General features: G+C 38.3%; 49 protein-coding genes and 6 tRNA genes (1 of these 55 only partly in view). 36 read left to right on the forward strand and 19 right to left on the reverse strand.

Going from position 1 to position 57671, the window contains the following annotated elements:
• Window positions 1–2198, reverse strand: partial view of a PilZ domain-containing protein gene (locus BTO11_RS09260; RefSeq protein ID WP_105052343.1) — the 5' portion only. The gene continues 337 nt to the left of window position 1, outside the view; the window shows 2198 of its 2535 coding nt (coding positions 1–2198); its start codon is at window positions 2196–2198; the stop codon falls past the left edge of the window.
• Between the two features lie 320 nt (window positions 2199–2518).
• Between BTO11_RS09260 and radA the strand changes: the two genes are divergently transcribed.
• Window positions 2519–3883, forward strand: a complete 1365-nt coding sequence (gene radA / locus BTO11_RS09265; protein ID WP_105052344.1) for a DNA repair protein RadA — start codon at window positions 2519–2521, stop codon at window positions 3881–3883.
• A 102-nt stretch (window positions 3884–3985) separates the two neighbouring features.
• Here the strand turns inward: radA and BTO11_RS09270 are convergent, their stop codons facing one another.
• The gene (locus BTO11_RS09270) at window positions 3986–4345 is read right to left on the reverse strand and encodes a PilZ domain-containing protein (protein WP_105052345.1); all 360 of its coding nucleotides are present in this window, start codon (window positions 4343–4345) and stop codon (window positions 3986–3988) included.
• Window positions 4346–4513: 168 nt separating this feature from the next.
• Window positions 4514–6193, reverse strand: coding sequence for an energy-dependent translational throttle protein EttA (gene ettA, locus BTO11_RS09275; RefSeq protein ID WP_105052346.1), 1680 nt, complete (start codon window positions 6191–6193; stop codon window positions 4514–4516).
• 433 nt (window positions 6194–6626) lie between these two features.
• Here ettA and glyA point away from each other — a divergent pair, with 433 nt between their 5' ends.
• From glyA to BTO11_RS09325, 10 genes are all read left to right on the forward strand, one after another.
• Window positions 6627–7883: a serine hydroxymethyltransferase gene (gene glyA / locus BTO11_RS09280; RefSeq protein WP_105052347.1), complete on the forward strand. Its 1257-nt coding sequence runs from the start codon at window positions 6627–6629 to the stop codon at window positions 7881–7883.
• 205 nt (window positions 7884–8088) lie between these two features.
• On the forward strand, window positions 8089–8589 hold the full coding sequence (gene nrdR, locus BTO11_RS09285; RefSeq protein ID WP_105052348.1) for a transcriptional regulator NrdR: 501 nt from the start codon (window positions 8089–8091) through the stop codon (window positions 8587–8589).
• 45 nt (window positions 8590–8634) lie between these two features.
• Window positions 8635–9849 (forward strand): bifunctional diaminohydroxyphosphoribosylaminopyrimidine deaminase/5-amino-6-(5-phosphoribosylamino)uracil reductase RibD, encoded by a 1215-nt coding sequence (ribD, locus tag BTO11_RS09290; RefSeq protein ID WP_105052349.1) that lies wholly within the window; start codon window positions 8635–8637, stop codon window positions 9847–9849.
• 3 nt (window positions 9850–9852) lie between these two features.
• Window positions 9853–10494, forward strand: a complete 642-nt coding sequence (locus BTO11_RS09295) for a riboflavin synthase (protein WP_105052350.1) — start codon at window positions 9853–9855, stop codon at window positions 10492–10494.
• A gap of 38 nt (window positions 10495–10532) precedes the next feature.
• The gene (gene ribBA, locus BTO11_RS09300) at window positions 10533–11642 is read left to right on the forward strand and encodes a bifunctional 3,4-dihydroxy-2-butanone-4-phosphate synthase/GTP cyclohydrolase II (protein WP_105052351.1); all 1110 of its coding nucleotides are present in this window, start codon (window positions 10533–10535) and stop codon (window positions 11640–11642) included.
• 150 nt (window positions 11643–11792) lie between these two features.
• On the forward strand, window positions 11793–12257 hold the full coding sequence (gene ribH, locus BTO11_RS09305; RefSeq protein ID WP_105052352.1) for a 6,7-dimethyl-8-ribityllumazine synthase: 465 nt from the start codon (window positions 11793–11795) through the stop codon (window positions 12255–12257).
• Window positions 12258–12269: 12 nt separating this feature from the next.
• The gene (gene nusB, locus BTO11_RS09310; protein ID WP_105052353.1) at window positions 12270–12689 is read left to right on the forward strand and encodes a transcription antitermination factor NusB; all 420 of its coding nucleotides are present in this window, start codon (window positions 12270–12272) and stop codon (window positions 12687–12689) included.
• Between the two features lie 34 nt (window positions 12690–12723).
• Window positions 12724–13701: a thiamine-phosphate kinase gene (gene thiL, locus BTO11_RS09315; RefSeq protein WP_105052354.1), complete on the forward strand. Its 978-nt coding sequence runs from the start codon at window positions 12724–12726 to the stop codon at window positions 13699–13701.
• Window positions 13702–13778: 77 nt separating this feature from the next.
• Window positions 13779–14231, forward strand: a complete 453-nt coding sequence (locus tag BTO11_RS09320; protein ID WP_229793323.1) for a phosphatidylglycerophosphatase A — start codon at window positions 13779–13781, stop codon at window positions 14229–14231.
• Between the two features lie 247 nt (window positions 14232–14478).
• Entirely contained in the window at window positions 14479–15054 is a 576-nt protein-coding gene (locus BTO11_RS09325; protein WP_105052356.1) for a YdeI/OmpD-associated family protein, read from the forward strand.
• A 124-nt stretch (window positions 15055–15178) separates the two neighbouring features.
• Here BTO11_RS09325 and pssA read toward each other — a convergent pair whose 3' ends face one another.
• Both pssA and rnt read right to left on the reverse strand, forming a co-directional pair.
• Window positions 15179–16000 (reverse strand): CDP-diacylglycerol--serine O-phosphatidyltransferase, encoded by an 822-nt coding sequence (pssA, locus tag BTO11_RS09330; RefSeq protein ID WP_105052357.1) that lies wholly within the window; start codon window positions 15998–16000, stop codon window positions 15179–15181.
• A gap of 124 nt (window positions 16001–16124) precedes the next feature.
• On the reverse strand, window positions 16125–16844 hold the full coding sequence (rnt, locus tag BTO11_RS09335) for a ribonuclease T (protein WP_105052358.1): 720 nt from the start codon (window positions 16842–16844) through the stop codon (window positions 16125–16127).
• Window positions 16845–17251: 407 nt separating this feature from the next.
• Between rnt and BTO11_RS09340 the strand changes: the two genes are divergently transcribed.
• Window positions 17252–18133 (forward strand): flagellar protein MotY, encoded by an 882-nt coding sequence (locus tag BTO11_RS09340; RefSeq protein WP_105052359.1) that lies wholly within the window; start codon window positions 17252–17254, stop codon window positions 18131–18133.
• Window positions 18134–18288: 155 nt separating this feature from the next.
• Here the strand turns inward: BTO11_RS09340 and BTO11_RS09345 are convergent, their stop codons facing one another.
• A complete protein-coding gene (locus BTO11_RS09345) occupies window positions 18289–20340 on the reverse strand; it encodes a methyl-accepting chemotaxis protein (protein WP_105052360.1) in 2052 nt (683 codons plus the stop codon).
• A gap of 185 nt (window positions 20341–20525) precedes the next feature.
• Window positions 20526–21902 (reverse strand): FAD-dependent 5-carboxymethylaminomethyl-2-thiouridine(34) oxidoreductase MnmC1, encoded by a 1377-nt coding sequence (gene mnmC1, locus BTO11_RS09350; RefSeq protein WP_105052361.1) that lies wholly within the window; start codon window positions 21900–21902, stop codon window positions 20526–20528.
• 228 nt (window positions 21903–22130) lie between these two features.
• Here mnmC1 and fabB point away from each other — a divergent pair, with 228 nt between their 5' ends.
• From fabB to purF, 10 genes are all read left to right on the forward strand, one after another.
• Window positions 22131–23339 carry a beta-ketoacyl-ACP synthase I gene (gene fabB, locus BTO11_RS09355; RefSeq protein WP_105052362.1) on the forward strand — a complete coding sequence of 403 codons (1209 nt, stop codon included), beginning with the start codon at window positions 22131–22133 and terminating at the stop codon, window positions 23337–23339.
• Between the two features lie 165 nt (window positions 23340–23504).
• A complete protein-coding gene (locus tag BTO11_RS09360; protein ID WP_105052363.1) occupies window positions 23505–24638 on the forward strand; it encodes a 4-phosphoerythronate dehydrogenase in 1134 nt (377 codons plus the stop codon).
• Window positions 24639–24780: 142 nt separating this feature from the next.
• On the forward strand, window positions 24781–25800 hold the full coding sequence (locus tag BTO11_RS09365) for an aspartate-semialdehyde dehydrogenase (protein ID WP_105052364.1): 1020 nt from the start codon (window positions 24781–24783) through the stop codon (window positions 25798–25800).
• Window positions 25801–26058: 258 nt separating this feature from the next.
• Entirely contained in the window at window positions 26059–29658 is a 3600-nt protein-coding gene (locus tag BTO11_RS09370; RefSeq protein WP_105052365.1) for a FimV/HubP family polar landmark protein, read from the forward strand.
• A gap of 64 nt (window positions 29659–29722) precedes the next feature.
• Complete coding sequence (gene truA, locus BTO11_RS09375; RefSeq protein WP_105052366.1) at window positions 29723–30508, forward strand: tRNA pseudouridine(38-40) synthase TruA; 786 nt, start codon at window positions 29723–29725, stop codon at window positions 30506–30508.
• A gap of 133 nt (window positions 30509–30641) precedes the next feature.
• Window positions 30642–31514, forward strand: a complete 873-nt coding sequence (gene accD, locus BTO11_RS09380) for an acetyl-CoA carboxylase, carboxyltransferase subunit beta (protein WP_105052367.1) — start codon at window positions 30642–30644, stop codon at window positions 31512–31514.
• A gap of 2 nt (window positions 31515–31516) precedes the next feature.
• The gene (gene folC / locus BTO11_RS09385; protein ID WP_105052368.1) at window positions 31517–32809 is read left to right on the forward strand and encodes a bifunctional tetrahydrofolate synthase/dihydrofolate synthase; all 1293 of its coding nucleotides are present in this window, start codon (window positions 31517–31519) and stop codon (window positions 32807–32809) included.
• Between the two features lies 1 nt (window position 32810).
• Entirely contained in the window at window positions 32811–33458 is a 648-nt protein-coding gene (locus BTO11_RS09390) for an SPOR domain-containing protein (RefSeq protein ID WP_105052369.1), read from the forward strand.
• A gap of 73 nt (window positions 33459–33531) precedes the next feature.
• Window positions 33532–34023, forward strand: coding sequence for a CvpA family protein (locus BTO11_RS09395; protein WP_105052370.1), 492 nt, complete (start codon window positions 33532–33534; stop codon window positions 34021–34023).
• A gap of 13 nt (window positions 34024–34036) precedes the next feature.
• A complete protein-coding gene (gene purF / locus BTO11_RS09400; RefSeq protein ID WP_105052371.1) occupies window positions 34037–35548 on the forward strand; it encodes an amidophosphoribosyltransferase in 1512 nt (503 codons plus the stop codon).
• 203 nt (window positions 35549–35751) lie between these two features.
• Here the strand turns inward: purF and folD are convergent, their stop codons facing one another.
• On the reverse strand, window positions 35752–36606 hold the full coding sequence (gene folD, locus BTO11_RS09405) for a bifunctional methylenetetrahydrofolate dehydrogenase/methenyltetrahydrofolate cyclohydrolase FolD (protein ID WP_105052372.1): 855 nt from the start codon (window positions 36604–36606) through the stop codon (window positions 35752–35754).
• A 276-nt stretch (window positions 36607–36882) separates the two neighbouring features.
• On the opposite strand from folD, the gene BTO11_RS09410 reads away from it, so the two are divergent.
• From BTO11_RS09410 to BTO11_RS09470, 14 genes are all read left to right on the forward strand, one after another.
• Window positions 36883–36959 (forward strand) — tRNA-Pro (locus tag BTO11_RS09410).
• A 32-nt stretch (window positions 36960–36991) separates the two neighbouring features.
• Window positions 36992–37068 (forward strand) — tRNA-Arg (locus BTO11_RS09415).
• Between the two features lie 24 nt (window positions 37069–37092).
• Window positions 37093–37168, forward strand: a tRNA-His gene (locus BTO11_RS09420).
• A 9-nt stretch (window positions 37169–37177) separates the two neighbouring features.
• Window positions 37178–37262: transfer RNA gene (locus tag BTO11_RS09425), tRNA-Leu, on the forward strand.
• A gap of 16 nt (window positions 37263–37278) precedes the next feature.
• Window positions 37279–37355 (forward strand) — tRNA-Pro (locus BTO11_RS09430).
• Window positions 37356–37592: 237 nt separating this feature from the next.
• A complete protein-coding gene (tig, locus tag BTO11_RS09435) occupies window positions 37593–38903 on the forward strand; it encodes a trigger factor (protein WP_105052373.1) in 1311 nt (436 codons plus the stop codon).
• A 90-nt stretch (window positions 38904–38993) separates the two neighbouring features.
• On the forward strand, window positions 38994–39626 hold the full coding sequence (gene clpP / locus BTO11_RS09440; protein WP_105052374.1) for an ATP-dependent Clp endopeptidase proteolytic subunit ClpP: 633 nt from the start codon (window positions 38994–38996) through the stop codon (window positions 39624–39626).
• Window positions 39627–39717: 91 nt separating this feature from the next.
• The gene (gene clpX, locus BTO11_RS09445) at window positions 39718–40986 is read left to right on the forward strand and encodes an ATP-dependent protease ATP-binding subunit ClpX (protein WP_105052375.1); all 1269 of its coding nucleotides are present in this window, start codon (window positions 39718–39720) and stop codon (window positions 40984–40986) included.
• Window positions 40987–41101: 115 nt separating this feature from the next.
• Entirely contained in the window at window positions 41102–43453 is a 2352-nt protein-coding gene (gene lon / locus BTO11_RS09450) for an endopeptidase La (protein WP_105052376.1), read from the forward strand.
• Window positions 43454–43664: 211 nt separating this feature from the next.
• Window positions 43665–43940: a nucleoid-associated protein HU-beta gene (gene hupB, locus BTO11_RS09455; protein ID WP_105052377.1), complete on the forward strand. Its 276-nt coding sequence runs from the start codon at window positions 43665–43667 to the stop codon at window positions 43938–43940.
• A 15-nt stretch (window positions 43941–43955) separates the two neighbouring features.
• Window positions 43956–44032, forward strand: a tRNA-Asp gene (locus BTO11_RS09460).
• 111 nt (window positions 44033–44143) lie between these two features.
• The gene (locus BTO11_RS09465) at window positions 44144–46018 is read left to right on the forward strand and encodes a SurA N-terminal domain-containing protein (RefSeq protein ID WP_105052378.1); all 1875 of its coding nucleotides are present in this window, start codon (window positions 44144–44146) and stop codon (window positions 46016–46018) included.
• Between the two features lie 572 nt (window positions 46019–46590).
• Complete coding sequence (locus BTO11_RS16680; RefSeq protein WP_268245075.1) at window positions 46591–46716, forward strand: hypothetical protein; 126 nt, start codon at window positions 46591–46593, stop codon at window positions 46714–46716.
• 116 nt (window positions 46717–46832) lie between these two features.
• The gene (locus BTO11_RS09470) at window positions 46833–47069 is read left to right on the forward strand and encodes a hypothetical protein (RefSeq protein ID WP_105051095.1); all 237 of its coding nucleotides are present in this window, start codon (window positions 46833–46835) and stop codon (window positions 47067–47069) included.
• A gap of 203 nt (window positions 47070–47272) precedes the next feature.
• Here the strand turns inward: BTO11_RS09470 and ychF are convergent, their stop codons facing one another.
• The 11 genes from ychF to rlmH form a co-directional block, all read right to left on the reverse strand.
• Complete coding sequence (gene ychF, locus BTO11_RS09475; RefSeq protein ID WP_105052379.1) at window positions 47273–48364, reverse strand: redox-regulated ATPase YchF; 1092 nt, start codon at window positions 48362–48364, stop codon at window positions 47273–47275.
• A gap of 44 nt (window positions 48365–48408) precedes the next feature.
• Entirely contained in the window at window positions 48409–48999 is a 591-nt protein-coding gene (pth, locus tag BTO11_RS09480; protein WP_105052380.1) for an aminoacyl-tRNA hydrolase, read from the reverse strand.
• Between the two features lie 26 nt (window positions 49000–49025).
• On the reverse strand, window positions 49026–49655 hold the full coding sequence (locus tag BTO11_RS09485; protein ID WP_105052381.1) for a 50S ribosomal protein L25/general stress protein Ctc: 630 nt from the start codon (window positions 49653–49655) through the stop codon (window positions 49026–49028).
• Window positions 49656–50016: 361 nt separating this feature from the next.
• On the reverse strand, window positions 50017–50988 hold the full coding sequence (lipA, locus tag BTO11_RS09490; protein WP_105052382.1) for a lipoyl synthase: 972 nt from the start codon (window positions 50986–50988) through the stop codon (window positions 50017–50019).
• 29 nt (window positions 50989–51017) lie between these two features.
• Entirely contained in the window at window positions 51018–51677 is a 660-nt protein-coding gene (gene lipB, locus BTO11_RS09495) for a lipoyl(octanoyl) transferase LipB (protein ID WP_105052383.1), read from the reverse strand.
• 8 nt (window positions 51678–51685) lie between these two features.
• The gene (gene ybeD, locus BTO11_RS09500; protein WP_105052384.1) at window positions 51686–51958 is read right to left on the reverse strand and encodes a DUF493 family protein YbeD; all 273 of its coding nucleotides are present in this window, start codon (window positions 51956–51958) and stop codon (window positions 51686–51688) included.
• 90 nt (window positions 51959–52048) lie between these two features.
• Window positions 52049–53203 carry a serine hydrolase gene (locus tag BTO11_RS09505; RefSeq protein WP_105052385.1) on the reverse strand — a complete coding sequence of 385 codons (1155 nt, stop codon included), beginning with the start codon at window positions 53201–53203 and terminating at the stop codon, window positions 52049–52051.
• Window positions 53204–53343: 140 nt separating this feature from the next.
• Entirely contained in the window at window positions 53344–54144 is an 801-nt protein-coding gene (locus BTO11_RS09510; RefSeq protein ID WP_105052386.1) for a septal ring lytic transglycosylase RlpA family protein, read from the reverse strand.
• Between the two features lie 8 nt (window positions 54145–54152).
• Window positions 54153–55268: a rod shape-determining protein RodA gene (rodA, locus tag BTO11_RS09515; RefSeq protein WP_105052387.1), complete on the reverse strand. Its 1116-nt coding sequence runs from the start codon at window positions 55266–55268 to the stop codon at window positions 54153–54155.
• Window positions 55268–57181 carry a penicillin-binding protein 2 gene (gene mrdA, locus BTO11_RS09520; protein ID WP_181135883.1) on the reverse strand — a complete coding sequence of 638 codons (1914 nt, stop codon included), beginning with the start codon at window positions 57179–57181 and terminating at the stop codon, window positions 55268–55270. The genes rodA and mrdA overlap by 1 nt, the downstream gene beginning before the upstream one ends.
• A gap of 10 nt (window positions 57182–57191) precedes the next feature.
• Window positions 57192–57662, reverse strand: coding sequence for a 23S rRNA (pseudouridine(1915)-N(3))-methyltransferase RlmH (rlmH, locus tag BTO11_RS09525; protein ID WP_105052388.1), 471 nt, complete (start codon window positions 57660–57662; stop codon window positions 57192–57194).
• Window positions 57663–57671 lie beyond the last annotated feature (9 nt).

The raw sequence follows: 57671 nt of genomic DNA on the forward strand, positions 1-57671 counted from the left end.
CTTTTTTCATTTGGTCTAAATCTAAGATATAAGTCAACGTATTCTGGTTTGTCAGCACGTTTTAATTTAGTCAAAATAGGCGAGAATACTGAGATTAACGCATGATCTTTTAACAAAGGATAAAAGGTTGTTTCATGAGCATCAGGTTTATATTTTAATAACATCTGATGTAATAAGTTTGTTTCAGTGCCTTTGCCTGCGGTATTTACTCTGAGCTTGCTATTTTCTTTGGCAAAATACATCGGGAAGTTATGAATACTTTTAGCCGCGATATTACGTAAGCATTTAGATAATCCATGGAATTTACTTTCCATTTTTGCTGGCGTTAATTTGGCTTTGTTTTGATTAATTAGCTTTTTGAAAAACTTGGACGCTGTGTGTTCACCGTTAGGTTCAAATGTGCGTAAGTTTATAATTAACTTATTACGCGAAATAGTCATCACTTCATAAGGTAGCTTTTCTAACTTAAAGGCTTTAGTCACGCGCTGGAAGTCCGGCATAGACAATAGAACGATGTCACCTTTTTTGTGAGCATCCGCTTCGTCTAACACTATTTGCAAACCGTGCTCGGAAAAGTCTCTTGTTTCGCCATAGATACTGGTATCAGAATTAGGATCTTCAATACGAATGCCAGACTTATAAAGGTAACGTTCTTCTGAGCGTAAATTAACGTACTCAATAGACTCTACAACAATGGAAATATAACGTTTTAACTTAGGGTGACCAAACTGCGTCAATTTACGCACTAAGTCTTGACTGAATTCATGAGTTTGTTGATATTGCTCGGCAAAGTTATCACCGGTTAACGGTGTCATAGTGACAACGTATTTTAGGCCTGACAACATTGACTGAATTTTTTCTGAAGGTGGTTGGTTTAATAGCTTTATTTCTTCACCAGCACTGTCAGGAATAGATAAAGGTAAATATCCGTCTGCTTCATTGGCTATCGAGACTTGTAGCTTAAATACTTTCCAGCTGGCTTTTTTGGAACCAAAACCGATAAAGGCATCTTTTAATTCAGGACTGGCGTTCAGTTCTTCAGAAGTTGCCGTATAAAAATAAAGTTTGCCTTGTTTAGCGTGAGTAAAACAAAACAGCAGAGACTCTTGAATTAAATTACCTGAGCTTAAAATTGCGTCAATACGAGCTTCATTTAACACTTGTTGTAATATTAAGCTTTTATTCTCATCACTAAAATAGCCTAAGGTTTCACGATTATTCTCAGTGGCTAATGCCATCGTTGGTAATAATCTGCCTTGAACTTCTCGCATGAAAATAGGTAATGATGTTGCTCTTGGCAAATAATATTGCTCAAAGCCTTTTATAATAATTGCGTCTAAGGTGTTTTCTAAATTCACTTTATAACGACGTTTATTACTGTTTATAAAGTCACTTAAAAACTCATCAAATGAACCGACTTCTTCAGCAAAAGAGCGTTTCATTCGGATGTAATTATAATTGGGGCCAGCATTTTCAATACCAACGATTTCGTATTGAATTCCGTCAGTAAGGTTAAGCGAAACTTCGTCTTCAAGTCCGGTTAAAAAGAGTGAGATCTTTTGTCCTAAGGCGACATCTTTAGCCGAGGGTATTTTTACTTTAGCACCGCTAATGGAGAGGTCGCTTGTGTTGGCTTTTAATACATTGCCAATACCAAACTGTAATTCCACATTAATACTAAAATTCATACGCTCTTCGTTGCGTATGCCGTATTGAGCAAAGTGGACGATTTCTCCGCCATGTTCTGAGATCACTCTATTGGCCGGATTCTTTTCTTTTACTTTCTCTACGGTTTTAGGAGCTAAGGTTTTGTCTTTTTCTGTAAGGCGTTTTTCTTGTTGGATTTTATCCATGATCTTGAAATTATTGTCAGCGTGTAATACTGCTTCGTAAACACCAACCGTATAACGACCGAACTTTTCTATCTGTTGTTCAAATATTTTTTTGGCTAACTCATCTAGGTAGTGGACTTGACCTTTGTGTTCAAAAGAACTGGTTTCACCATCGACACTACCGCGTAAATCAATCAGGCGGGCACAAGGTTGGGCTAAACGTTTTAGCTCCATTTTAATTAAAAATTGCTTTGATTTGGGCACGTCGATAGTCGCGGATTTGAACTGTTCGTCAAAATCCGGTTGATTTATCACTGCTTTTAGTTCTTCAATGATCCCATTGAACTCCTGTAAGTCAGCTGCCATGAATTAAATAACCTTTTGATTTTATTGTTTTTATTATCGCTGTTAAATCGCGAGTCGTAAATAGTTAACCACTTATTTATATTGAAATGACTAAATAAGTAGATTTATATTTGAATCTATACACTTGCTAAGCAACAAATATGCCATAGAAAATAAGAGCGTGTTAGCAAAATAATCAGGATAAGACCCCGCTAGTTTCATTTATACAATTAATATTATTGTTCATTAGGTACGAGTTTATGCTTATTGAAATTATCTTTATCGGGTAAACTTAAACATCTACTTTGAATACTTGGTTGCAATAAAGGAAATAAACGTCAATGGCAAAAGCAAAAATAGCATATGTATGCAGTGATTGTGGTGGGGAGTTTCCAAGATGGCAAGGCCAGTGCACAGAATGTGGTGCTTGGAATACCATCTCAGAGTTTAGAGTTGCGCCAAAGCAAGCTGCCGCTGCGTCTAAATATGAAGGTTATGCAGGCCAAGTAGAGAATAAAGTACAAACCTTAAGTAGCATTGATTTACAGGCGTTGCCTAGATTTAGCAGCGGTTATAAAGAGCTTGACCGAGTTTTAGGCGGCGGGATTGTTCCGGGATCCGCTATCTTAATAGGTGGCAGCCCTGGTGCTGGTAAAAGTACCTTGTTATTACAAACCATGTGTTATTTAGCTGAGCATATGACCACGCTTTATGTCACAGGTGAAGAAAGCTTACAGCAAGTTGCCATGCGTGCTCACCGTTTAGGTTTACCAACCAACAAATTAAACGTATTAGCCGAAACCAATGTAGAAACCATTTGTACTCACGCGGTTAATTTAAAACCATCAATAATAGTGGTGGACTCAATTCAAGTTATGCATGTATTAGACGTGGCCTCAGCACCAGGCAGTGTGTCGCAAGTTCGTGAGGGCGCGGCGTATTTAACGCGTTTTGCGAAACAAAATAATGTGGCCGTTGTGTTAGTGGGTCATGTAACTAAAGACGGTTCGCTTGCGGGTCCTAAAGTGTTGGAACACTGTATTGATGCAAGTGTCATGTTAGATGGTGACGAAGACGGACGCTATCGAACACTACGCGGCACTAAAAACCGATTTGGTGCAGTAAACGAACTTGGCGTCTTTGCCATGACAGACAAAGGGCTAAAAGAAGTGAGTAATCCATCTGCCATATTTTTGAATAGGGCAGAAGGGGACTCTTCTGGCAGTTCAGTTACGGTTTTATGGGAAGGGACACGTCCGTTATTAGTAGAAATCCAGGCTTTGGTTGATGCCTCACAAATGGGCAACCCTCGTCGGATTGCGGTTGGTTTAGATCAAAATCGTTTAGCTATGTTGTTGGCTGTTTTGCATCGTCATGGCGGTTTGATGCTGGGCGACCAAGATGTATTTGTTAATGTGGTTGGCGGCGTAAAAGTGACAGAAACCAGTGTGGATTTGGCGTTATTATTAGCTATGGTTTCTAGCTTCCGTGATCATCCACTTGACCGCGAGTTGGTGGTATTTGGTGAAGTTGGTTTGGCTGGCGAAATTCGACCTGTGCCAAGCGGACAAGAACGATTACGAGAAGCAGCTAAACATGGATTTAAAAAGGCTATAGTGCCTAAGTCCAATATGCCAAAAGAGCCGATTGCCGGAATGAAAGTAATTGGTATCTCTAGATTGTCTGAAGCGTTAGAGCATTTATAAGAGTGTTATAAAAACTCGATTGAGTTCTTTGTTTTGATTCAGCCGTTTTGTTTAATTTGTGACGAGCTTTTTGCTTTGATAGAAAAAGCTCGTTAGCGTAATTTACGGATAAGATAAGCTAGTTAGCTCTCTATTTAAAAAGTCTTCATCGCCAAGATTTAAAGTAATTAAACGTTTTAAATGAGACACACTTTCCAAGTCCATCTTAGTACAGGCAATACCAATATTTTGTTTTTCAACATGAGCGATAAAACCAAAGATCTTAATAGTGATCTCCGTATCAGGTAACGTAAAAGACAAAGTACAATCTTTATCTGTGTATTCACTTAGGTCGGTTTCAGATTTTATTAACGCACCTTTTAAAGATAAATCGACCAAGCTGGTTTCATAGGTTTTTTCACCTACTTTTAAACTAGCCACAGTAGAAAAGATGATGCGAGTAAAACGTCTTTTATCTTCCATATGAAAACCTTAACAGTTGAATTAAATATAATATTTTTATTATGTGATTAACATTATCATGGTTCTAGATTGCTCAAATTGCAAGCATTAAAAAAGGGCATGAATACTATTAGTATATGCCCTTTTTAATATTTATAGCTTGGTAAAAGTAGAACGTTTACCGGATGATCATTTTAATCTTTTGTATTTGATCCTATGAGGTTCTGCTGCTGCAGCACCATAGGTTTTCTTCATCCATTCGTCATATTCAGTAAAGTTACCTTCAAAGAAGTTAACCTGACCTTCATCACGATAATCGATTATATGAGTCGCAATTCTATCTAAAAACCAGCGGTCATGTGAAATAACCATGGCACAACCTGGGAATTCTAAAATAGCTTCTTCCAGCGCTCGCAAGGTTTCAATATCCAAGTCATTCGTTGGCTCATCCAGTAATAATACATTACCACCGGTCTTTACTAACTTAGCTAAATGAACACGATTACGCTCACCACCAGATAGTTGACCAATGATCTTTTGTTGATCAGAGCCTTTAAAGTTAAAGCGGCCTACGTAAGCGCGCGAAGGCACTTCATAAGTACCAATTTGAATCAGTTCACTGCCACCTGATATTTCTTCATAAACGGTTTTAGAGTCGTCCATGTCGTCACGGAACTGATCAACACTGGCAAGTTTTACCGTATCACCAAGAGTCACCGTACCAGAGTCTGGTGTTTCAGCGCCGGAAAGCATTTTAAATAAAGTAGATTTACCCGCGCCATTCGCGCCAATAATACCAACAATAGCGCCTTTAGGAATTGAGAAACTTAAATCATCAATTAAGACACGATCGCCATAAGACTTAGTTAAATTTTCAACATCTACCACTTTATCGCCAAGGCGAGGCCCCGGTGGAATATACAATTCGTTGGTTTCATTACGCTTTTGGTTTTCATTACTTGATAACTCTTCAAAGCGAGCCATACGAGCTTTACTTTTTGCTTGGCGACCTTTTGGATTTGAACGTACCCAATCAAGCTCATGCTTAATGGTTTTTGCTAAAGCATTTTCAGTACGTTTTTCTTGTGCAAGACGTGCATCTTTTTGCTCAAGCCAATTAGTATAATTACCTTCATAAGGAATACCGTGGCCACGGTCTAACTCTAAAATCCAACCGGCGACATTATCTAAGAAATATCTATCATGGGTAATAGCCACAACAGTACCAGAGTAGTCATGAAGGAAACGTTCCAGCCAAGCGACTGATTCTGCATCCAAGTGATTGGTTGGTTCATCAAGTAATAACATGTCTGGCTTTTCAAGCAGTAAGCGACATAGGGCAACACGACGACGTTCACCACCACTGAGAACCGCAATTTTTTGATCCCACTCTGGTAAACGTAGAGCGTCTGCAGCACGTTCTAGAGTGTTATCAATGTTATGACCGTCTTGTGCGTTGATAATATCTTCCAATTGACCTTGCTCTTTTGCAAGCTTGTCAAAGTCAGCACCTTCTTCAGCATATTCACTATAAACCTGGTCAAGACGCGCCATGGCATTTTTTACTTCAGATACAGCTTCTTCAACCGCTTCACGCACAGTTTGATTTTCATCAAGCTGAGGTTCTTGTGGTAAATAACCGATTTTAATACCAGAAAGGGCTTTTGCTTCACCTTCAAATTCTGTATCAACACCCGCCATAATTCTAAGTAAGGTTGATTTACCAGAACCGTTTAAACCTAAAACACCAATTTTAGCGCCAGGAAAAAAACTTAATGAAATGTCTTTTAATATTGTACGTTTCGGCGGAACAATTTTTGAAACGCGATTCATCGACATGATGAACTTATCTGGTAACAGCTGAGCCATATTGAAACCTTAAAAAATGAAAATGATGGTTAGTTTGCCAAAGATTAAAAATGGTAGTTTAACTCGGCATAAACAATGTGGTGAATGATAAGATAATTAACGGTCTGTTGTCTAAAGGTTAGTGATATTTATTAAGGTTAAATTATGCATTTTTATGTTTATTTATATTTCACTTAACCTGCACTAACTATAAGTGCTAAAAAGAAAGTAACAAGCCTGTGCCGTATTTTCTAACGGTCGATACTTAATTGTTCTAAATCATAAGTATTTCTAATGATTTGACTATATTATTTTTTTTAATTAGCGCGTATTATGTTGCCAAATTTTATTATGTAATGTTAACTTTTTAACTATCCTCTCTGTTAAAAATAATAGATGTCAGGAATGTTAGAAATGTTAGGTGTTAAAAACTTAAATCAGCCGAGGTGTGGACATGCTAAAACGTGATATGAATATTGCCGATTTTGACCCAGAGTTATGGGAATCAATTCAACAAGAAACCAAGCGTCAAGAAGATCATATTGAGTTAATCGCTTCTGAAAATTACTGTAGTCCACGTGTTATGGAAGCTCAAGGCTCACAATTAACGAACAAATACGCTGAAGGTTACCCAGGTAAGCGTTATTACGGTGGTTGTGAATATGTTGACGTTTCTGAGCAACTAGCTATCGACCGTGCCAATGAATTATTTGGTTCTGATTACGCTAATGTACAGCCACACTCTGGTTCTCAAGCAAACTCTGCGGTATTCCAAGCGTTAGTTAATCCAGGCGATACTATTTTAGGTATGAGCCTTGCTCATGGCGGTCACTTAACTCACGGTTCTCACGTAAGTTTCTCAGGTAAAATCTACAATGCAGTTCAGTACGGCATTAATGAAGCAACGGGTGAATTAGATTACGCAGAAGTTGAAAAATTAGCACGTGAACACAAACCTAAGATGATCATTGCTGGTTTCTCTGCATACTCAGGTATTGTTGATTGGGAACGTTTCCGCAAGATTGCTGATGAAGTTGGCGCATATTTATTTGTCGATATGGCTCACGTTGCAGGTTTAGTCGCTGCAGGTGAATACCCAAATCCAGTTCCTTTTGCACACGTTGTAACAACAACAACGCATAAAACACTAGCGGGTCCTCGTGGTGGTTTAATTATTTCTGGTTGTGGCGATGCTGATGTTTATAAAAAGCTAAACAGCGCTGTATTCCCTGGCGGTCAAGGTGGTCCTTTATGTCACGTTATTGCTGCTAAAGCGGTTGCGTTTAAAGAAGCACTACAACCTGACTTTAAAGTTTACCAAAAGCAAGTTGTTGTTAACGCTAAGAAAATGTGTGAAGTAATGATGTCTCGTGGCTACGATATCGTGTCTAACGGTACACAAAACCACTTATTCTTAGTTGATTTAATTGCTAAAAATATGACAGGTAAAGATGCTGACGCTGCGTTAGGTAAAGCATTTATTACGGTTAATAAGAACTCAGTTCCTAATGACCCACGCTCTCCATTTGTTACATCTGGTCTACGTTTAGGTACGCCTGCGGTAACTCGTCGTGGCATGAAAGAAGCTGAAATGGTTGAGTTAACTAACTTAATCTGTGATGTTTTAGACAACATTGAAGACGAAGCAAACATTGAAAGCGTTAAAGGTAAAATTAAAGACCTTTGTGCACGTTTCCCTGTTTACGGCTAAGCATTAGCCGAGTACAAAAGTTAAGCTAAATAGTTGCTCGAAAACAGCACCTTAGCTGTGTTAAACTAAACCGCGATTTTTCGCGGTTTTTTTATGGCTGTTAATTGTAACTTTCTTTTGTAGTAACCAATATATTAATTAAAGCGTCATAACTACATTAATTAAATCGTCATAACCATCACTTTAACTACAAGTAGGTATATTTATGCATTGTCCATTTTGTTCAGCAACGGAAACTAAAGTAATAGATTCTCGTTTAGTTGGCGGTGGTTCTCAGGTTCGTCGTCGTAGAGAATGTAATCAATGTAACGAGCGTTTCACTAGCTTTGAAGGTGCAGAGTTAGTCATGCCTAAAGTGGTAAAACGCGATAGTAAACGTGAACCGTTTAACGAAGATAAAATGAGCGCTGGTATTTTACGAGCGTTAGAAAAAAGACCAGTAAGTACAGAACAAATAGAACAGTTAATTTTAAGCATTAAAAAAGAAATAAGAATGACGGGTGAAAGAGAAGTCAGTTCTGAGTTTATTGGTAACTTGATCATGGATGGATTAGTGCAAGTAGACAAAGTGGCTTATGTTCGATTTGCATCTGTGTATCGTTCTTTTGAAGACATTAAAGAGTTTGGCGAAGAAATCGCAAAAATTGGCCAACAAGCTGATAAGAAAACTGAACTTAGCAAGCGACAATCTAAGCTGTTCGAATAGAAAGCTATTTGAATAAAAGCGTAACTTTGAGTACAAGATAACATTATGAGTTTTTCTTTAGCCGACCATGAATTTATGGCCAAAGCCATTAAATTGGCACAAAGAGGCCAATTTACCACTAGCCCAAATCCCAACGTGGGCTGCGTTATTGTAAAAAATAACGAAATTATTGGTGAAGGTTGGCATAAAAAAGCCGGTACAGGCCATGCGGAAGTTAACGCGTTAGTTAATTTAACCGCAGAGCAAACAACAGACGCCACAGCTTATGTCACGTTAGAACCTTGCAGTCACTTTGGTCGAACGCCACCTTGTGCAAATCAATTGATAGACGCGAATATTAAGCGCGTTGTGGTTGCTATGCTAGATCCTAATCCATTAGTGGCAGGCAAAGGTATCTTGTTATTAATGCAAGCAGGGGTTGACGTAAAACTTGGTTTGTTAGAACTAGATGCAAGAGCACTTAATTTAGGTTTCCTGTCCAGAATGGAAACTAAACGTCCGTTTGTGTCCGTTAAAATGGCATCGTCTTTAGATGGTAAATCGGCTCTTGGTAACGGACAAAGTAAATGGATAACGGGTGCAGAAGCACGTGCTGACGTACAAACGTACCGAGCCAAAGCTTGCGCTATATTATCTACGGCAACAACTGTAATTGCCGACAACGCAAAATTAAACGTACGTGCAGAACAACTTAACTTTTCTTACCCGTTTGATGATGTGGTAAAAGAGATAAGACAGCCAATAAAAATTATCTTAGATAGCCGTGGCGATTTGGATGATAAACATCAGAGTGAACTGGCGTTATTTGACGGCAAAGAATCTACAGTGTCTGGCACATCAATTATAATTGTAAGAAAAGACTCGGACGAGTTACCAGCAAGTGCACACAATAATGTTAGTTATATCCAGTTACCTTATGATGAAAGTGCTAACCGTTTTGACATCGGGGCTTTGTTGGATTGGTGTGGTAAAAATGAAATTAATAATTTGTGGGTAGAAGCGGGCGCTAAATTGGCCGCTAGTTTTGTTGAGCAAAGTTTATTCGATCAACTTATTGTTTACATAGCGCCTAAAATTATGGGCATGAATGCACAGGATGTTATGCCTGTTGGACCATTTGATGCTATGGAACAAACGATTGAATTACAACTTAAAACATTAACGCTGTTAGGCCAAGATATGCGTCTAAGCTATGTTAATAAAAGCTATGTTAATAAAGTCGCTGTTAAAGCAGTAGATATTAAAGAATCTGAGGAATAATCTGTGTTTACAGGAATTGTTGAAGCAATTGGTAAAATAACGTCTTTACAAAAAAAAGGCGGAGATTACCAAGTAACCGTTAACAGCGGTGACTTGGATTTATCAGATGTGAAATTAGGTGACAGTATCGCAACAAACGGTGTTTGCTTAACGGTTGTTGAATTATCAAGTAACGGATACGTTGCTGATGTATCAAATGAAACGATTAAACACACAGGTTTTGCCCATTATAAAGACGGTCAGTTAGTGAATTTAGAAAAAGCCATGTTACCAACGACTCGATTTGGTGGGCACATGGTAAGTGGTCATGTTGACACTGTGGCCAAATTAACTCGTGTAGTTAATAATGGCAGAGCCATTGATTTATGGTTCGATTTACCAAAAGAAATTGCCAAGTACATAGTAAAAAAAGGCTCTATAACCATAGACGGCGTAAGTTTGACGGTAAATGAAGTAGAAGCACAACAGTTTAAATTAACCATAGTGCCGCATACTTCTGAGCAAACAACGTTAGAAAAGTTAACAGTAGGTGCTGCAGTAAATGTAGAAGTTGATATAATCGCCCGATATGTGGAACGTCTGGTCAGTAAATCAGATGATGGCGTCACTATGGGTTTATTAGCAAAGTCAGGTTTTTTGAAATAGAACCTTCATTTTAGATTTAAACGATTCTGGTAGAAGAAATGAAATTAAATACCCCTGAAGAAATAATTGAAGACATCCGTCATGGCAAAATGGTCATTTTGATGGACGATGAAGATAGGGAAAATGAAGGTGATTTGATCATGGCAGCAGACATGCTAACGCCTGAACATATTAACTTTATGGTAACGCACGCACGTGGTTTGGTGTGTTTGCCAATGACAGAAGAAAGAGCTATCGCCCTTAACTTGTCACTTATGGTAGATAATAACAATGCTGCATTTGCGACTAACTTTACGGTTTCGATTGAAGCTGCTGAAGGTGTTACTACTGGTATCAGTGCAGCGGATAGATCTCGTACAGTACAAGCTGCTGTGTCGGTAAATCCAAAGCCATCAGATATCGTTCAGCCTGGTCATATATTTCCTTTAGTCGCTAAAAAAGGCGGCGTATTAACTCGTGCGGGTCATACAGAAGCAGCGGTCGATTTAGCTCGTTTAGCTGGCAGAGTAGAGGCAGGCGTTATAGTTGAGATCTTAAATGAAGATGGCTCAATGGCACGTCGCCCAGATTTAGAGATATTTGCAGAAAAACACGATATAAAAATTGGCACCATTGCTGATTTAATTGAATACCGTAATTTAAATGAAACTACCGTTGAGCGTATTGCGAAATGCAAATTACCAACTAAATTTGGTGAGTTCGACTTATATACCTTTAAAGACACGATTGATGAACAAGTACATTTTGCTTTAGTTAAAGGTAATATTACAGAACAAGAAGCACCTTTGGTTCGTGTTCATTTACAAAATACCTTTAGTGATCTTTTATCATCAGACCGCTCGGTTAATAGAAGTTATGCTATCGACAGTGCCCTTGAAAAAATTGCTGAAGAAGGCGGTGTATTTGTCTTGTTAGGTAAGCAAGAAGATACAGCTGACTTAATTAACATTGTTAAACGTTTTGAAGCGGAAGATTCAGGCGAAACCTTAGCGCCAGCTAAATGGAATGGAACATCACGTAATGTTGGTGTTGGTTCACAAATACTAGCGCAATTAGGTATTAAGAAAATGCGACTACTAAGCTCACCTAAAAAGTATCATGCTTTGTCTGGTTTTGGTTTAGAAGTAACTGAATACGTAAGTGAGTAATATGTAAATGATCAGTAATTGTTATTTTTCTAACGAATACTGATCAAAGTTTTAAATACCCTAGGTATTAGCAAGCTTATCCCTAACATCAAATATTTTGTTGTGTTATTATCGCGCAAAATTTTTTAAGTAAAATAGTAAGGTTTACGAATGAACATAATTGAAGGTAACTTCCGTGCTACAGGCAAAAAATTTGCGGTTGTAGTTTCACGTTTTAATCACTTTATTGTGGACAGTTTATTAGATGGTGCGCTTGACGCATTAGATCGTCACGGTGAAGTGAGCGATGACGATATTACCGTTGTTTATGTTCCAGGTGCGTATGAACTTCCTGTTGCTGCTAAAAAAATGGCTAAGTCAGGCAAATTCGATGCAATTATTGCTATTGGTGCAGTAATTCGTGGTGGAACACCACATTTTGATTTTGTTGCTGGCGAATGTAACAAAGGTCTAGCAAGTGTTTCTTTGGAATTTGATATTCCATTAGCATTTGGTGTGATCACAACAGATAGCATAGAACAAGCCATTGAACGTGCCGGCACAAAAGCGGGTAACAAAGGTGGTGAAGCCGCATTAAGCGCGCTTGAAATGGTCAACGTTATGGCTCAACTTTAGGATTCTCATTTAATGAAACCAGCTGCAAGAAGAAAAGCCAGAGGATTAGCGGTTCAAGCTATTTACTCTTGGCAGTTAAGTCACAACTTAATTACAGATGTAGAACAACAAATGTTGTTAGACAACGATGTATCAAAAGTAGATGTGCAATATTTCCAAGAATTAATTCGCGGTGTTGTTGCTCATTGTAAAGATCTTGATGAGGCATTAACGCCTTATACAGAACGTCCATTTGCTGAAGTTGATCAAATCGAAAAAGCAATTTTACGGTTAACTGCATTTGAACTTAAATATCGTGTTGATGTGCCATATAAAGTGGCAATTAACGAAGGTATCGAGCTTGCTAAAAAGTTTGGTGCTGACGATAGTCACCGTTTTGTAAATGGTGTATTGGATAAAGCGCTTAAAGATTTACGCGTACCATTAGTATAAATAAAATGTACATAAAGTGTTGTAGGAAATTGGTATGAAAGAGTTTGAGCTCATTCGGAAATATTTCTCCGAGCGTGGGCCTAAACGCAAGGATGTAGTGTTAGGCGTTGGCGATGACGCCGCTCTAACACGAGTACCGCAAGACAAGCTTCTTGTTATTGCCACAGATTCGATGGTTGAAAATACCCATTTTTTCCCAGATACATCTCCTCGTTCAATAGGTCACCGTTGTCTCGCTGTTAATTTAAGTGACTTTGCCGCTATGGGGGCTGAACCTGCATGGGCGTCGGTTGCTATTACGTTACCAACAGTAGATGAAGCTTGGATTGAAGAGTTTGCCAACGGTTTATTTGAAGTTGCAGAATATTGTAATGTGCAAATAGTTGGTGGCGATACAACTCAGGGGCCATTAGCGGTTACGGTTTGTTTGAAAGGTTTTGTGCCTGAGAATAAAGTCCTGTTGAGAAGTGGCGCTAAAGCCGGTGATTGGATTTATGTTACCGGAAGTTTAGGTGACTCTGCGTTAACGGTTGCATCAAAGCTTAATAAAATAAATGTACCTGCTGGGCTGTTAGCTCAAGCAGAGCAAAAATTTAACTTCCCTGTGGCTCGATTAGCGGCAGGTCAGGTGCTTCGTCGTGCAGCAACGTCTGCAATTGATATATCAGATGGTCTAATTCAAGACCTGTCACATATACTTACAGCTTCAAAAGTCTCGGCTGAAATAGACGTAGCAAGTTTACCTATATCTTCGGCTGTTACCGCTAGTCTAGATGAAGATAGTGCGATTGTTATGGCATTAATTGGTGGTGAAGATTACGAGTTATTATTCACACTTCCAGAAGAGCAAAAAGGCTATTTAGAACAAAATGCCACTGCTATGGGCGTTGATTTTACTTGTATAGGTCAAATCAGAGGTGGGGATAACGGTATCAGCTTAGTTAAAGCTGGTGATAAGTACCCGACGCCAAACATGAATGGATACCAACATTTTTCTTCTGAGGAAAACTAATGTCAGACCCTGTCGAACAAAATAAAGTAGAAGCTGTGCAAACTGAAGAAAGCCAAACCCAAGAACAGAAGTTCAATATGTGTAATAAAGTACATTTATTGGCAACTGGATTTGGGAGTGGTTTATTACCAGTAAGTCCTGGAACTTTTGGTACAGTAGCGGCTATTCCTTTCTATTTATGTTTTGTTTATGCGCCTGATTGGACTTTTTGGTTATTCACTTTACTCACTTGTTTGGTAGGTCCATATATTTGTGGCAAAGCGGCCGACGATATTGGCGTACACGATCATAAGTCTATTGTATGGGACGAGTTTGCTGGATTTTTCATTACCATGTGTTTTGTGCCGTTTACTTGGATGAACGTACTCGCTGGATTTATCCTGTTTCGTTTTTTCGACATTATCAAACCTTGGCCAATCTCTTGGCTAGATAAGCACGTACATGGCGGAACAGGCATTATGATAGACGATATAGTCGCTGGTATTATCTCAGCGGGCATATTGTTTTATATACAGCCTTTTATAAACTAAATTAAATCACTAAATTATCTCAGTAAGTACAGCTCACTATCAAGTGAGCTGAGTATGCCAATCAAAGCACTCATTTATTTGATTAACAGTTCAACAGCTAACACTAACCAGTATTTAGCTTTACAGACCCCTTTAATACCTAATACAAGGCTTTCAAATCCCCCCTGTTTTACGTTAATATTTTGATGTTAAATTGTAATATAAAATAACCCCTATCTAATCAAACAAAGTAAGAAGAGTTCCGCCAATGCCCGAACCTGATCTAAATCGAGTCATGACATTCGTAACACCACAAGAGCTTGGGCAGTGGCTTAAAGCCAATCACAACGTAGAAACTGAGTTGTGGGTTAAGGTATTCAAAAAAGGGACGAAAGTACCAAGTGTGACTTGGGATGATATTGTCATTGAGTCTTTGTGTTGGGGCTGGATTGATGGCATTAAAAAGTCACTAGATGAGCAAACTTATCTTCAGCGTATAACGCCTAGAAAGGCGAGAAGTAACTGGTCGAAAAGGAATGCAGTTCATGTGGATCGTTTGATTAGTGAAGGGCGAATGAATGAGTCTGGACTGGTACATGTTCGTGCCGCCAAAGCGGATGGCCGATGGGATAATGCGTATGTGGTCAGCGAAATGACAGTACCTGATGACTTTCTAGCTGCATTAGAGGGGAAACATAAAGCGAAGCAGTTTTTTGATACGCTTAATAAATCAAATCGTTATGTTATCGCGCATGGATTAACAAGTGCAAAGAAGTTGGAAACCAGAACTAGGCGCTTTGTAAAATTTATGGATATGATGGAACGTGAAGAAAAACCGGTTTAGTTTATTTCATTTTCCCAGCTTGGTAATGTTTTGACAGTTTTAGGTTTGTTGTAATTGAGCTAATTTATAGGCATAAAAAAAGCCCTACAAAGTAGGGCTTCTTTATTACAAAAGAGATGAGTGATTAATCTTTTTTGTCTTCTTTAGTTGTCGCTTTTTTAGAACTGTCTTTGTCACTAAGCTCTTCATCATTGTTGTCACCAACAACATGTTCTAGCTTTAATTTCTTAACGGTTCTTATTGTGATCACTGGACCAGAAAGGGCGTAAAGCGCAAATACTGCTAATAATATTTCTGCAGGGCTTGCCGCTACAAATGTAAATATTAAGACAATAACTAGTACTGCAACAAAAGAAACCTTTCCACGCCACTCAATTTCTTTAAATGAGCTATAACGGAAGTTACTTACCATAAATAAACCACATAGAGCAGTAATAATGGCTAACGGTATGCTGTAATCGTGGCCACTAACATCATAACCAACACCACACCAAACTAATGACGCAATAACAGCCGCGGCGGCAGGAGATGCTAAACCTTGGAAATAACGTCCATCAGCTACGCCAATTTGAGTATTAAAACGTGCAAGTCTTAATGCAGCACAAGCAACATATATAAATGCAGCTAACCAGCCAAACTTACCTAAGCTACTTAAACCATAGTTATAAGTGACTATTGCAGGGGCAACACCAAAAGAAACAATGTCAGCCATGCTGTCATACTCAGCACCAAATGGACTTTGTGTATTTGTCATTCGGGCTACTCGGCCATCTAATCCGTCAAAGATCATGGCGACAAAAATAGCAATTGCAGCAGCTTCGAAGTTGCCATTCATAGAAGAGACTATGGCAAAAAAGCCTGAAAATAATCCAGCGGTAGTTAGCAAATTAGGAAGCAAATAAATACCGCGATGAGTTGTGGTTGGAGAATCTGATTTGTTTGTCATATAACCTTGATACTATCTAGTTAAAATTACTTTTATTACTTGGCAAAATAATAACATAGTTATTGTTCTGACAAAATAATACATTTACACATTAAAACTAACAGAAGTTAAACTTCTATATTAGTTATTCAGTCGTTGTTTCTTCATTACTTATAGGTGTTAACGGCCAGCCACCTAATTCTTTAAATCTATTTACCATATAACAGAACAGGTCTGCGGTTTTTTCTGTATCGTAAATTGCTGAATGAGCTTCTTTATTATTAAAGCCTAAACCCGCTTGAATACAAGCTTGAGCCAATACCGTTTGTCCTAATGTTAATGCTGCAAACGACGTAGTGTCAAAAGTAACAAAAGGGTGGAAAGGAACACGTTTGTATTTTTCTCGTTCAATAGCGGCCATGAAAAAACCATGATCGAATGAGGCATTATGAGCCACAATGACGGAACGCTGACAACCCGCTTCTTTTTGCCCTTTACTCACTGCTTTACAAATTTCTTTTAACATTTCACTTTCAGGTACTGCGCCACGTAATGGATTAAACGGGTCTATTCCATTAAAGTCGATAGCAGCTTGCTCTATGTTTGCGCCTTCAAATGGCTCAACATGAAAATGGATTGTTTTATCTTTTTCTAATACACCATCAGCATTCATTTTTAATGTTACAGCTGCAATTTCTAATAATGCGTCGGTCTTTGCATTAAAACCAGCGGTTTCAACGTCGATAACCACAGGATAAAAACCACGAAAGCGTGAAGATAATAAATTGGGATCTTTTGACTTGGACTCGACTTTATTAACATCGTTTTTGGTGTCAGAGGTTTCTGTAGTTGGGGTTGAATTCATTGACAAAGCATTAACCAGATTCAGATAAATTTTATCTATTATCTCATGCAAATGTTTTTTGTGCATTGGCAATTTATATAAATTGGCACTTTATGTGACTATATAATCTAGTTCTATACTCAGTGTTGCTTATTTGGTCATCAAGATGTTTAATTTAATGCAGCTTTACACTCGCTGCATTGGTAGATTGTGGATATGAAAATAAACCGTAATTGGTTTTATATTCACAGATCACTTAGTTACTATGCGTTGTGGTATTTTTATTGCTTACTCTAATCAAATGTTAATTAATACTCAGCGGACTCATCGTTAGGACGTTACTGTATGATTAACACAGTTTATAACCTAGACTTATCAGTGAAGTATCCTTTTACTTGATTTATAAAGACTAAATAGCAAAGTAGAGTATGAATAAAATTAAAATAATTTTTATCTTAGTGGCAATCGTATGCCAAATTTTGCCGTTGTCGGCTAACGCTGACTACCGTCGCTATTCTGGCACATTGGGTAATTCAAAGTGGAATGTCACCACAGAATCAAAATTACAATGTGATTTAACTCACCAGATCCCTAATTACGGCTACGCCATTTTTAAAAGTGAAGCGGGAAAAATTGTTAATTTAGGTTTTGAGTTAGACATGATGCGTTTACCTGCGGATTATAGTTTAGCTAATATAGAATCGGTTCCACCTAATTGGCGTCCAGGAACCGCATCAAAACAAATTACAACTATGCAATGGCGCAAGCAATTCAATGGTGATGTTGATGAAAATTCAGCTTGGGTGATGCTAACTGAATTAGAAAAAGGTTATTTCCCAACGTTATATTATTCTGACTGGCACAATAAAAGCGACCGAGTTGCAGTTGCGTTATCGGCCACCAATTTTACCGATAGCTATTATAAGTTTTTAAACTGCATGGACAATTTGTTGAAATACAACTTTGTTGATATTGCTCAATTGGATTTAAATTTTGAATTTGGCGGTGCGGTTTTAGATAAGTCTTCAAAAGTAAAACTGGCTAAAGTGAGAGAATACTTAAAGTACGACAATGAAATCGAATCGATTACAGTCAAAGCTTATAGCGATTCTTGGGGCGGACGTTGGAAAAACTTAGAGGTATCTATTAAGCGAGCGGAAGAAATAAAACAACTGCTTGTTGATGCGGGTATTCATGAAAGTAAAATAACCATTGAAGGTTTTGGTGAGAAACGTCATGTGGCATCAAACCAGAATGAACTAGGCCAACAAGCGAATAGACGTGTGATTGTTGAAATGATTAAACCTTAAGTATTAGCACACTAAGTTAGCGTTACTACCATAAGCGACTGTATAAATTGGTGATAGGCTAAGAGGGCGTTAGTCGGTTGCTATTTATAAATAAAAAAACCTAATCATTTATGATTAGGTTTTTTTGTTTGAGTGATTTAATTCACCGTAAGTTATTAGGATTTATTAGCGAGTTTCATGGCTCGTTTTTTTAATTCTTCCATCTGTGCATCAATACTAATGACATTGTTGAGTTTATAACTATCGATACTGTCGTCCATATCCATTGCCGAGGCGGCTATGTTTTTAGCTTCATTCGCCACACTTTCCGCACCAATAACATTCTCACTAGATTGTTCATAAATGATTAGGATATTTTTATTCACTTCTAATATCGCATCACTTTGATCGCTAGTATTCATAGATACTGAGTCAGTGACTTCTTGAATTGCAGCTATTTTATCAACGATTACGTTTAATACATTTTCTATTTGAGCCGCTTTTTCAGCGCCTGAAATTGCAAACTCTTTACCCACGTTAATAACCTCATAGGATGTAGTTGCACTTTCTTGTAACTCTAATACTAAACTAGATATCTCTTCTGTGGAGTCTTGGGTTCGTTTAGCTAAATTTCTAACTTCTTCTGCGACAACTGCAAAACCTCGTCCTTGTTCGCCGGCTCTTGCTGCTTCTATTGCGGCATTTAATGCCAGTAAATTGGTTTGATCAGCAATTGATTTAATCAACTCTACCATTGACGATATATTACCAACTTTTTGATTGAGCTGCTCGATGGCTTCTGCAGAATTAGACATTTCATCGGCAGAACGTCTTATCACTGTAACTGCTTCTTCAACCGATTTTTTACCTGATTGAGATTCTTCTAATACTAAATTTACGTTAGCAGCGTTGTCTTTCATCGACTCAGAAATAACTTGTACATTGGTACTCATCTCTTCTGCAGCCGATGCGATAGTTTGAACATTTGCTTGTTGCAATAACAAGTTAGATTGACTTTGACTAATGGCTATTGCGGTTTCATGGACAGAGACGGTAATATTTTTAGAGGTGTTACTAAACATAGTGAAGTCTTCACTAATCAAAGTTAATATTTTATTTACGTTGACGGCAATATTACCTAATTCATCTTCACTGATGACTTCAATAACCCGAGTTAAATCTTTATTTTCAAGTATGTAACTAATAGTCCCATCAATGGCAACGGATTGTCTTTTACGTAATCTTAATGCCATGAATAGTAAAGCTGTCGCAATTAGCCCAGCGGTTAAAATAAGACTTTGGCGTATTAAAAGTGACTGGGCTTCTTCTATACTTTCTATTGCCGTTTTATCAATTATATTCAGTAACTCAGTTTCCGTCTTTGCTTGTAACTCGATATATTTAGTCGATGCATTAAACCATTGGCTGGCCGATATATTATAATTGGAGTCTTGCGATCTTACTTTATTACGGAACTCTTCAACCGCTCTAGCTTCAGGAGCATCAAAGGAGGCTTGTATTATTGCCATCAGCTTTTTTGGTGCAATTTCTAACGATTCTTTTTTAAACACGTCTTGTTTAGTGATCACCGTTAAATGCTTATCGGATAATTCTCTAGAAAATTGGTCATTGGTAAATACGGTACTTAGTATTGCTCTTTCAATACCTAGCTTTTCTTTAAAACTACTTAAGTTGTAAACCGAAAATAGTTCGGTCGCAATAAGAGGGTCATAAGTATTCTTTGATGTTTGTACTACAAAGTGTAAACCTAGTTCGTTTAGTTCAGTGTATTGCGTAATGGCGGTTGATGAATTTATTGTTTTGGAATCAACCTTGTTTTGTAAGCTTTTAATTTGACTGTAGCCTTGGATAAATTCATCGACAATTTTTTTACCAGATGGGGTTACTGGTATTTCTTTTACTATTTTAATTAGCTGCTGAACGGATTTTTGTGTTGCGGTTCTTTGGTTTCGTAATTCATTTTTGTTCTTTTCTCCATTGGAGTTCATAAACCCAGCGGTATAACCTCTTTCTTTTTGTAATTCATGTACGACTGATAATACGGATTGAAGTACAACGACATCATGCTCAGTTTGAACAGCGTGTTGAATGACTACATTGGTTTTAATTAAATCCGCACTGATCACAAAAGTTAATAGCAAAACGGGGATTAATAGCACTTTGGTTAAGTGTTTAGACATTAACTTTGATAAGTTTTCTACATTCATTTAACGTACCTACATAGCAATTGATAAAAAAGTATAATTGGCAAAGTATGGTCGGTTATTGGTATTTTACTAGTTAGCGAGGTTTTTTTTTAGATTAATGCTTTTACTCATATTCTATTTATCGGTTTTAATTGGATCTTTTTAATAGCTCTTTTTATTAGAAAGGATATTAATATTAACTAATATCAGTTCTTGCTTTTATTTCGCTTTAAAGCCCTAACTTGAAAACGAATCGGGGCAACAGACTTTATTAACCTATCAGATAGAGGACTTTGTTGGTTTAACATTAATGATGCTAAATGTTTTGCCATTAACGGAGCTGTCGTTAATCCTCTTGCGCCTAATCCTGTCATTATAAACAAGCCATGCAGATCTGAATTTGGATGTGTTGCATTGGCAAAGTTATGGCTGTTTTTTGTTTTTTTATCTTCTGCTGCCAAAGACCTGTTTACATTTTTCAGTTTATCCAAACGTTTTAATTTTCCATTATTTTGATCCACATTGTCCTTTACCCAGTAATTACTCATAACTTCGCCAACTATTGGATGGTGATCTTGGCTAGTCGCTCGTATCGCTGCATTTTGACCAATGATGTCATGCTCAGTTATTTGTCTGGCCCAATCTTGTTGTTCGTATACTTGTTGTAATTGGTCTAGGTTTTTAAGGTTATCCGCTGGGTTGCTGGTTTCATTGTTATTGCCACGCTCAAAAGTAGCGCCAAAACATTGTTGCTGGTTATGCGCTGGTGTCATGTAACCATTGTGGCAAAGAACGGTTTTTAGCTCAGATGCCATGCTTACTGGGTTTAAATGTGAAACTTGGCCACGGATAGGGATAATATCAAATTGCTGAGTCTGACTATATTGATTGGCTAAATGGCCGGAGCAAACGGCGACTTGATCAAATACACAGGGAATAAGTTCTGCATGGCTTTCTAGTTGCCATTTATCTTGTTCTGTTTGGTTTAACTTTGATATATCTGTGTTTGCTTTGATTGAAAGATTAAAATTTGCAGTTAAATATTTAGCTGTGTTTTGGCAGAACTGTTGTGGCCAAATCCAACCACCATCTTTGAAATATAAGCTTGGGAAAGGTAAAGCTAGATTGGCACGATGTGAAGATTGTTCAGCTGAAATGAATTGGCCATGAGATGGCCATTCATTGGCTATTTGCTGTAAGCGCTCTACAAGTTCAGGAGTAAATGCTTGTTGTAATACGCCACACCATTGATGTGCAAAATTGACATTTATTGAGTTTATTTGTTTATAAAAATCAACAGAATAGGGGTAACATAAGTCATAAAGCTCAGCCAGTACCGAGAATTGTCCACCTTGTAATAGGGGATAAATAGCGCCTTGTTTATTACCCGAGCCACGAGAACCTAAGCTCTCGTCACTGCAATACAGGGTAATGTCTAATTCTGGGACTAATGAGAATAACTGATAAGCCAAACATATTGATGATATTCCACCACCGATAATAGCGATTTTGTGCTTTTTTTCTTTTGTGGGGCTATCAATAGGGGAATAACTCGCTGCACTTTTAAATAATTCGGCATTCATCTTTTGGACTTAATGTTGATTTAACGTAATTAATTACTTGGGAGTAGGTATAAACAAGGGACATGGTAGCCCCTAAATATAACAAAGGTAACCTGTTTTTTTAGATTTAATCGTCAATGTGTCGCGCTAATTTTTATTCAGCTAACACTTGTTCGCTGAAATTAGACCAGTTAAGATAAAAATACAGGTAGAATACAGAAAATTTTAAGTCTCACTTAGGAATTCAGAATGAAAAGAGCCGTTATTACAGGTTTAGGTATTGTTTCAAGTATTGGTAACAATAAAGCAGAAGTATTGGAAAGTTTAAAAACTGGAAAATCAGGTATTACTGCATCGGAGCAATTTAAAGAATATAACTTACGTTCACAAGTATCTGGCAGCATCGACCTAGATGTTACTCAGCTTATTGACCGTAAAGCGATGCGTTTTATGGGTGAAGCTTCTGCTTATGCTTATATCGCCATGCAAGAAGCAATTGATGATTCAGGTTTAACGGATGAGCAAGTATCTAATCCTCGTACTGGTTTATTAGCTGGTTCTGGTGGTGGGTCTTCTAAAAACCAAATAATCGCGTGTGATATTTTACGTGAAAAAGGCGTTAAACGTGTAGGTCCTTACCAAGTACCTCGTACTATGAGCAGTACTTGTTCTGCAACATTGGCAACTCCGTTTAAAATTAAAGGCATTAACTATTCAATCAGTTCAGCTTGTGCCACGTCTTCACATTGTATTGGTGCTGCATTAGAGCAAATCCAACTTGGTAAACAAGATATTGTTTTTGCCGGTGGCGGTGAAGAAGTTGATTGGACATTAGCGGGTATGTTTGACGCTATGGGTGCGTTATCGACTAAATATAATGATACGCCTGAACTTGCTTCGCGTACTTATGATGCAGATCGTGACGGATTCGTTATTTCTGGCGGCGGCGGTATGGTTGTTGTTGAAGAATATGAGCATGCTGTGGCTCGTGGCGCTAAAATTTATGCTGAAATCGTAGGTTATGGTGCAACGTCTGATGGTTATGACATGGTTGCTCCATCAGGTGAAGGCGCTGAGCGTTGTATGAGAATGGCGCTTGAGACAGTTAAAGGTCCAGTTGATTACTTAAATACTCATGGTACAAGTACACCAGTGGGGGACGTTAAAGAACTAGGCGCTATTCAAAACGTATTTGGTGGTAATTCACCAATGATCAGTGCGACTAAAGCAATGACAGGTCATGCACTTGGTGCAGCTGGCGTTCATGAAGCAATCTACAGCTTATTAATGATGGAAAACAAATTTGTTGCCCCATCTATTAATATTTCAAACTTAGATGAACAAGCGGAAGGTTTGAACATTATCACGACTGCGACAGATGCTGAGATTACAACCGCAATGTCTAACAGCTTTGGTTTTGGTGGCACAAATGCCACATTAGTATTCCAAAAAGTATAACGACTGTTTTAACACCAAGCTCAAAGTTTGATCTTGGCTGTTAAAATTAGCTGTTAAAATTAACCATCTAAATTTAGTTATTAAATTGAAATTTATTTGGTTCTTAAAAACCTGAAATATCGTATGATGTTTCAGGTTTTTTTATAGCTTTGAAAAAGATGACGAATGAATATATTTATAGATGAAAACATTCCTTACGCTGACGACTTTTTTTCTGACATAGGTGAGATAACTCGCTTTGCCGGACGTGAGTTAACCGCAGAACAAATGACTCATGCCGATATTCTGTTAGTTCGTTCTATCACTAAGGTTAACCAGACGTTGTTATCACAAGCGGATAAGTTATCTTTTGTGGGGACGGCAACCATAGGTGAAGATCATATAGATAAAACCTTGTTAGCAAACAAGGGCGTTACATTCACCTCTGCACCAGGTTGTAATGCGGTCTCGGTGGCTGAATATGTTATTTCATCCTTATATGTACTGGCCGAAAAATATCATTTTGATTTATTAACAAAAACCGTCGCTATTGTTGGTGTGGGTAATATCGGCAAGGCGTTACAGAAAAAGTTAACGGCATTAGGCATTAACTTATTGTTATGCGATCCCGTCAGAGAGCAAACGGAAGATGGGTTTGTTTCATTAGATTACGCGTTAACGCATGCCGACGTTGTCACTTTCCATACCCCGTTAACCGCAAACGGTGACCACCCGAGTTTTCATTTATTAAATGAGGCAAATATTCAATTATTAAAACAAGACGTATGTTTAATAAATGCAAGTCGTGGGGAAGTGATTGATAACCAAGCTCTGTTAAATGAAATATACCGTCGAGATAAAAACCAAGAATTAACCATTAAGCTGGTATTAGATGTTTGGGAGAATGAACCTAATCCGCTATTAGAGCTTATTGAATATACCGACATTGCAAGTGCCCATATTGCAGGGTACAGCTTAGAGGGTAAAGCCCGTGGCACAGAAATGCTATATCAAGCAGTGTGTCAGCATTTGAATTTACCCGTCGTTAAAAAATTAGATGAGTTATTACCAATTCCAAGCGTTACTCAGCTAACGTTAAACAACCAAGAACAAGACGTGAATCAATTGAAGCAGGTGATCCATTTAGTTTATGACCCAAGACGAGATGATGCTTTATTTAGAAATTTACTCGCGGTAAAAGGCTTTGATTGGCTACGTAAAAACTACCCAATGAGACGCGAATGGTCATCGTTGAAATTAGAACGCATATCTAATAATCAAAAAGGATTAAATTATTTGCAAATAGGGTTTGACGTTTAGACGTCTAGACGGTAGTTTTAGTGCAAAAGCACTAACCAATAAAAATAATTGTTTATGACCCCTTTAACTTAAGTAAGTAACTATCTAAGTTATTTACTTAAGTTAAACCGGGATAAACATCATTCAACAGCAGAGTATTAAAATGTCAGAACAAAAATATAATGTCGCAATATTAGGTGCCACTGGTTTAGTTGGTCAAAATCTAATAGAAATTTTAGAACAAAGAAATTTTCCAGTAGGGGAATTGTTTCCTTTAGCTAGTGCTCGTTCAGCCGGTTCGACAGTTAAATTTAAGGGAAAAGACGTTGAAGTACTAAATGTTGATGATTTTGATTGGACTAAAGCCCAAATAGGATTATTTTCTGCTGGTGGTGATGTTTCAGCTAAATACGCACCTATTGCCGCTGAGCAAGGTTGTGTGGTTATTGATAACACGTCACATTTCCGTTATGAACCAGATATTCCTTTAGTTATTCCTGAAGTTAACCCACAAGCGGTTGCTGATTTCAGAAACAGAAATATTATTGCTAACCCTAACTGCTCTACAATCCAAATGTTAGTGGCGTTAAAACCAATCCATGACGCATACGGTATTGACCGTATTAATGTGTGTACTTACCAGTCAGTAAGTGGCGCTGGCAAGTCAGCCGTAGATGAATTAGTTGGGCAAACCGCACAATTAATGAATGGCCGTCCAGTTGAGTCTAAAATATTCCCAATGCAAATGGCGTTTAACGTTATTCCTCAAATTGATGTGTTTGAAGATAACGGCTACACCAAAGAAGAAATGAAAATGGTGTGGGAAACTCATAAAATATTTGGCGATGACTCTATTGGCGTTAACCCAACGGCAGTACGTGTACCGGTATTTTACGGTCATGCTGAAGCAATACATTTAGAATTACGTCAACCGGTTACCGCTGACGATATAAAAAATGTGCTTGAGCAAGCTCCTGGCGTAACCTTAATGCCTGATGATGCAGACTATCCAACGCAAGTGACGCACGCAAGTGGACAAGACACTACGTTTGTTGGTCGTGTTCGTGAAGATATTTCACATCCAAATGGTATTAACTTATGGGTTGTGGCTGACAATATTCGTAAAGGTGCAGCAACAAATAGTATTCAAATAGCAGAAGTACTTATTGCTGATTATCTATAATTTACACTAGATAGAACAAGGCCTCTTTAATAAAACTAAAGAGGCCTTTTTTTTGGTCGATATAATATGCGTAATAAAGTATTTTTAGGCTAGATTCATAATAGTAAGTTTTATTTCGAATAAAACTGGTATGTGCTTTGCTTTGAAAATGTATTAGTGTTTAAATTTACTTGTATTTTGATCTCCTGAGTGCTGTAATTTTTATTGTAACTCGGTAATTCGTCTATCATTTTTGTAAAATATTTTGGAAGTTAGTTAATGCGATTAAGCCTTAAAGTCCTTATAGTTCTAATAGTTACTAGTATTTTTACTGGTCAAACTTTTGCTAAGTCTGAGTCAAAATTACGAGGCCCTAAAGGCGTTGACTACGGAGAGATCGGGGTTCAGTACGGACCAACCTCCGAAAAAGACACTATTTGGAAACTCGGCAATAAGTTCCGCTTTAAAAATGACGTTACCGTCAACCAAGTCATGATCGCTATTCTAAGAAAGAACCCAAGAGCATTTGAATTTGAAAACCTAAACGGTCTGTATGACGGTGTATTCATTGACATCCCGAGCCATAAAGAAGTAAAAGCAATCGATCCTAATTATGCCAAACGCAGAGTTGACGCTGACAGTGAACTTTGGGCGGCAAGAATGAACGGTACTTTTACCGCTGGCCAACAAGAAAGATTGTTGAGCCCGATAGAAGACGCTAAACAGCAAGATTTGAAACAAGCCAAAGAAGAACTATCTGAAAAAATTAAAGAAGCGAGTGTTGAGCAGGCTGTAAAATTTGATAATTTACAGCAAAAATTCTCAACATCAGTAAAAACAATAGAAAACGTATTAGAAGAAAGCCAAACAAATCAAGATAAGCTAACAGTGTTAGGCGATAAAATTGGATTGTTAGAGCAAGACTTAAGTGCGGAAATAGAACACAGACAATTATTAACGGATCAGTTAAATAAAATCATTAACATGACTCAAACTCAACTTGAAATGGCGCAAGCTAGAGAGTTTGAAGATAGTCAATCTTTTGGTAACCAGCTTTCTAACTTCTTCAAAACAACATTTGGCATGATAATGCTGTCGGTAATACCCGCACTATTAGTTCTATTTGGTGCCATGTATTATTTACGTAAGAAAGACGAGCAAAAGAATGCAGAAAACGAATTTTTAGATCAACCATCGATTCTTAATCAAGACTTCTCTTCTTCATCTAACGCAGATGATTATTCGTCAGAATCAATGGGTGACTTAAATGATGCTCTATCTGACTTAGACATGAGTGATTCGTTGGACGAGTCGATTGAATTAGATGATGAACTTGATTTACTAGATGACTCTTTTGATGATGACGACTTATTGACAGATGATAATTTGTTATCTGGCGATGACGACGAAGTATTGTTAGATGATGATTTAGATAGTGATGATTTACCAGAAAGTGACTTAGACACCTTGTTAAGTGAAGATCTTATCCCTGAGGCACCTGATGCCGATGATGAGGAAGGGTTCGATGCTGACAATGTACTTGACGCTGGTGATATAGAAGAATTGTTAGAAGAAGATGATGCCGACGATGACATTGCTGGCATTGACATCGATGAAGACGACATTGACGAAGATGAAATTCTAGATACAAGCGTAGATGATGTAGACGCGATAATGGATGAGCTTGGCATCAATACAAATGATGATGAAGCTGAAGACGACCTTGGTTTTGATGAAGACGAAGATGAATTCGATATAGACAATGTATTAGACGAAGAATTATCTGAAACAGACGATGAGTTTGATATAGATAATGTATTAGATGCTGAGACATCTGAAACGGACGATGAGTTAGATATCGACAATGTATTAGATGCAGAGACATCTGAAACAGAAGATGAGTTTGATATCGATAATGTATTAGATGCAGAGACATCTGAAACAGAAGATGAGTTTGATATCGATAATGTATTAGACGAAGAATTATCTGAAACAGACGATGAGTTTGATATAGACAACTTATTAGATGAAGAGTCGGCCGAAGATGAAATTGATGTTGAAGACGGGCTAGAGATTGCGTCAACAGACGACGAATTTGATATCGACAATTTACTAGACGAAGAACTAACAGAAGAGTCAGATGAGCTTGAAGAAACAGAAGCCCTAGACGACGCTGAATTAACAGAAGAGACGGAAGAGCCTGAGCTTACAGAAGAATCTGAATTAGCCGAATCTCCAGAAGACCAAGAACTAACAGAAGAATCTGATGAGCCTGAAGAAACTGAAGAAACTGAAGAAACTGAAGAGAATGTTGACTCGGCAGCTGTTGACTTGAATGAATCAGAACAAGAAAGCGATTTACCAGAACAAGATCTTGAAGCGAGTTTAGAGTTGGATTCATACCCTGAATTAGACTTAGATGAAGCACCAGAAACTGAATCAGACACTGAAGTTGATGAAGAGTTACTCGACTCTGAATTAGATGCGTTGGAATTAGATGAGTTAGAGTCGGATGAATTAGAATCTGATATCGATGAAGCTGACGACAGTGAAATCTCAATTGATGACCTAGGTGATGAATTAGATGCTGATGTAGACACTGATGCAACTGATGACCAAGACCCTGATGATCACGACTCTGATGATCACGAGAGTGCGTTAGAAGATGTGTATCCAGATTTAGAGTTAGGAGGTTCGGAAAACGATCTAGATGACGAACTCGTTGTAAACGATGCTGATAACGTAGTTATTGATGATCTAGGTGATGATTTAAGTGTTGGTACAGATGAAACTAACAGTGCAGATGATTCAGGCGAAATGGATATTAACTCTTTAATGACAGAGTCAGAAGAGTCGGCAGAAGAGCTACTAACGGACGAAGATTTAATAAGTAGTAGTTTTAATGAAACTGATATTAACGACTTATTAGAAGACGACAGTACAATAGAAACTGACGGCGAATTAGAAGCTGAAGCAGAATTTAACTCTGACCTTGAAGCTGAAGCTGAGTCAGAATTTGAAGCTGAACCAGAGCTTGAAGCTGAACCAGAAGTTGAAGCTGAGCCAGAAGTTGAAGCTGAGCCAGAAGTTGAAGCTGAGCCAGAAGTTGAAGCTGAGCCAGAAGTTGAAGCTGAGGCAGAAGTTGAAGCAGTGCCAGGATTTGAAGCTGAACCAGAAGTTGAAGCTGAACCAGAGCTTGAAGCTGAGCCAGAAGTTGAAGCTGAGCCAGAGCTTGAAGCTGAGCCAGAGCTTGAAGCTGAACCAGAACTTGAAGCTGAGCCAGAAGTTGAAGCTGAGCCAGAAGTTGAAGCTGAACCAGAATTTGACACTGAAGCAGAATTTGATGGCGAAGCTGAGTTTAACGCAGATCCAGAAGATGAATTAGACCCAGATGCAGATCCTAGTGATGAAGAAATTGATATTGATGAATTAGAGAACTCTGATTTTGATCAATTACTATCAGAATTATCAGAAACGGAAGGCGATGAAGAGCCTGCTGATAATACGCCAGAACAAGGTGCTGAGACTGACATAACGTTAGATCAAGCTGATGATGTTGATGCTAGTGCGCAAAAAGATTATGTTAAAGTCGATACTTTAATGAATCAATTAGATGACATAGACGAAGATGCTATTTCAGACGACTTAGATGTTGATGTTGGTTTAGACGATTTTGACGAGCTTGATGAAAATCGTGGCTCTGTAGACGTTGACCAAGACTCTGGTGGTTACGGTTCTAACTTAGATATTATCAGAACATATATTGACATGGATGATGAAGAAAGCGCTCGAGCTGCTATTTCAGAAGTGTTAAATGGTGATAATGATCAGGCTAAAATGGAAGCAAAAGAATTATTAAAAGAGTTAGATCAAGAATAAAGCTTTGTTTAACACAGTTAGTTTTTTATAATCGACGATTATTTGAAAATAATAGATTAGTTTTATGCGAATAGCACTAGGTGTGGAGTACGACGGAGCCAAATTTTATGGTTGGCAACGTCAACGTGACGTTACTACAGTTCAAGAAGAGTTAGAAAAGGCGCTTTCGAAAATAGCCAATCATCCCGTGTCTGTATTTTGTGCAGGCCGCACTGACGCAGGGGTTCACGGAACCGGCCAGGTGGTCCATTTCGATACTGATTCAATCAGAGCAGATCGTGGATGGACTCTTGGCGTTAATACAATCTTACCAGACTCTGTCGCTGTTACCTGGGTGAAACATGTACCAGACGACTTTCATGCTCGTTTTTCAGCTACAGCTAGACGATACCGTTTTATAATCACCAACTCTAAATTAAGACCCGCGATACTTAACACAGGTTTAAGTCATTATTACTGTGATTTAGATGTCGAGAAAATGCATCAAGCTGCACAATGTTTAATTGGTCAAAATGATTTTAGTTCTTTTAGAGCGGCTCATTGCCAAGCTAATACACCAAATAGGTTTATGCACTTTATAAATGTTCATCGTTTCAACCACTTTATTGTCATAGATATCCAAGCCAATGCATTTTTACATCACATGGTCCGTAATATTGCAGGCAGCCTTATTGCTATCGGTCGTGGTGATAAACCAATAGAGTGGATGGCAGAGTTGTTAGCTCAAAGAGACAGAACATTAGCGGCTGAAACGGCTAAACCAAATGGACTTTATTTAGTTAAGGTCGATTATCCAGACAAATTTGAGTTGCCGACTCATCATCTTGGTCCTTTGTTTATCCCTGATTAACTAGCTTTGCCACTAATAAGACCAGTTTATTGATTTTTTTATTGTTACATTGTGGTTTAATAGCGTTAATTCTCATGCTTAGTACACATTTTATGTCTAAGTTGTTTTGATTTTTTTTTAGGGTAGTAACGACATGAGTTGGATAGAAAAAATTCTTCCAAAAACAAATACATCAACTAAACGCAACATTCCTGAAGGCGTTTGGACAAAATGTACTAGCTGCACATCGATTTTATATAAAAATGATTTAGAAAAAGAGCAAGGCGTGTGTCCTAAGTGTGACCACCATATGCGTCTTTCTGGACGTAAACGTCTTAATTTATTTTTAGATACTGGCGAAAAAATAGAAATTGCGGCGGAATTAGAGCCACAAGACGTATTAAAGTTTAAAGATACTAAACGCTATAAAGACCGCATTGTTGCTGCACAAAAACAAACCAATGAAAAAGATGCAATGATAGTAATGAAAGGACGTGTTAAAGGCATTCCTTGTGTTGCTGCTGCATTTGAATTTTCCTTCATGGGTGGTTCAATGGCAACGGTCGTTGGCGAAAAGTTTGTGCAAGCAGTTAACGTTTGTATCAAAGAAAACATACCGTTTATTTGTTTTTCTGCCTCTGGCGGCGCTCGTATGCAAGAAGCGTTGTTTTCATTAATGCAAATGGCAAAAACCAGTGCGGCATTAGCTAAATTAAGCGAAAAAGGTATTCCGTTTATTTCGGTACTAACCGACCCAACAATGGGCGGTGTTTCAGCCAGTTTAGCTATGTTAGGCGATATCAATATTGGTGAGCCAAAAGCCTTAATCGGTTTTGCTGGTCCTCGTGTAATTGAGCAAACGGTACGTGAAAAATTACCTGAAGGTTTTCAACGTAGTGAGTTCTTAATTGAACATGGTGCGATTGATATGATCGTCGACCGTCGAGAAATGCGAAATACAGTTGCGCGTTTATTTGCAAAAATGTGTAAACTACCATCATTGGAAAAAGAACACAGAACTGCATAATAATGTCAGAACAAAGTATTTTTAAAAGCCAATCTCTTTCAGATTGGCTTTTTTATTTGGAATCCCAACACAATAAAGAAATAGATCTTGGCTTAGAGCGAGTTTTAACTGTAGCTGAAAATGCTAGTGTGCAAGACTTACATGCAGGCAAGGTCGTATTAGTTGCCGGTACTAATGGTAAAGGCACAACTATCCGCTTTATGGAACAGTACCTGTTAGGCTTAGGCAAAACGGTAGGTGTTTACAGCTCTCCTCATATGTTCGAGTACAACGAACGTGTTCGTATTAATGGCGAATCAGCCTCAGATCAAGATTTAATCGACGCCTTCTCTTTTATCGAGCAGCACCGTCAAGGGACAGGCTTAAGTTACTTTGAATTTGGTACATTAGCGGGTTTTAAATTACTACAAAGTAAACAACTCGATTATGTACTCGTTGAAGTTGGACTTGGCGGCCGTTTAGACGCAACAAATATTTTAGAGCACGATGTCTCTGTGGTGACCTCCATTGGGTTGGATCATATCGATTGGCTTGGTGATACCATTGAAAAAATAGGGTTTGAAAAAGCAGGGATATTTAAAAAAGGTAAACCAGCGATTGTCGGTGAACCTAACAATATAGCCTCGATTGTTCAGCAAGCTAAAAATCATCAAGTTTCTGAGTTTGTGCAATTTGGACAAGATTACTCATTTGAGCAAAGCACGTCACTGACACAAGACACATGGAACTTTGTTTACGGCGATATATGTTTCAATCAATTACCTAATGTTTTGATCCCAAAACAAAATATTTGTACTTCGCTAGTTACCTTAATAAAATTAGGTGTTACTTTAGAACAAGATAATATTGAACAAACGTTATCTCAACTGTCTTTACCTGGTCGAATGCAAATAGTGTCCACAGAACCATTACAAATGGTTGATGTTGCACACAACCCACATGCTGTGGAGTATTTGAGTTCTATGCTGTTGGCAGATACTCAATTAAAGTCTGTATCAAAAGTGACGGCAGTTATCGCCATGATGAAAGATAAAGACATTAAACAAACATTGGCGTTAATGATTGATGTTGTTGATGAGTGGGTTATAGGCGATTTAGTCGGTAATCCAAGAGCAGCAAAAAAAGAAGACATTGCCGAAATTTTGCAGAGTTTGGGACAAAATAATGTCACCATGTTACCTAGCGTGAAACTTGCTTGGCTGTATGCCAATGAAAATCAAAACAAAGATAGTCTTTTACTTGGCTTCGGATCGTTCTACACTGTCGCCGAGATTCTAAATAAGGCAGAGGATTAATATGACGAATTTAATTAAACAACGTGTTGTTGGTTTGTTACTGGTGTTAATAGCCGGTATTGTTTTTTTACCCGATTTACTAGATGGGGAAAAAGAGCAAACTAAAGAAGAGTTTAAAAAAATTCCAATTCGTCCTCAAGTTGATGAATCTCCAATCGTTAGTGACTTCCCAACGGATGAAGTATTAAACGCTATTAAAAAAGCACCTCAAGTCATTGAAGTAAAAGCAGATGACGATGAAACCGCACAAACCGTTGCTGAATCTAAGCCCGCAAAATCTGAACCAGTAAAAGTCAAACCAGCAAAATCTAAAGCGAGTGCGTCAAATACTAAAACCGTATTAACCAAGATTGCGCCAGAAAAACCTATTGTTGAAGTTAAGCCTGTACAAGCGGACTTTAAAAAAGCAGCCTGGGTATTACAATTAGGCAGCTTTAAGCATAAAGGAAATGTCGACGCGCTAGAAAAACGTTTAAAGAAAGCGGGCTTTAAAGTGTTTATCAGACCGATAGAAACTAAGTCAGGCATATTATCTAAGGTTTTTGTTGGACCAGAGCTAGACCGTAAAAACCTAGAAAAGGCACAAGTGACGTTAAAAGAGTTAACTGGCTTAAATGGTAAAATTACCAAATTTGTTCCTATAAATTAGTAGTCTCTTGTTACTTAGTCTGTTAGAATTTGCGCCGAATTTTAGCCACCATTTTATAAGTTTATAAGTCAATATGGTTTGGATTGATTACGCTATTTTAGCAATCATAGTAATATCTGCGCTGGTGAGTTTAACCCGTGGATTCATAAAAGAGGCCGTGTCTCTTGCTATATGGATCACTGGTTTTTTTATTGCCAGCCGATTTTACGCCGACCTCGCAATTTACCTCACTGGTATAGAAAAAGACTTATTAAGAAATGGCGCGGCAATCACTATCTTATTTGTTGTCACCTTAATCTTAGGGGCATTCATCAACCACCTCCTTTCCGAAATAGTCCATTACACTGGTTTATCTGGTACTGACAAAATGTTAGGCATGGTCTTTGGTGCATTACGTGGTGTGCTCATTGTTGCAGCAGTATTATTATTTTTAGACACTATGACGCCGTCGAGTGGCGCGTCCTGGTGGAAAGCATCTATTCTCATTCCAGAATTTAGATTCATAGTTGAATGGTTTTTTGAATTATTAAAAGAAAACTCTAGTTTACTTTCTACACAAAATTGATGGAGAGCTGATCATGTGTGGTATCGTCGGTATCGTTGGTAAATCGCCTGTTAATCAAATTATTTATGATGGGTTAACTGTTTTACAACATCGTGGTCAGGATGCCGCGGGAATAGTCACTATAGATGACGGAAAGTTCAGATTACGTAAAGCCAATGGTTTTGTACGTGATGTGTTCCAAGAACGTCATATGCAGCGTCTAGAAGGGAATATGGGAATAGGGCATGTTCGTTACCCTACAGCTGGTAGCTCTAGCTCCGCTGAAGCCCAACCATTCTATGTGAACTCACCTTATGGTATTGCCTTGGCTCACAATGGCAACCTAACCAATGCAAACGAATTAAGAGAAAGTCTTTTTAAAGTTGCACGTCGCCATATCAATACCACCTCAGATTCAGAACTATTACTAAACGTACTTGCACACGAGTTGTGTGAATCAAAACTAATGGAGTTAACGACTTCTGACGTATTTGAGGCGGTTACTCGAGTTCATAAACAAATCCGTGGTGCGTACGCTGTTGTTTCCGTGATCATAGGTCATGGTTTATTAGCGTTTAGAGATCCAAACGGTATACGTCCTTTAGTACTTGGTCAGCGCGAAACTGAACAAGGCGTTGAATACATGGTTGCGTCAGAAAGTGTTGCGCTAGATATCGACGGCTTTAAATTAGTCAGAGATGTAGCACCAGGTGAAGCGATTTATATTACAGAAGCTGGTGAGTTACATACTCAACAATGTTTCGAAGGTGCTAAATGCGTACCTTGTATTTTTGAATACGTTTACTTTGCACGCCCTGATTCAACATTAAACGACATTTCTGTTTATGGCTCACGCGTAAGAATGGGCGAACAACTAGGTCTTAAAATTAAGCGCGAATGGGCTGATTTAGATATTGATGTTGTTATACCTGTACCAGAAACAAGTTGTGATATCGCACTTGAAATCGCCAATGAGTTAGAACTTCCATATCGTCAAGGTTTTGTAAAAAATCGATATGTAGGTCGTACTTTCATTATGCCAGGTCAAGCACAGCGTAAAAAATCAGTACGTCGTAAACTAAATGCAATTGAAGTTGAATTCAAAGGCAAGAATGTATTGTTAGTTGATGACTCTGTTGTACGTGGAACGACGTCTGAGCAGATAATTCAAATGGCCAGAGATGCAGGTGCTAACAAAGTATACTTCGCCTCAGCTGCGCCTGAGATTCGTTTTCCAAATGTATATGGCATAGACATGCCTTCGGTTAATGAGCTTATTGCTCATGGACGTGAAGTGAATGAAATTGCTGAAATGATTGGTGCTGACGAATTGATCTTCCAGTCGTTAGATGACTTAATTGTTGCGGTTAAAGGCGACAACAAAGCATTAACGCAATTTGAAACTTCAGTATTCGATGGTAACTATATAACTAACGATATAGACCAAGAATACCTAGAGTCTCTAGAATCTACACGTAAAGACAATGCAAACAAATCTAAGTCATTACCATTAGAAACTGGCTTGGAATTACATAACGACGAATAATGTCGTATTACATGTAATTGTTATCTCGCGTTAAATGAAAAATAAAGAAAAGGCTGTTTTAACAGCCTTTTTTGTTTTTTAAAATTGAAAAAATAGTAATTCTCCAGCCGTTACGAACCATTAATTACTAAAAAATGGCAATAAAAAAGCCAGTTATAAAAACTGGCTTGTTATTAATATAATTATTATCGCTTTAGTGAAGACTAGCTATGAAACTTCTCACAAGCTTCTAACGTATTCTCGACTAAAGAGGCGACTGTCATAGGGCCAACACCACCTGGCACCGGTGTTATCCAACGAGCTCTTTCTTTTGCAACATCAAATTGTACGTCACCAACTAACTTACCATTGCTTAAGCGATTAATACCTACATCGATCACAATTGAATCTTCTTTTATCCAATGACCCGGAATAAATTCAGGCTTACCAACGGCAACCACTAAGATATCAGCACGTTTAACTTGTTGTTCAAGGTCGTTAGTAAACTTATGACAAACCGTAGTAGTACAGCCAGCCAGTAATAACTCTAATGACATAGGACGGCCAACAATATTGGATGCACCAACAACAACCGCATTCATACCCTTAAGGTTTAATTGGGTGTTATCTAATAAGGTCATAATACCTTTTGGTGTACATGGGCGCAGAGCAGGCATTCTTTGAGCTAGTCGGCCAATGTTGTAAGGGTGGAAACCATCAACATCTTTATGCGGATGGATCTGTTCTAATATTTTTTCAGCGTTTAAGCCATGAGGTAATGGTAATTGAACCAAAATCCCATCGATTTCTTTATCGTTATTTAACTCATCAACTAAATCAAGGAGCTCTTGTTCAGTAGTCGTATCTGCCAAGTCATAAGAGCGAGAAAGGAAACCCACTTCATCACAGGCTTTTTTCTTATTCCCCACATAAACTTGTGAGGCAGGATCGTGTCCTACTAATATAACGGCAAGACCAGGTGGACGTCTTCCTGCTTGAACGCGTGCGCTAACGCCAGTTCTTACTTTATCTCTCACTGTTTGTGCGATGGCTTTGCCATCAATTAATTTTGCCGTCATAAATAACTCATAAATAGATAACTGGGAGTAGGGTAATTGTAACTTCTTTCATAAAAGTTAGCATGGCCTTTTTATAACTAAACAAATAAAAGCTAAGGAGAAATTTAATTTTAAATGGATTTTGTTTAACAAAAACACAAAGTTTGAATGTTTTATATTCTTTTGCTGTAAAAAGCAGCAGTCGGTAAAAATCTTTTAAAAAAGGTTTGACTGCAAATGGGGATGTCCGTATTATGCCGCCCTGTCGAGAGGTAGTAAGTTCTCAAAAATTAAAGTCGGTGTTTAGCGCAGCTTGGTAGCGCACTTCGTTTGGGTCGAAGGGGTCGAAGGTTCGAATCCTTCAACACCGACCATTTTTGAATTTTGAGTTTACCCCGTAGGTTATGCGCCCGTAGCTCAGCTGGATAGAGCAACGCCCTTCTAAGGCGTCGGTCGTAGGTTCGAATCCTACCGGGTGCACCATTCCTTTTTGACATGTTAAATGTGGTGATTGTAGCTCAGTTGGTAGAGCCCCGGATTGTGATTCCGGTTGTCGTGGGTTCGAGCCCCATCAGTCACCCCAATCTTTTCTGCGGGAATGGCGGAATTGGTAGACGCGCTGGATTTAGGTTCCAGTATCGCAAGGTGTGAGAGTTCAAGTCTCTCTTTCCGCACCAGTTTTTTAAGTATTGTCGGTGTTTAGCGCAGCTTGGTAGCGCACTTCGTTTGGGTCGAAGGGGTCGAAGGTTCGAATCCTTCAACACCGACCATCTTAAAAAATTTATAGAAATATCCCCCCTTTATAAATCATTTAGTATAAATTCCCGTTAAATCTTACTGTTTGCTTATTAATTAAGCCAAAAACAGTTGTTTAACATGTCTTTTTTAAAAAGACATGGCTATAATACGCCGTTATTTTTAAGAACATGAATTGAGCCGTTAATAATAAATAAATACCAATAGGTATATTTTACAACTGGCCATAAGTTAATTAATTGAGGTAGAAAATGAAGGTTTCTTTAGAAACGACTCAAGGTTTAGAACGCCGTATTACAATTACAGTTCCTTCAGATAAAATTGAAGAGTCAGTAAAAAAACGTTTACGTGAAGTAAGTAAAACAACTCGAATTGACGGTTTCCGTAAAGGTAAAGTACCAGCGTCTGTTGTTGAGAAACGTTTTGGTCAGTCAGTATTCTCTGAAGTTGCACAAGAAGAAATGCAACAGAACTATATTCAGGCAATTATCCAAGAGAAAGTAAACCCAGCGGGTGCACCTTTCTTTGAACCAAAAACTTTGGTTCGCGGTCAAGATTTAGTTTTCGTAGCTACGTTTGAAATATTCCCTGAAGTGTCAGTAAACAAAGTTGAAGACATTAAAGTAGAACGTCCAGTTGCTGAAGTAACAGATAAAGATTTAGAAAACATGATGGAAACGTTGCGTAAGCAACAAGCGTCTTGGACTGAAAAGAAAGTTCAAGCGAAAAACGGCCATCGTGTAAACATTGATTTTGTTGGTAAAATCGATGGCGAAATATTTGAAGGCGGAAAAGCTGAAGGTTTCGATTTAGAACTTGGCGCTGGTCGTATGATCCCAGGTTTTGAAGATGGTTTAATTGGTAAGAAAGCAGCTAAAACTCCTTTCACTATCAATGTTTCTTTCCCTGCTGATTACCATTCAGAAGCGTTGAAAGGTAAAGAAGCTGAATTTGATATCACTATCAATAAAGTTGAAGTTCAAGAGTTACCAGAATTAAATGACGAATTCGTTGTTAAATTTGGAATAACAGAAGGCGGTGTTGACGCACTTAAAGCTGAAGTTAAAAACAACATGACTCGTGAACTTGGTCAACAGCTTAAAGCTAAAGTAAAAGAACAAGTAATCAAAGGTTTGTTAGAAGCTAACGAACTTGACGTTCCTAAAGCATTGATCGACCAAGAAGTAACTAATCTTCGTCAACAAGCTATGCAACGTTTTGGCGGTCAAGTTGATCAAGCTAACATGCCTGAACTTCCGGCTGAATTGTTTGAACAACAAGCTAAAGATCGTGTTCGCACAGGTTTATTATTAGGTGAATTTATTCGCTCAAATGAAATCAAAGCTGACGATGCTAAAGTTAAAGAAATTATTGAAACTCAAGCTTCTGCTTATGAAGATCCAACAGAAGTTATTGAACATTACTACGGTAATGAGAAATTACTTGAGAATATCCGTAACTTAGCGACTGAAGATCAAGCAATTGAAATGATCATCGCAAAAGCAAAAGTGACTGATAAAACATTAAGCTTTGATGAATTAATGAACCCTCAAGCAGCTTAATATTAAATCCCAATTGACTTAGGGGTTGAAGACAGATTTAATGGCTCGATATATATTATCGAGCCATTTTTGTTTTTAAAGGAAATTAATATGAATAACCACACAAATAATGTGGCAGGCGGAGTAAATACCGACTTATTAAATGCGTTAGTACCTATGGTTGTTGAACAAACAGCAAAAGGTGAGCGTTCGTACGATATTTTTTCACGTCTTTTAAAAGAACGAGTTATCTTTTTAACTGGGCAAGTTGAAGACCACATGGCCAACTTAATTTGCGCGCAGTTATTATTTTTAGAATCAGAAAACCCTGAGAAAGATATTTCTATTTATATTAATTCACCAGGTGGCTCTGTTACTGCGGGTATGTCGATTTACGACACAATGAATTTTATAAAACCAGACATAGCAACGGTATGTATGGGACAAGCGGCTAGCATGGGTGCATTTTTATTATCAGGTGGAACTAAAGGCAAGCGTTCATGCTTACCAAATTCACGTGTGATGATCCATCAGCCACTAGGGGGATTTCAAGGCCAAGCATCTGATTTTGAAATACATGCTAAAGAAATCCTGTCTATTAAAGAGAAATTAAATCGATTAATGGCAGAGCATACGGATCAACCATACGAAAAATTATGTGTTGATACAGACCGTGATAACTTCTTAACAGCTGAAATGGCCGTTGAGTATGGTTTAGTAGATTCTATTTTATCTAATAGATAAGCTAAATAAGTTACGCTTTTAACCGATACAATATTATATTGATTAAGCTGCCTTAAATTAAGGCTGTTATTTAGCAAAGTGAGGTGACGTTATGTCAGAACCGACAGATAACGACAATAAATTACTGTATTGTTCATTTTGCGGTAAGAGTCAGCATGAAGTAAGAAAACTAATTGCTGGACCTTCTGTTTATGTATGTGATGAATGTGTAGATTTGTGCAACGATATTATTCGTGAAGAGATAAAAGAAATATCTCCAAAGCACGACTCCGCTTCTTTACCAACGCCAATGGATATTCGTAACCATCTAGATGATTACGTTATTGGTCAGAAGCATGCAAAAAAGGTGCTTTCAGTAGCGGTTTATAACCACTACAAACGCCTTAAAAATATGAATACAGATATGAAAGTCGAATTAGGTAAGAGTAATATCTTACTAATTGGCCCAACTGGTAGTGGTAAAACATTATTGGCTGAAACATTAGCGCGTTTATTAGATGTGCCATTTACTATGGCTGACGCGACAACATTAACTGAAGCGGGTTATGTTGGTGAAGATGTTGAAAATATTATTCAGAAGTTACTGCAAAAGTGCGACTACGATGTAGAAAAAGCACAGCGCGGTATTGTTTACATCGATGAAATTGACAAGATCTCTCGTAAGTCAGATAACCCGTCAATCACTCGTGATGTTTCTGGTGAAGGTGTACAACAAGCGTTACTTAAATTAATTGAAGGTACGGTTGCATCTATTCCACCTCAAGGTGGACGTAAACATCCGCAACAAGAGTTTTTACAAGTAGATACTTCTAAAATCTTATTTATTTGTGGTGGTGCGTTTGCTGGTTTAGACAAAGTAGTTGAAGCTCGTTCAGAGACTGGTACGGCAATTGGTTTTGGCGCGGAAGTTAAATCTTCTGAAAACAAAAAAACCTTGTCAGATCATTTTCAAAATGTAGAGCCTCAAGATTTAGTTAAATACGGTTTAATCCCAGAGTTTATTGGTCGTTTACCAGTTGTTGCGACATTAACGGAATTAGATTTAGATGCATTGGTTCAAATTTTAAGTGAACCTAAAAATGCGTTAACTAAACAATACGCTGCTTTATTTGAATTAGAAGGCGTAGAGCTAGAGTTTAGAGAAGATGCACTTCAGTCTATAGCTAAGAAAGCGATGGACAGAAAAACCGGTGCTCGTGGACTTCGTTCTATCATCGAAGCTGTCTTGCTCGATACCATGTTTGAATTGCCATCTTTAGAGAATGTTTCTAAAGTTGTGGTTGATGGTTCAGCAATAGATGGTGAGTCTGCTCCAATTTTAATTTATGACAATGTGCAATCAAAAGCCGCACAAGAATAGTTAAAATTCGATTAAAAAGGAGTCAATTGACTCCTTTTTTATTTTGAGCAATTGAACTTTGTAATACTCTCCCCATATACTTAAGAATAGCGATTAATTTAGAGAACTAAACGATATGACGCAAGACGCAGCAACTTCAAATATCCCCGTTTTAGCTTTAAGGGACGTTGTGGTATATCCGCACATGGTAATTCCACTTTTTGTTGGCCGAGAAAAATCCATTACCTGTCTAGAACAGGCGATGGAAAAAGACAAAAAAATATTCTTAGTCGCTCAGCAAGACCCAACAAATGATGATCCTAAAGTTGAGGACATGTTTAAAGTTGGCACAATTGCGACAATATTGCAGTTGTTGAAGTTACCGGATGGCACAGTAAAAGTGCTAGTTGAAGGGACTGAACGCGCCAAAATTGTTGAGTTCACTGAAATTGAAGAATTCTTTGAAGCTAATATTGAAGTTATTAAGCCTATTGTTGGCGATGAAAAAGAACAAGAAGTTCTTATTCGTTCTGCTATTAGCCAATTTGAAGGTTATATCAAGTTAAATAAAAAGATCCCACCTGAGGTATTAACCTCTGTGACTGGGATTGATGATGCTGACCGCCTTGCTGATACTATGGCTTCTCATATGCCATTAAAAGTTGAAGAAAAACAAAAAGCATTAGAAATTGAAGACGTTCGTGAACGTGTCGAATATTTAATGGCGCTAATGGAAGGTGAAATTGATTTACTGCAAGTAGAGAAAAAGATCCGTAGCCGCGTTAAAAAACAGATGGAAAAAAGCCAACGTGAATATTATTTGAATGAGCAAATGAAAGCCATTCAAAAAGAGTTGGGCGAAACCGAAGACGGCGTTGACGAATTTGAAGCTTTAGAACAAAAAATCGAAGAAGCTGGCATGCCAGAAGAAGCGGAAACTAAAACTAAAGCTGAACTTAAAAAATTAAAAATGATGTCGACTATGTCGTCAGAAGCAACGGTTGTTCGTGGTTACATTGAGTGGATGACTAATGTTCCATGGAAAAAACGTTCAAAAGTTAAAAAAGACTTAGTAAAAGCGCAAGAAGTGTTAGACGCTGACCACTTTGGCTTAGACAAAGTAAAAGAACGTATTACTGAATATTTAGCAGTACAACAACGTACTAGTAAATTAAAAGGGCCAATTCTTTGTCTAGTTGGACCTCCAGGTGTGGGTAAAACATCATTAGGCCAATCAATCGCAAAAGCGACAGGACGTAAATACGTTCGTATGGCACTTGGTGGCGTTCGTGATGAAGCTGAAATACGCGGTCATCGTCGTACGTATATCGGTTCTATGCCGGGTAAAATAATTCAAAAAATGTCAAAAGTTGGCGTTAAAAACCCATTGTTCTTGTTAGATGAAATCGACAAGATGAGTTCAGATATGCGCGGTGATCCATCATCAGCATTACTAGAAGTGCTAGACCCTGAACAAAACATGGCGTTTAACGACCATTATCTAGAAGTAGATTATGACTTATCAGACATTATGTTTGTGGCAACGTCGAACAGCATGGATATTCCAGGGCCGTTATTAGACCGTATGGAAGTTATTCGTTTAGCGGGTTACACCGAAGACGAAAAATTAAACATTGCTAGCCAACACTTAATTGCCAAACAAATTGAACGTAATGGTCTTAAAGCCAACGAAATCAAAATTGACGATAGCGCTATTATCGACATTATTCGTTATTACACGCGTGAAGCGGGTGTACGTAACCTAGAACGTGAAATTTCAAAGATTTGTCGTAAAGTGGTTACTGAAATCCTAACTAAGAAAGACGTAACGTCTGTTGAAGTTAACGGTAAGAACTTAGCGGATTACCTAGGTGTACGTCGTTGTGATTACGGTAAAGCGGACGAAGACGACAGAGTAGGGCAAGTAACAGGCTTAGCTTGGACTTCAGTTGGCGGTGATTTATTAACAATCGAATGTGCCACAGTACCAGGTAAAGGCAAACTGGTTTATACCGGTTCTCTTGGTGATGTAATGAAAGAGTCGATTCAAGCGGCTATGACGGTTGTTAAGAGTCGTGCTGAAGCTTTACGTATCAATTCTGACTTCCATGAAAAACGTGATATTCATATCCACGTTCCAGAAGGTGCTACACCTAAAGATGGACCAAGTGCTGGTATTGCCATGGTAACGTCTTTAGTTTCTAGCTTAACGGGTAATCCGGTTAAAGCAGATGTAGCCATGACAGGTGAAATTACATTACGTGGTGAAGTATTAGCCATTGGTGGATTAAAAGAAAAGCTATTGGCTGCGCATCGTGGTGGAATTAAAACGGTACTTATTCCTCATGAAAACGAAAGAGACCTTGAAGAAATTCCAGATAACGTGAAAAAAGACTTAAAAATTATTCCAGTGAAATGGATAGACGACGTGCTAGAAGTAGCGCTGAGTCAGCCTATTGAACGAATATCGATGGAAAATCGCACATAAATTGAAAAAACTTCATTATTTTTGAAAAAAGGCTTTTCAAAAATATGAACTGTGCTAGTTTATTGGGGCGAAGAGGTTCAGGTACGCCTAACCCCTTTAATTTCTAAGGAGTCCGAGGTATTTCAGCTGACGGCAACTTCACCAATTAAAACATTTTAATTGGTTAAAATTATTTAATTAAAATTTATAAAAACTATTAGAGGATGACATTGTGAACAAGTCTCAATTAATCGAAAAAATCGCTGAAGGCGCTGACATTTCTAAAGCTTCTGCTGGTCGCGCACTTGACTCTTTCATTGAATCTGTAACTGGTGCTCTTAAAGAAAGTGATTCTGTAGCTTTAGTTGGTTTTGGTACGTTTGCTGTACGTGAGCGCGCTGCTCGCACAGGTCGTAACCCACAAACTGGTGCTTCAATCGAGATTGCAGCTGCGAATGTTCCATCTTTTAAAGCGGGTAAAGCTTTAAAAGACGCATGTAATAGCTAAGAACAAATTTATTAAGGAGCGGTAGTTCAGTTGGTTAGAATACCGGCCTGTCACGCCGGGGGTCGCGAGTTCGAGTCTCGTCCGTTCCGCCAATAAATTGTTTAAATTTCATAAAGCGCATCTAATATAGATGCGCTTTTTTTATAATTTGTTATACAATAGCGCACAAATTTAGAACTCAAATTCAGCAAAGAGAAGTGATCATGCTAGAAAGAATCAGAGAAGGTTCTCAAGGAATCGTTGCAAAATCAATTTTAGGTTTAGTTATACTAACGTTTGCCGTCAGTGGTATCGGTAGCTATATCAATAGCCAAACGGATACAGCATTAGCTGTTGTGAATGACGTAGAAATAGGTAAGTCCGCATTTGAACAGGCTTATCAAAACGAACGTAACAGAATGAAGTCACAATATGGTGAGATGATCGAACAGTTAATGTTAGATGATAACTATGTTGCTAACTTTAGAAAAAGCATTCTTGACCGTTTAGTTATTGAAGAGCTACAAAGACAAGAAGCCAATAATCTAGGTGTACGCGTAGGTGACGAGCAAATTCGTAATGCGATTCGTCAAATGCCAGAATTCCAACAAGATGGTCAATTTAACAATGACCGTTATCTTGCTTTGTTACGCCAAGCTGGTTTCCAACCAAAAGAATTTAAAGAATACGTTCGTGAACAAATGAGTCGTACACAATATGTTGGTGCGGTTTCAGGTTCTGAATTTATTTTACCAAGTGAAGAAAAAGCTTATAAATTACTAAATGATCAAGTTCGTAGCTTTGATATGGTCACTATTTCTGCTGCTGGTTTAAAACCTAGCATTAAGCCAGAGCAAGCTGACCTAGATGCATACTATGCAGCTAATAAATATAAATACCAAACTCAACCTAAAGTAGCCGTTGAATATATACTTATCGACAGTGCTGAGTTAACGGCTGGTCTTGAAGTATCTGAGCAAGAAGTTGACACGTATTATAACGACAGCATTGCTATGTACACACAAGAAGCGCAACGTCGTTTATCTCATATCTTAATTGAAACGGGTGATGATGCTGAAGCGGCAAAAGCCACTATCATGAAAGCTCAACAAGAACTAACTGCAGGTAAAGACTTTGCTGAATTAGCAAAACTTTACTCTACTGATACATTCAGTGGTGAAAATGGCGGCGATCTTGAGTGGGTTGATGCTGGCGAAATGGGCGATGACTTCGACCTGGCTGCTGCTGAATTAGTTAATGTTGGTGATGTAACAGATGTCGTTGAAACTGAATACGGTTATCACTTAATTAAATTAACTGATTTTAAAGCTGCAGTTGTTCAACCTTTAGCTGACGTTAAAGATGAAATCTTAGCGTCATTAAAACAGAATAAAATCACTGAAGTTTACCTAGACGTGCAAACTAGAGCTGTTGAAACGGCATATGAAATTGCAGATACGTTAGAAGACGCTGCTGAAGTTTCTGGTTTGAAAGTGCAATCAACTGGTTTGTTGGCTCGTGCTCAGTTACCAACTGTTTTATTAGATCAAAAAGTAACAGAAAAATTATTTGATGAAGAATTTATTAACGAAGGATTAAACAGTGATTTAATCGAGTTAAATGATGATAAATCAATAATCGTACGTGTTAATGAATACGAAGCTGCTAAACAACAATCATTAGATGATGTGTTAGCAAACGTAACTGGTGCAGTGGTAGCACAACAAGCTAGAGAATTAGCGGGTGTTAAAGCGGCAGATATTCTAGCTAAGTTAAATGCCGGTGAAGCATTATCAAGCTTAGGTCTTAATGTTGAACGTCAAACTGATGTAGCGCGTTATGAAACTAAAGTTGATGTGACAGTAAGAGATACAGCATTTGCATTAGCTAAGCCAGAAAACGGCGCTAAAGAAGTTACAAGCGTAACGCTTAATAACGGTGATGCAGTTGTTATCTCGTTGAATTCAGTGTCTCAGAAAGCGTCTGAGGCTGCAGAAGATACAACGAAGCAACAACTAGAATCAATCGTTAGTCGTGTTACTGCAAAAGCGTATATTGATACACTTAAAGCAATGGCAGACATTGAAATAAATATGTAATCACTACATCTTTATTTAGTAATAATAAAAGGCTCTTAGGAGCCTTTTTTTGTGGCTTTAAAACAGTTGTAAGTTTTAAGCTGTAAGCGGTAAGTAAAAGTGAAAAAAGCAGCTTTAATTCTCTATTTGGTGTATTAACTTTGTCATCGTATTTATATTAACTTTAAGTTTTCGCCCCTCGGCAAGTTACCTTTTTGCAACAGCCCAAAAACGTAACCCAAAAAGGCCGCTTCCAGCCAATATTCTGTTCTTCAATAAAATTAAGTTTTATTCTCAAAAACAGGATGTACATTCGTCCCTGAACACCATCCCTTATTCGACGTCCTGTCTCATATTTTGGAAAACTTATTTTATTTCAGGAATGTTGGGATGGAGAGGGATAGGTAAAGCAGAGCAAAAACGGGAACCTGCGGTTCGCTTCTACTCAATTGACTTATCTTATTGTGCAAATTGGATTGCGTGAATTTAAGTGGGTGGCCCTGAATTAATGCTCAAATAGTGATGTAGGCGAAGTTGATTGGACTAAATTCAAAAGTCTTTCTGGTAAACTTCACAGGCATCTGAGAAATAAAATGTTCAAAGCCAAACTGTTTAAACGCCCAATCTTGCAAGGTGCATACTTTGAATTGGAACAAGGTGGCAAGCTGTTCGGGCAACCAGGTATTTACGCTTTAGGTTCAGTAGAAATTGAATCATAACAAGCTGTTTAACAAGGACAAAATACAGTTGGCTTTTGCTCCATCGTCGCTTATTCTAGCCAACTATATTTTGCCTATTAACAGGGCGTTAGGTGTTTCTCAGATTTGGAGTTCAAATGGGAATTAAATTTTGGTTCGTTAGAGCGTTAAAAGTATTTCTTGGAGTAGCCGCCTTACTTTTTATAGTTGAGTTACTTAAACAGCATTCAGTTCAAGAAGCATTAATTTTTGCTTGTACTTGGTCTTTGATTACAACAATAGTGTTTATATGTTCAAGATTATATCAGTCCCGTAAAGGTGTAGAGTGTGCTTTGTGCAATGATATTCCAGACAAAAGTGATAAAAACACCTAACAAGAGAATGAATAGAAAAATAACAAAACCACCTATCTTTAAAACCCAAATAAAAAGCGAACTAAATAGTTCGCTTTTTTGATCTTGCTTTGCTTTATTTTTTGCTTACAGCTTACAGCTTACAGCTTACAGCTTACAGCTTACAGCTTACAGCTTACAGCTTACAGCTTACAGCTTACAGCTTACAGCTTACAGCTTACAGCTTACACGTTAAATTGGAAGTGTATAACGTCACCATCTTTAACTATGTAGCTTTTACCTTCAGAGCGCCATTTACCGGCGTTTTTAGCACCTTGTTCTCCGTTGTTATCAACAAAGTCTTGGTAGCCAATTGTTTCAGCTCGGATAAAGCCTTTTTCAAAGTCGGTATGGATTTTACCAGCGGCTTGAGGCGCAGTAGAGCCTGCTGTGTAGGTCCATGCTCTTACTTCTTTAACACCAGCTGTGAAGTAAGTGTTTAACTGTAATAATTCGTAACCAGAGCGAATAACACGGTTAAGGCCTGGTTCTTCCCAACCTAAGTCTTCCATAAATTCAGCTAAGTCTTCTGGCTCTAATTCTGATAATTCAGATTCAATAGCAGCACATACTGCAACCACAACGGCGTTTTCGCCTGCTGCAATTTCATGAACTTTATCTAAGAAAGGATTGTTTTCAAAGCCATCTTCAGCCACGTTGGCAATGTACATTGTTGGCTTCATTGTTAGCAGGTTCAAGTAGCTAATTGCAGCGGCTTCTTCTTTTGTTAATTCAACAGAACGAGCCATGCCGCCTTCATCAATGATAGGCTTTAATTTTTCTAACACTTTAACTTCAAATTTAGCGTCAGCATCGCCGCCTTTGGCTTTTTTTGAATTACGGTATAGAGCATTGTCGATAGAGTCCATATCCGCTAAAGCAAGCTCTGTATTGATAACATCAATATCTTCTTGCGGATCAACTTTACCTGCAACGTGAATGATATTGTCGTCATTAAAACAACGTACAACATGACCAATTGCGTCAGTTTCACGAATGTTAGCTAGAAATTGATTACCTAAACCTTCACCTTTAGATGCACCTTTAACTAAGCCAGCAATATCCACAAATTCCATGGTTGTTGGTAAAACACGTTGTGGGTTTACTATCTCCGCTAATTTATCTAAACGTAAATCAGGAACTGGAACCACGCCGGTATTAGGCTCAATGGTACAGAATGGGAAGTTGGCAGCTTCGATGCCCGCTTTTGTTAACGCGTTAAATAATGTTGATTTACCAACATTTGGTAATCCTACAATTCCACATTTAAAACCCATGATGGTTCCTTAATCAAATACTTAAAATTATGTTAATAATTGGTTTATTCAGCGCTAAACGAATGAAGGCGGTTTTGAGCTTTCTTTAAATCTTGTTTAAACCAAATCTCAATACATCTAACGGCTTCGTCTATCGCTGCATCTATTTTTTCTTGGTCAGCTTGTGGCGCTTTGCCTAAAACCCAACCGGTTACTTTGTCTCTGTGTCCAGGATGACCTATGCCAATCCTCAACCGATAAAATTCTTTGTTGTTTGCCATTTTGGCAATAATATCTTTTAGTCCGTTATGACCACCATGGCCGCCGCCTTTTTTGATTTTAGCAACGCCCGGTGACAAGTCTAATTCATCATGTACAACCAAAATTTGTTCTGGTTTTATTTTGTAAAAATTAGCAATTGCAGATACAGATTTACCACTTAAGTTCATAAAGGTGGTGGGAATAAGTAATTTTACTTCTTGTTCTGCAATAACGATTTTAGCGGAATAGCCAAAATACTTGGGGTCATTTTTTAACGTGATGTTATTGCTACGGCACAGTTCTTCAATAAACCATGCGCCAGCGTTATGGCGGGTATTTTGATATTCGGGGCCTGGATTTGCCAGGCCCACGATTAGTTGAATGTCATTACTCACGAATAAACCGTAAGTTAATCAACTAATTATTCAGCTGCTGCTTCGTCAGAAGAAGGAGCTTCTTCTTCTTCAGTTGCAGCTGCTTTTGGAGCGTGTAATGTAACAACAGCTAAATCTTGACCTTCAGGCTTAGCTAGTTCTACAGACGTAACGCCTTTAGGCAATTTAATATCGCTCATGTGTAATGTTTGACCAATTTCTAAAGCAGAAATATCAAGCTCTAAAAACTCAGGTAAGTTCTTAGGAAGACAGCTGATTTCTAATTCATTGATTGTATGTGCAACAGTACCGCCACCTTTAACAGCAACATCTTCACCAACAAAGTGAACAGGTACGCTTGTTTGAAGTTCTTGTTTAGCATCAACACGTTGGAAATCAAGGTGTAAGATAGTTGGTTTGAACGGATGACGTTGAACATCTTTTAAGATCACGTCTTCTTTCTTACCGTCAATAACTAAAGTTAAGATATGAGAGTAAAAACCTTCATTATCTTGTGCTTGCCAAACTTTATTATGAGCAAGAGCAATGTTTTGAGTGCCCTTATCAAGACCGTATACGATTGCAGGAACTTGGTTAGCATGACGAAGGCGGCGGCTCGCACCCGTACCTTTGTCAGAACGAACTGTAGCTTCTAAAGTGTAAATAGCTTCAGACATTTGGAATTCTCCAGAATTTGTTTTTTTCATTTAGTTTTAATGTTTTTTCTCGCGACCAAGAAAAAACGCATAACCTCGCTTAACGAGGGCGGCGTATTCTAAGTGAAATTGGTGGATTACTCAACCATTATCTATGCGCTAGGGCTATCTTTTTAAGGATGGGTTAATGCGTTTTTTATTGGGCTTTCAACTAAATTTTTCAGTGCGGTTTTAAAGAGGATAATTGGAGAGTTTGTTCTTTGCTGATTATTAATTTAACAATTGTTTATTAAGCGTTTATTTACTCTGTACCAAGATTAAATTGATACTGCATATCGATGTAATGTTTCATCGATATGCAGTGAGTGTTTGTTGCTTAGTTTTACTTAACTTCTTCACCAGCGGCTTGTTTATCAGCATGGTAACTAGAACGTACAAAAGGACCACTTGCAGCGTGTTTAAAGCCAAGCGCATCCGCTTCTGTTTTGAACATATCAAACTCAGCTGGCGGTACATAACGTTCTACCGCTAAATGATGTTTACTTGGTTGCAAGTATTGACCTATTGTTAACATGTCTACGTCATGCTCACGTAAGTCTTTTAATACGGCAATGATTTCTTCATTTGTTTCGCCCAAACCAACCATCAAACCAGACTTAGTGTCTACTTGTGGGTGCATAGCTTTAAAACGTTTTAATAGCTCAAGTGACCATTTGTAATTAGCACCTGGTCTAGCTAAACGATATAAACGCGGCGCTGTTTCCATATTATGGTTGAATACATCTGGCGGAGCTGTCGCTAAAATTTCTAGTGCAGTGTCCATACGGCCACGAAAATCTGGAACTAAAATTTCAACTTTAATACCCGGATTATGTTTACGAATTTCCGTAACACAATCAGCAAAGTGCTGTGCGCCACCATCACGTAAGTCATCACGGTCTACTGATGTGATAACTACATATTTTAGGCCCATTTCTTTAATGGTTAATGCTAACTTTTCAGGCTCTTCTGCGTTTGCAGGTAATGGTCTGCCGTGACCAACATCACAAAACGGACAACGACGAGTACAAATATCACCTAAGATCATAAAGGTAGCGGTACCGTGATTAAAACACTCTGGTAGGTTAGGGCATGACGCCTCTTCACATACAGAAGTTAATCCCTGGCTACGCATGGCTTTTTTCAAGTTATCAATTTTTTCACTAGATTTAGGCAAACGGATCTTTAACCAATCAGGTTTACGTAACATAGTTTCACGTTCTGACGGCATTACTTTAATTGGAATTAATGCCATTTTGTCAGCGTCTCGTAACTTAACGCCCGCTTCTAATTTTGATGATTTTACAGTTGTCATTATTTTTACCTAAAACACCTAAGCGTGAATTATTTGGTTTCCAACCCGATAAGGGTCGTAACGTCGGTGGCGTGTAAAGACGCCGCTAATATCTGTGTTAATCCATCTGCTGCTTCAGCAACAGTTTTAGGGCCGTTTATTTTACTGGTTTGTAACATTTCAAGACCCGAGTAACCACATGGGTTTATTCTTAAAAATGGCGCTAAGTCCATATCAATATTTAATGCTAAACCGTGAAAGCTACAACCTTTACGAACTCGTAACCCCAAAGATGCTATTTTCATTTCATCAACATAAACACCTGGTGCATCTTTTTTAGCATAGGCGTCAATTGAGTATTGTTTCAATAAATCGACAATCGCCACTTCTATTTGAGTGACTAAGTCTCTAACCCCTAATTTACGACGACGTAAATTAAGTAGCAGGTAGACCACAAGCTGGCCAGGACCATGATAGGTAACTTGTCCGCCACGGTCGACTTTAACCACTGGAATATCACCAGTGTTTAGCAAATGCTCTTCTTTACCAGCTTGGCCTTGAGTGAATACAGGGTCGTGTTCTACTACCCATAACTCATCAACAACTTCGTCATCACGATTATCGGTAAAGTCCTGCATTGCATGCCAGATGGTTTCGTAATCGCCAGTATCTATTTGTCTGATGATCAGTTGATTATTTATCTCTGTCATTAGCTTAACTACAGAACGTATCGGACAATGTCGATAGCGCTCAATTCGTTATAAATCTGTTCCATTTGCTCTTTACTTGAGACCGTTACTCTAATTGATACTGCGTGATAGGTACCTTTAGAACTTGGCTTTATCGTAGGAGAATAATCATTTGGTGAAATAGTTTGTAGTACGGTAATGATTTTTGCTGGTAAATCATCTTGTGCTAGCCCCATCACTTTAAATGTTTGTTGGCATGGGAAGTCGAGTAATTCATCAAAGTGTGTATTTTTAACTGTCATAAAGTATCGCCTGTAAAAGCAAAAATATTTCTATAGTTGGAATTAAACCGACCATCTAGGTCGGTTTAATTAAATTATGTGTTGGGTGTTCTACCAATCTAATTTAAGACGAATGTAATCTTTTAGTTTTTGGTACAAGCTACCTTCGTTCACTTCATCAAGTGCAACAAGAGGGTATTCAGTAATAATTTCATCTTCAATTTTTAATACTAAAGTACCTACAACTTCACCTTTAGCAATCGGGGCTTTAAGTTCTTTATCTAGCGTGAAGTGAGCCGTTAACTTGTCTCTGAATCCACGAGGAACCGTAACCGCTGTGCTTTGGTTTATACCTAAGCGAACTTCTTCTTTGTCACCCATATAAATACGTTGTTTAGCAAACTCAGTTCCAGCTTCATAGGCAACTAATGTTTCAAAGAAACGGAATCCGTAGTTAAGTAATTTTTTAGCTTCTTGGCTACGCGCTCGTTCACTTGATGTGCCCATAACAACAGCCACTAAACGCATGCTGCCTTTTACTGCTGAAGCTACTAAAGAATAACCAGCTGCATCTGTGTGGCCTGTTTTAATACCGTCAACTTGTAACGTTTTGTCCCACAATAAGGTGTTTCTATTTAGTTGTGAGATGTTGTTATAAGTAAAATCTTTTTCTTTATAAATTGCATACTCTTCAGGTACATCACGAATAAGTGCCATACCTAATGTTGCCATATCTCTTGCTGTTGTCATGTGGCCTTTAGCGGTTAAACCATGGCTATTAACAAAATGAGATGAAGTTAAACCAATTTCTTGAGCGCGGAAGTTCATTATTTGAGAAAACTGTTCTTCACTTCCTGCAATATATTCTGCCATTGCAACACAAGCATCGTTACCACTTTGAATAATGATGCCTCGGTTTAAGTCAGCAACAGAAACTTGAGTGCCGCCTTTAATAAACATTTTTGATGAACCACGGAATTTTTTACCCCATGCATTATCACCAACCGTCACCATATCGTTCATCGATATTGTGCCGTTTTGTAGTTCTTTACCTATGACGTAACTTGTCATCATCTTAGTTAAACTTGCAGGGTTTAAACTCTTGTCTGCATCTTTTTCAGCAAGTACTTTCCCAGTTTGGAAGTCTATTAAAATATAGGCTTTAGCGTTGATCGTTGGAGGATTAGGTACCATTAATTTGGCATTTGAAACAAATGAAAGAGTACAAAGAGAAACACAAACTAATTTAGATAATAAATTTTTCATTTTTTCATTTTTTTCCGAAAAGGTTGAATATGAACAACGTGAATAAGAAAGCGTATTATCCACATGAGACTAACGCGTGTCTAGGGTAAAGGTATCATTCATATAGGAATTAATGTAAACAAATAGGTAAAAATCGCAGATTAAGGTAAAACGTTCTTTATGATGGATTTATTATAATTGACATCGGATAACTGGTTACTGAAATTTTCAGCGGCATCTTGGTTATCAAATGGGCCAAATAATAGGGCGACCTCGTTGTTCGACTGTACCGATGAATACGTTTGGTTAAGCATTATAGAAAGGCCTTTACCCACTTCTTCAGCATGTTCAATGCTTTCAATACCGCTTATTTTCACATGAAAGTTTTGCGTTTGAGTTAGATTGTCAACGTTAGCAATTTGTTTTGGTACAGGCTTAGATACAGTCTCTACTGATTCAGGAAAAACCACTTCTAGCTGAACTTTAGCTGTGCCTGTGTCATAAACGCCAATTTTATAAGCTGCGGCATAAGATAGGTCAATGATCCTGTCTTCATAAAAAGGACCTCGGTCATTCACTCTAACAATAGTTGACTTGTTATTGGCTAAGTTAGTGACTTTAACAAAACTCGGTAACGGTAAGGTTTTATGAGCTGCGCTCATTTGGTACATATTATAGATTTCACCATTTGAGGTAAGGTGACCGTGAAACTTTCTGCCATACCAAGATGCGGTGCCAGTTTGGCTAAATACTTTTCTATTTTTTTTAGGCACGTAACGAATGCCTTTAATGCTGTAAGGACTATTGCCTCGGCCTACTTTTTCGGTGGTTACCGTGGCATCTTCCAACTCTAATAGTGTTGGAGGACGTGTTGGCGCGCTATCATGTTTATGGGAATATCGGCTGGTAGTACAGGCCGATAAAAGCATAACGAGAAATAAAGTAAGAGTGAGTTTAGTCATGAACTTGCTTAGGCCGCCAACAGTCGTTTATTGGTTGAAATCGCCATCAATATACCAAAGCTCGCCATCAGGGTAACAATGGAAGTACCACCATAACTAACCAAAGGTAAAGGAACACCAACAACCGGCATTAAGCCAGATACCATACCTATGTTTACAAACAAATAAACAAAGAAGGTAAGTGTTAAACTCCCAGCTAATATTTTAGTAAATCCTTCCTGTGCTCTAATCGCAATAATAGTACCGCGTATAATTATAAAAGCATAAACAGCTAGTAATAATAGAACACCAATAAAGCCAAACTCTTCACTAAATACAGAGAAAATAAAGTCAGTATGTCGTTCAGGTAAAAACTCTAATTGTGACTGTGTACCTTGCAGCCAACCTTTACCCTGAAAGCCGCCAGAACCAATTGCAATTTTTGATTGGATAATATGGTAGCCAGAACCAAGCGGATCGCTCTCTGGGTTTAAAAAGGTGAGTACGCGTTGTTTTTGATATGCGTGCATTAAGTAGAACCACAATATTGGAAGGAATGCGGCAAACAAAGCACCTAGCCCAAATAAAATTCTAAAACGTAAACCTGCTAAAAACAGAGCAAAAAAACCACTGCTCGCAACGAGTAAAGATGTACCTAAATCTGGCTGCTTAGCAATCAGTAAGGTTGGAATCGCAATAATACAGAAGCTAAAAAAAGTATTTTTAGTCGATGGCGGTAAAGTATACTTACTTAAAAACCAAGCCATCATCATAGGCAAAGACAGTTTCATAATTTCAGACGGTTGGAACTTAGTAACCCCTAAGTTTAACCAACGCTGTGCGCCTTTACCCATATCACCAAATAGTAAAACCGCTACCAACAAACAAACCCCAACCACAAAGATATGTGGCGCCCATCGTTGATAGAAAAATGGTGATACTTGAGCAACTATCAGTAACACACCCAAACCTATGCCTAGACGGAATACCTGGCGTAGCGCCATATGTATGTTTTGGCCGCCAGCACTGTATACCACAAAAACGCTTAACAGCATTAAAGTCAGTATGGCTAACATTAAAGGTACATCTATATGGAAACGAAACCAAATAGAACTTCGGCGTCGTTCGTTTTCTGTTTTAACCATTAGTTCGCGTCCACAGGTGGGAGGGTAGTATTTGTTAAGTCTCGCTTACCAGCCAAACCTAAGCCAAAGTAGAGATCCAGTATTTTTCGAGCAATTGGTGCAGCATGAGAACCACCACCACCGGCATTTTCCAGAGCAACAACAATGACTATGCTCGGAGATTCATACGGTGCAAATCCAACATACATAGCGTTATCTCGATAACGCTCAGCAACATCTTCTACGTTATATTCTTCATCTTCATCCAAACCAAATAACTGAGCTGTACCGGTTTTACCTGCTGAGCTATAAACTGCATCTTTAAAGGCGGTTCTTGCTGTACCGTCTGAGGCGTTCACCGTTTGGTACATAGCGTCTAAAATAACATCCCAGTGTTTATCATTATTTAATACAACTGGATTTCTATGTTTGGTTGCTGTTGCCTGATAAACACCATTTTTGGTGATACCGGTTACTAATCTAGGTTCAACTATTTGACCACGGTTTACTAACGCTGCTGTCGACATAGCTAGTTGCACAGGAGTCGCAGTCCAGTATCCTTGGCCTATACCAATTGAAATTGTATCGCCTTTATACCAAGACTCTTTAAAACGGGCTTTTTTCCAGGCTCTTGATGGCATAATCGCCGTTGATTCTTCAAATACATCAACGCCAGTGTAATCACCAAAACCAAACTTAGAACCAAATTCACTAATGTTGTCGATACCTAAACGGTAGGCAAGGTCGTAATAAAAAATATCACAAGATTGTTTAATCGACATCAACAGGTTTACGTGGCCGTGGCCTTGTGGTTTCCAGTCTCTAAATCGTCTTTGTACTTCAATGTTTGGAATACGCCAATAACCCGGATCCCAAATAGTGGTGTCTACGGTGATCAGGCCTTTGTCTAACGCCAATAAACCTAATTGTGGTTTGATAGTGGATGCTGGCGGATATTGCCCTTGAGTCACACGATTCAACATAGGTTTGTCTTTAGAGCCTATTATCTTCGAGTATTCTTTTTGGCTAATACCATTTACAAATAAATTTGGGTCATAGGTTGGGTTACTATAAAAAGTAAGTAGCGCACCGTCTCTTGGGTCCATGGCGATAATCGCGCCCATGTTGTCACCCATGATCTCTTTTGCTTTGATTTGTAAGTCAACATCAATGGCAAGGTGTAAGTCTGTGCCCGTTACTGGCGGAGTAACGCTCAGTTGGCGTAATACTCGGCTACGGTGATTTACTTCTACTTCCTGACTACCAGTAATACCATGTAACTGACTTTCGTAATAACGTTCAATACCGATTTTCCCGATACTACGTGTCGCTGCATAGTTTTTAAGTTGGCCTGTGTCGTCAAGTCGTTGTAAGTCTTTTTTGTTTATCTTGCCCACATAACCAACGCCGTGAGTAAAATATTCGCCATAAGGGTAATGACGGGCTAAACGAGCCTCAATAGATACACCAGAAAATTTATGTTGGTGTACAGAGAATAACGCGACTTCTTTGTCGGTTAATTTTGATTTAAGTGGCATGCCTTTAAAACGACGACGGTATTTAATCGCACGCTTAAATACTTTTATTTGTTCGTCACTTATTTCTATAATTTGACCTATTTCAGCTAAAGTTTCATCCATGTTAGCAATTTGCTCAGGGATTATTTCTAAACTGAATGTTGGTTCATTACCGGCTAATATTTTTCCGTTCAGGTCTTTAATAACCCCACGGTTTGGCTGAATTGGTTGGACTTTGATGCGGTTTTCATTGGAGCGTGTTTGGTATGAGTTATAAGAGCTGATCTGTAAATAGAACAAGTTGCCAATTAACAGCAACATTAAACTACCAATGAAAAATAATGAGATTATCGCGCGCTGAGCAAATAAATTCGACTCGGCGGAATGATCTTGAATATGATAAGAACCTCTACGCATTAATAAACCCTCATTCCCTGTGGTAAGGATGGTTGTTATTAAGGCTCCAAGCTCGATACAAACTTTCTGCAACAATCACTCTTACCATAGGATGCGGTAAGGTCAGTGGCGATAAAGACCACTTTTGTTCTGAACGTTGTATACACTCGGGGGAAAGTCCCTCAGGTCCACCTACTAACAAACTGACATCTCTGCCATCCATTTGCCAACTGCTAAGTTGTTTAGATAATTGGTGAGTATCCCAAGGTTTACCTGTGACTTCTAACGTCACAATCCTGTTTGAAGCAGGAACATGGGCGAGCATTTTCTCGCCCTCAATTTGTAATATTCTGGCGATGTCGGCATTTTTCCCACGTTTTCCAGCAGGGACTTCGATTAATTCAAACGAACAATCTTTTGGAAAACGTCTTTGATATTCTGCAAAACCAGTAGCAACCCAAGCAGGCATTTTGGTTCCAACAGCAACAAGTTGAATCTTCATTCAGAAAAA

The organism is Psychrosphaera saromensis (genome assembly GCF_002954545.1).
In the GTDB taxonomy this organism is placed as follows: Bacteria; Pseudomonadota; Gammaproteobacteria; order Enterobacterales; family Alteromonadaceae; genus Psychrosphaera; species Psychrosphaera saromensis.

Coding starts and splice junctions, on each gene's coding strand:
- radA (WP_105052344.1), top strand. CDS start 2,519: ATGGCAAAAGCAAAAATAGCATATGTATGCAGTGATTGTGGTGGGGAG.
- BTO11_RS09270 (WP_105052345.1), bottom strand. CDS start 4,345: ATGGAAGATAAAAGACGTTTTACTCGCATCATCTTTTCTACTGTGGCT.
- ettA (WP_105052346.1), bottom strand. CDS start 6,193: ATGGCTCAGCTGTTACCAGATAAGTTCATCATGTCGATGAATCGCGTT.
- glyA (WP_105052347.1), top strand. CDS start 6,627: ATGCTAAAACGTGATATGAATATTGCCGATTTTGACCCAGAGTTATGG.
- nrdR (WP_105052348.1), top strand. CDS start 8,089: ATGCATTGTCCATTTTGTTCAGCAACGGAAACTAAAGTAATAGATTCT.
- ribD (WP_105052349.1), top strand. CDS start 8,635: ATGAGTTTTTCTTTAGCCGACCATGAATTTATGGCCAAAGCCATTAAA.
- ribBA (WP_105052351.1), top strand. CDS start 10,533: ATGAAATTAAATACCCCTGAAGAAATAATTGAAGACATCCGTCATGGC.
- ribH (WP_105052352.1), top strand. CDS start 11,793: ATGAACATAATTGAAGGTAACTTCCGTGCTACAGGCAAAAAATTTGCG.
- nusB (WP_105052353.1), top strand. CDS start 12,270: ATGAAACCAGCTGCAAGAAGAAAAGCCAGAGGATTAGCGGTTCAAGCT.
- thiL (WP_105052354.1), top strand. CDS start 12,724: ATGAAAGAGTTTGAGCTCATTCGGAAATATTTCTCCGAGCGTGGGCCT.
- BTO11_RS09320 (WP_229793323.1), top strand. CDS start 13,779: ATGTGTAATAAAGTACATTTATTGGCAACTGGATTTGGGAGTGGTTTA.
- BTO11_RS09325 (WP_105052356.1), top strand. CDS start 14,479: ATGCCCGAACCTGATCTAAATCGAGTCATGACATTCGTAACACCACAA.
- pssA (WP_105052357.1), bottom strand. CDS start 16,000: ATGACAAACAAATCAGATTCTCCAACCACAACTCATCGCGGTATTTAT.
- rnt (WP_105052358.1), bottom strand. CDS start 16,844: ATGAATTCAACCCCAACTACAGAAACCTCTGACACCAAAAACGATGTT.
- BTO11_RS09340 (WP_105052359.1), top strand. CDS start 17,252: ATGAATAAAATTAAAATAATTTTTATCTTAGTGGCAATCGTATGCCAA.
- BTO11_RS09345 (WP_105052360.1), bottom strand. CDS start 20,340: ATGAATGTAGAAAACTTATCAAAGTTAATGTCTAAACACTTAACCAAA.
- mnmC1 (WP_105052361.1), bottom strand. CDS start 21,902: ATGAATGCCGAATTATTTAAAAGTGCAGCGAGTTATTCCCCTATTGAT.
- fabB (WP_105052362.1), top strand. CDS start 22,131: ATGAAAAGAGCCGTTATTACAGGTTTAGGTATTGTTTCAAGTATTGGT.
- BTO11_RS09360 (WP_105052363.1), top strand. CDS start 23,505: ATGAATATATTTATAGATGAAAACATTCCTTACGCTGACGACTTTTTT.
- BTO11_RS09365 (WP_105052364.1), top strand. CDS start 24,781: ATGTCAGAACAAAAATATAATGTCGCAATATTAGGTGCCACTGGTTTA.
- BTO11_RS09370 (WP_105052365.1), top strand. CDS start 26,059: ATGCGATTAAGCCTTAAAGTCCTTATAGTTCTAATAGTTACTAGTATT.
- truA (WP_105052366.1), top strand. CDS start 29,723: ATGCGAATAGCACTAGGTGTGGAGTACGACGGAGCCAAATTTTATGGT.
- accD (WP_105052367.1), top strand. CDS start 30,642: ATGAGTTGGATAGAAAAAATTCTTCCAAAAACAAATACATCAACTAAA.
- folC (WP_105052368.1), top strand. CDS start 31,517: ATGTCAGAACAAAGTATTTTTAAAAGCCAATCTCTTTCAGATTGGCTT.
- BTO11_RS09390 (WP_105052369.1), top strand. CDS start 32,811: ATGACGAATTTAATTAAACAACGTGTTGTTGGTTTGTTACTGGTGTTA.
- BTO11_RS09395 (WP_105052370.1), top strand. CDS start 33,532: ATGGTTTGGATTGATTACGCTATTTTAGCAATCATAGTAATATCTGCG.
- purF (WP_105052371.1), top strand. CDS start 34,037: ATGTGTGGTATCGTCGGTATCGTTGGTAAATCGCCTGTTAATCAAATT.
- folD (WP_105052372.1), bottom strand. CDS start 36,606: ATGACGGCAAAATTAATTGATGGCAAAGCCATCGCACAAACAGTGAGA.
- tig (WP_105052373.1), top strand. CDS start 37,593: ATGAAGGTTTCTTTAGAAACGACTCAAGGTTTAGAACGCCGTATTACA.
- clpP (WP_105052374.1), top strand. CDS start 38,994: ATGAATAACCACACAAATAATGTGGCAGGCGGAGTAAATACCGACTTA.
- clpX (WP_105052375.1), top strand. CDS start 39,718: ATGTCAGAACCGACAGATAACGACAATAAATTACTGTATTGTTCATTT.
- lon (WP_105052376.1), top strand. CDS start 41,102: ATGACGCAAGACGCAGCAACTTCAAATATCCCCGTTTTAGCTTTAAGG.
- BTO11_RS09465 (WP_105052378.1), top strand. CDS start 44,144: ATGCTAGAAAGAATCAGAGAAGGTTCTCAAGGAATCGTTGCAAAATCA.
- BTO11_RS16680 (WP_268245075.1), top strand. CDS start 46,591: ATGTTCAAAGCCAAACTGTTTAAACGCCCAATCTTGCAAGGTGCATAC.
- BTO11_RS09470 (WP_105051095.1), top strand. CDS start 46,833: ATGGGAATTAAATTTTGGTTCGTTAGAGCGTTAAAAGTATTTCTTGGA.
- ychF (WP_105052379.1), bottom strand. CDS start 48,364: ATGGGTTTTAAATGTGGAATTGTAGGATTACCAAATGTTGGTAAATCA.
- BTO11_RS09485 (WP_105052381.1), bottom strand. CDS start 49,655: ATGTCTGAAGCTATTTACACTTTAGAAGCTACAGTTCGTTCTGACAAA.
- lipA (WP_105052382.1), bottom strand. CDS start 50,988: ATGACAACTGTAAAATCATCAAAATTAGAAGCGGGCGTTAAGTTACGA.
- lipB (WP_105052383.1), bottom strand. CDS start 51,677: ATGACAGAGATAAATAATCAACTGATCATCAGACAAATAGATACTGGC.
- ybeD (WP_105052384.1), bottom strand. CDS start 51,958: ATGACAGTTAAAAATACACACTTTGATGAATTACTCGACTTCCCATGC.
- BTO11_RS09505 (WP_105052385.1), bottom strand. CDS start 53,203: ATGAAAAATTTATTATCTAAATTAGTTTGTGTTTCTCTTTGTACTCTT.
- BTO11_RS09510 (WP_105052386.1), bottom strand. CDS start 54,144: ATGACTAAACTCACTCTTACTTTATTTCTCGTTATGCTTTTATCGGCC.
- rodA (WP_105052387.1), bottom strand. CDS start 55,268: ATGGTTAAAACAGAAAACGAACGACGCCGAAGTTCTATTTGGTTTCGT.
- mrdA (WP_181135883.1), bottom strand. CDS start 57,181: ATGCGTAGAGGTTCTTATCATATTCAAGATCATTCCGCCGAGTCGAAT.
- rlmH (WP_105052388.1), bottom strand. CDS start 57,662: ATGAAGATTCAACTTGTTGCTGTTGGAACCAAAATGCCTGCTTGGGTT.